Genomic DNA, 52,810 nt, shown 5'->3' with positions numbered 1-52,810 from the left:
ATTTCACCGTTTTGGGCGCGCACTGCAATGATAGATACTTCGCGCTCAAAGTGAATAAAGCCTTCGGCAATGAGCGGCGCTGTTTTGGTTGCGTCACCAAGTTCTGCCCACGCTGTGTCGATTTGGTCAGCGAATTTGACCACAAACTGCCCTTTGCCATCATAGCCCCCGCGTGTGGTTTTGAGCACCAAGGGTAGTCCCAATTTGTCGGCAGCGGCTTGGATATCGGCTTTATTATGCACTGCCATAAAAGGCACGGTGGCGATATCTAATTGGTTAAACAAGTTTTTTTCATTTAACCGATCTTGTGCCACTGATAGCGCAAATGACGACGGGTACAAGGTTTTGGTCGATTCCAAAAACTGGGCAGGTTTGAGCGGGGTGTTTTCAAATTCTAAGGTAAAAATATCACAGCTTTGGGCAAAATCTTCAAATTGCTCGCTACTAAACACTTTGCCCAGTAAGCGTGCCGGGCAATTGCCACTATCCTCCAAAAACACGCAGCGAATGCCCAGCGGTAACGCCGCTTGCGCCAACATCATACCTAGCTGTCCGCCACCTAAAATCCCAATGGTTTTGACAGGATAATTGGAATGATTGATGGTATGAAAATTGGCGGTTTGCATAGGCATGGTGGCGGCTCTTTTTGATAAGTGAAACACAGAAGAAAAATTATGGCTAATTATAAAGGATTTGCCCACAAATAAAAAATCCAAGCACAAAAAAACCCATAAGGCTTTAATCTTATGGGCTCAAAAAACCAATGAATAGGCGTTACGCATTAACTGTAATGTACGGGTTCTTCATCATACACATTGGCATGCCACTGCGAGAGCTGTTTTTGCATTAAAGTTTGAATGGCCGCATGAATCATACTTTGACCAATCAACTGGGTATCATCCCCCAACAGTTCTTTCACTTTGTCAGAAAATTCAATACTTACCAAGTTTTCTGATTCGTCATTCGAGGTACGTAGTACCATTTTGCCGTCAGCTTGCTCGATAAACTCTAGCATCATCGCTTCTGCTTTGGCCTCTTTTGCCGCTTGCAGTAGGCTTTGGTAATCTGTTTTTGCATCTTTTTGCATCGTCGCTCCTCAATCTTTTATCCGCACCAGTGACTATTTTGGTTACTACCTTAGTAACTATCTTATGAACTAGGCTAAGCAACCTGTTAGTCACCCTGTCATATCGCTTTAATCAACGTAAGCATAGTTTAACGCTTGCATCTTTTTAAAAGCTTGTTGACAGCTTATTAACAGGTTTTGGCATCTTGCATGATTATTAAAATGGCGACTTTCACGGTAAAAATCAAGCATAATTTATGATATTAACACAGGGACTACAATGCATAATGCTTAAGGGGTGCTGTGATAAATTATTGAGCGAACCACTGAACTTACAACAACTGCGGAAATACACTTTTTAAGCCGCCAACAAAAATCTCCACTGCAACGGCCGCAAGTAGCATCCCCATGATACGATTGAGCACGTTAAGCCCGGTATCACCTAAAAAACGACTTACCTGCCCCGCTGCCATAAAGCTTAGATAAGTGATAATACTGATAATCAAACCTGCGGTGATAATCGCTAGCATATTAAAATAACTATGTCCGCTCGCGGCATAAATAATCACGGTAGAAATCCCACCAGGACCAATCACCATCGGAATCGTCAATGGCACCACGGCAGATGCCGCCCCTTGAAACGCCACCCCATTTAAATCCCCGGATTTTCCGACATGCGGTTTGGCAACATTGCCAGCGCCATTCATCATGCCAATGGCAATAATCAATACCAAGATACCGCCTGCGATACGAAATGAGCCAAGCGAAATCCCCAGCACCTTTAAGATAGGCTCGCCTGCCAACGAAAATATCGCGATGGTCACAAACACAGTAATGGCTGAAATCAGTGCAACTTTGCGAGTTTGTTGTCGATTGGCGTCTTTGGTGATGTCAATAAATAACGATAACGCGGCAAATGGATTGACCAGTACCACCAGTGCCAAAAATATTTTTAAGACTTGAGATTCCATGAGTATTGACTAACTTGTTGGGTGAAGTTGGGTAAATATGACAAAACAGTTATGGTAGCATAAATTTAAGTCAGCAGGGTTACGGCGTAAATTCGCTCAGCGCCACCAGTACGCATGCTAAGCCTGCATGATGAACGCTAAATTAATGACTGTCTAACGTTTGGGTGATTTTATCAAGATTTAAACTATCGGACATGGCATTAAAAATCTCATAGTATTTGCCTTGCTTGCGGTATAGTTCATCATGCGTGCCTGTCTCCACCACGCGCCCTTGCTCGATGACCACCAAATCATCAGCGTCAATAATCTGCGCGATATTGTGCGACACGATAATCACCGTGCGGTTTTGTTTGATTAAATCCAAACTGCGCTTGATTTGCTGGCTGGCAATGGCATCTAGACTTGCGGTCGGCTCGTCCAAAAACACAATCGGCGGATTTTTGAGAAACATACGTGCCAGTGCAATACGCTGCTGCTGTCCACCTGACAAGGATTTGGCTTCGCTTTGGTAGCCTTTGGGCAACTGGATGATTTGTTCATGAATAGAGGCTTGTATTGCTGCCTGCTCAATCTGAGCTTGGCTAGCAGTTAAATCGCCATAACGAATATTTTCTTCAATAGTCCCGCCAAAAATATGGTTTTTTTGCAACACCAAACCGATTTGTTGGCGTAGCTCATGGGTATCATAGTCTTGCAAATCCTTGCCATCGAGCAAAATTCGCCCGTGCGTGGGCTGATAAAATTTTACCAACAGATTGATAATGGTGCTTTTACCTGCACCGCTCAAGCCGACCAACGCGGTAATTCGGTTACGCCGAATGCGAAAGCTGACATCCTGCAGGGCTTGGTTGCCGTTGGGATACACAAAATCGACGTGCTGAAGTTCGATATCACCCTGTACCGTCGCAGGATTGGCACCGCCTACCACTTCGATTTGGCTATCATCTTCTAAAATATCAAAAAACCCTTCGGCATAAGTCAGGGCATCATTGACCTCATCGTAGATACGATGCAACTGGCGAATGGGCGATGCCACGTTTTGAAATAACAATACATGAAACATAATCATGCCAATGGTCATCTGCCCATCAAGCACAAAATACGCGGTTAAAATAATAATCGCCACCACACCAATCTGCTCGATAAAGCTTTTGAGTGCATCATAGCCAAAGCCAATACCGCGCGTTTTGAGTTGGTTATCGGTCATCTCTTTTTGAATGGCAAAATGTTTTTGCGCTTCAATCGGTTCGCGGACAAAGGATTTGATCACGGTAATAGCGTTAATCAGCGAAATGATTTGCTCGCTTTTGCTCTCTCGATAGTGGCGCATCTGCCGACGAAAGCCTTGCAAGCGCGTGGCTTGTTTTTGACTGATATAAAAATAAATCGGCACAATGACCAGCCCTACCATCCCCACCCACACATTGGCGCTAAACATCACTACTAGCGCTACAATCGCATTGGCAAATAACGGTAACATATCAATAAAGAAGTTTTGCACCAAGCGCGTCAGACTACTGACACCCAAATCAATGCGTGTCTGCAGCTTACCACTGTCGTTATCAGGGTGGGTATAAAACCCCATGCGGTAACTTAAAATACGCGCCACGACTTTTTGCGATAAATCTCGGGATAAATTAATACGGATTTTTTCACCAAAATAGCGCTGTCCAAAGCTGATTGCCGCGTACAACAGTTCTTTGAGCAGTAGCACGATGCTGATAGTCGTGAGCAGTTTTGCACCTTCCTGCCACGGCTCGCTGAGCTTGAGAATCTCGGTCAAATGATCGACCGTGTAACGCAGTACAAAGGCATTGACCTGTGCGGCAAATGAACCAATCACCGTAAGTAGCAGCGTCGCTATGATTAATGAGTGATAAGGTTTTGCAAAAACGGATAATTTTTTGATAATTGACCACAGCACGGCGCCGCGTTCGCGTTTGTTGAGTGATGTCGGTGCAGGTTTGGCTGGCAGTGTCGGCTTATTAGCTAGCGATGGATTAGGGGATGGATTGGGAAGATTTGGCAAGAGTGGCTCACAAATGATTTTTCAATACGTTTGGTTGTTTAATATCTTTGGTAAAGTTTAAATAAAACGAATGCGTTTAAGGTAGTTGGTAATTGTTGCATTCTTGTCCATGCGAAGCTTTGCACCACAAAATCATAAAATAATTTTATGATAATCAGTATTATTTATGAATATTTATTATGATTTGAAGCTTTTAGTGGCAAATACCTTTATACTGAGCGGACTTATTTTTACCTTTCTCTTTTTATCTTAGTTAATAGCCCATTAAAAGGATTTCAGCGTATGCCATTATCATATAAAGCCCCCCTGCGTGATATTCGCTTCTTAACCAATGAAGTATTTAATTACCCCGAACATTACAAAACCTTAAAATCTGGTGAAAATGCCGATCCTGAAACCGTCGATATGATGCTTGAGAGCTTTGCGGATTATTGTAGCAATGTGTTGATGCCACTGTACCAATCAGGCGATGCTGAAGGCTGCCATTTTGACAAGGGTGTTGTCACCACGCCAAAAGGCTTTAAAGAAGCTTATGATATGTTCGTTGAAGCTGGGTATCAAGCCATACCGTTTCCTGAAGAATTTGGTGGCTTAAATATGCCAATGTCAGTCAACCTCATCAAAAGTGAAATGATGGGCACGGCAAACTGGGCATTTGCCATGTATCCAGGACTGTCGGTGGGCTGTATGAATACCATCATGCAATACGGCACCCCTGAGCAAAAAGCCACTTATATGCCAGCCTTGGTAGAAGGTCGTTGGTCGGGCACCATGTGCTTGACTGAGCCACAATGTGGTACCGACTTGGGTCAAGTTAAAACCAAAGCAATCCCACAAGACGATGGTACTTATAAGATTAGTGGTACCAAAATCTTTATTTCAGCCGGTGAACATGACCTAACAGAAAATATCGTGCATATCGTTTTAGCACGCCTACCCGATGCGCCTGCAGGTACCAAGGGTATTTCGTTATTTATCGTGCCAAAATTCTTGGTTACAGAAAACGGCGACATTGGTGAGCGTAATACGGTTAACTGTGGCTCAATTGAGCACAAAATGGGTATCAAAGCATCAGCAACTGCGGTACTCAACTTTGATAATGCAACCGGCTATTTAATCGGTGAGCCGAATAAAGGCTTAAAAGCCATGTTTACCTTTATGAACACTGCCCGCCTAGGCACAGGCATGCAAGGCTTAGCGCATATGGAATTGGCTTTCCAAAACTCATTGCCCTACGCCAAAGAACGCCGCTCAATGCGTACCCTATCAGGTACCAAAGAGCCAAACCAAGTGGCTGATGCGATTATCCATCATGCCGATGTTGCGCGCATGCTGCTCACCCAAAAAGCCTTCTCAGAAGGTGCGCGCTCAATGATTTATCACGCATCACGCTATGCTGACAAGATGTTTGAAGGAGCGATGCTCGGTGACGATGCTGCGTTCCACAAATGGGATGATAAATTGGGCTTTTATACCCCAATACTTAAAGGCTTCTTAACTGAACTAAGCATTGAATGTGCCAAACATGGTATGCAAATCTACGGCGGTCATGGCTATATCAAAGAATGGGGCATGGAACAAATCGCTCGTGATGCGCGTATCTCAACCTTGTATGAAGGCACCACAGGCGTACAAGCGCTTGACCTACTAGGTCGTAAAGTGTTAATCCAATCAAAAGGCAAAGTGCTGCTTGATTACACCGCCAATATCATGAAATGGTGTAGTGAATACGCCCTAGACAAAGGCATGCGTAAATTTGTTTGGGAATTGACCAAATACTGTGCAGAGTGGAATACCCTCACCACACGTATTATGCTCACAGCGCGTAAAGACCGTGAAATCGTCTCAGCGGCATCCGATGATTACTTAATGTACTCAGGCTACGTCATCATGGGCTATCACTGGGCACGTATGGCAGCGGTGGCGTATGACAAGCTCAAAAATGGCGGTAGCGAAACCAAAGAATTCTATGAAGCCAAAATCAAAACCGCTGAGTTCTATTTTGAAAAACTATTGCCACGCGCCTCAGGTCACTCAGAGAGCATGTTGGCACCAAGCGAGTTAATGGCGATGGATTTAGATAGCTTTAATTTCCTAGACTAATGGGTTAAACTTGTTGCGCCATTTTGCAAAAAGGCTGCTCAACCTTAATGGGGGCAGCTTTTTTATTGCTCAAAATTTTAACATATACAAAAGAATTGATTATGGAATTTACTGCTTTTTCGCGCCAAGTCATTGAACAACTAGAATCGGATATCACAGCCTACCTCCAAGCCTGCAAGTTGCCCTCGCCGCTGCATGAAGCAAGCCTATACGCGATGACCAATGGCGGCAAACGGGTACGTCCTTTACTGGTTGCAGCAACTTTTGCCACGGTAAAAACCGACAGCAGTCTTACCCACTCATCCCATCAATTATCTAATGACGTGCGCCGTGCCATGATGGCGGTGGAGTGTCTACACGGCTATTCGCTAGTGCATGATGACTTGCCTTGTATGGATGATGATGCGCTGCGCCGAGGTCGCCCTACCACCCATATCGCCTATGGTGAAGCCGCTGCCATGCTTGCTGGTGACGTGCTCCAGACCTTGGCATTTGAAGCCTTGACCCATACGTATTTTGGTGAAAACAGTCAATTTGCTACCCCGCTATCTGCCACGTTTGCACCACGGGCACGGCGGATGGTCATGGGGCAAATGCTGGATTTAAATGGCGAGCACCAACAGCTTAGCCAAACTGAGCTTGAAGCCATCCACCGTGACAAAACAGGCGCGCTCATTGAAGCGTCAGTATTGATGGGTGCCATCTGTGCCAACGCAACTGACAGCGAGCGGCAAGCACTCAATAGCTTTGCCGAGCAAATTGGGTTGGCTTTCCAAGTACAAGATGATATTTTGGATGTGACTGCCGATACCAAGCAGCTTGGCAAACCTGCGGGAAGTGATGAAAAATTGGATAAATCCACTTATGTCAAACTACTGGGTGTGGCAGCTGCCAAAACCTACGCGCAAAGCTTATTTGATACCGCTAAAAATGCGGTGATTACTGAATTTGGCGATGATAACTATTTGGTCGATTTGGCGGACTGGTTGTGGGAAAGAAACAAGTGATTATTTCTTTCTAAACCCAGCAAACAAGCCTTCATGGTTAATTTTTGGCATTTTCATGGTCAAGGTGTTTGATAGCAAATCATGTAGCGCCAAGCCTTGCTTATTGACCCATGCGAACCAATAATTAAACAATAGCCCAATAAACATACTAAAATACAGCGCACCCACTGACTGGTGGATGAGATAGCCTATCATCCCGCAGACCACCGGCAATAAACAGGCGGCTAATATCCGCATCATCGATTGCCGCCAACTTAGCAATGAGCCATCACGGTTCATGGTTTTAAGCCGCCAAGTCTGCATGCCAAGTGTCTGCCCTGCTTTACGCCAAAATACCCCATAAAACCCAACCAAGATAATCACGAACGCAGGGATTTGCACAGCATTACGATACCATAGCGGTAACGTCGCCGCTTGCCTCATATCCGTCCCTGCCAAACCTAGCAGTTTGGTGCCCAATACAATAAGCAGCATCTGCACAAAAAATAGCATCGCCAAAATCAACATACCATCATACAGCATAGCAATCAGCCGAGTAGCCGCTTTTGCCATCACAGGTTCTTCTTGCAATGGCGCTAATTGCATGGATTGCGGCTGGCTGTTAGTCTTAGCGGTTTTTAACATTGGGGTTTTGGTCTTAGGCATAGGTATGTCGAGCGAATGATGGTAGCAATTAAGCGAAATTGTAGCCTAAATACAACCAAAAGGCTATGACTCAAACGCCAACTACGGACCCATCAGCGCGTGACTCAGATAAACGTAACTGGGATAAACATAACTCAGATCAACATAAATGGGATGAAAATGCCTTAGGCAATGGTGAGGCAGTGGTGAAAAAAACGGAGCGGCAAAATAACCCGCCGATTAATATGAGGCATAAAAAAATAAGGCATAAAAAAAATCGCCTAAACTCAAAGAGTGGCGATTAATTTTAACAAAGTAATTAGTGGTGCGCTTGGAGGGAGTCGAACCCCCGACCCTCAAGTTCGTAGCCTGATGCTCTATCCAACTGAGCTACAAGCGCTTAACTAATGTCTTCGTTTGAAGTGGGCGCTATTATAAGTTAGAATATTTATTTTGTCAAACTTTATTTTAAATAATTTTAAAACTAATTTTGCTTCAATAAATGGCGGTGACGGAGGGATTCGAACCCTCGATACAGTTTCCCGTATGCAGCCTTAGCAGGGCTGTGGTTTCAGCCACTCACCCACGTCACCGAATTGTTCTTACTTATCTATAACACCGTACAATAATTTTAGTCAATGTCGCCATTAACCTCAAGTATTGTGGGTGGGCATTATAACAAACCAATCCAAATTTGCAAGACTTTTTAAAAAAATTATGTGAGAATAATTGCAGCACCTTGGCAATGGCACCATGCCTACCTATAACCCAGTCGCTGTTTATGGCTCATTCGTTATGTGATAATCTGTTTGAAAGTAATGATTAAAAAAACCACTTAAACAATCCTTTATGAGGATTGATAACCAGCCTGTGAGAATCTTATGTCAACCCCTGCTACCCTTGCCCCTATTTTAGAACCCAGCATGACACTGCGCCCCACTGTATTGTGTTTTTCGGGGTTAGATCCATCAGGCGGCGCAGGCTTGCAAGCGGATATTGAGTCGATTGGGCAAGCAGGGAGTCATGCAGCGATTGCTTGTACTGCAGTGACCGTTCAAAGTTCACAGCAAGTTTTTGGGTTTGAGGCATGCGCAAATGAACTGGTAAAGGCGCAAGCACTGGCGGTGCTCAATGATTTGCCTGTCAAAGCCATCAAGTCGGGGATGCTTGGCACCACTGACAATATTGCAATGCTCGCGCAGCTTTTCACCGATGGCAGTATTGCAACAGGTACGCCGTATGTGCTTGACCCGGTACTGGTGGCCAACAGTGGCGGTGCGTTAGGCGACAAAGACACCTTGGTGACTGCCTTTGCTCAGTTGACGCCTTTTGCGACCCTGATGACCCCCAACAGCATTGAACTGCGTGATTTGACAGGCATCGATAATCTACACGCCGCCGCCAAAGATTTGTGTCAACAAGGTGCGAAAGCAGTGCTAGTCAAGACGTCTCACGATAGCCAAGCCTCTGGTATCGAGCAGCATTTATACGCTAATGACAACCAAACCTGCCGACTGGCATACCAAGCGATTTTGCCAAGACTGGCAGGTGAATATCATGGCTCAGGCTGTAGTCTGGCAAGTTATATCGCAGGTCGCTTGGCACTGGGTGACAAGCTTGTGACAGCGGTACAATGCGCAGATATTTGGACGCAACACGTGCTCAAAGTTGCTGACATTGTCCACCCTCATGGTCAACGAATTCCCAAGCGCTTTCATTACACTTCAATGCTAGGTTAGGCAAGCTAGTATGGGGTTATTATTGGAGTGGTCGATTGTCAAGACGTTGCTATTACAGCTAGGTGTTATCGCCCATTTTCTCATCACGCTTTGGCTAGTTGTGCGAGTTATTCAACAGCAGCGCCACCAAAGCGTGGCCATTGCTTGGATTGCGGTGTTATTTGCCCTGCCTGTTATCGGCATCATCGGTTATATGTTATTTGGTGAAATCAATATTGGACACCAGTACCGTAAGCGCAGTTTGATGGCGCAAAAATTACTGCGTGACTTTGCCAACGCTCAGCATATCGATTTTAATGAAATTTCCAAAAATTTAGACACCGAAGCACGGCAACTGAGCAATATCGCCCTACTAAAAACTGGGCTTGGCGTGTATGACCATCATACGCTAACGCTGATGACAGACGCTGATGCTATTTTTGCCAGTTTATTAGCCGATATCCGTGCGGCAAACACGATGATTTTGCTAGAGTTTTATATTGTGTCGCCACAAGGTCGGGTGATTGAGTTATTGGAAGCCTTGATGGAGGCTACCCAGCGCGGCGTATCCGTGCATTTGCTCGCTGATAGCGTTGGCAGTCATGCGTTTTTTCGCAGTTCGTGGGTAAACAAACTCAAAGATGCTGGTGTCTTTGTGCATGAGTCGTTGCCCGTAGGCTTGTTCAAAACTATTGTCAAACGTATTGATATCCGCAATCATCGTAAGCTGGCTATTTTTGACAATTGCTATGGCTATACGGGAAGTTTTAATTTAATCGACCCCGATTTTTTCAAACAAAACGAGCATGTGGGCAAATGGATTGATGTCATGATACGGGTGGAAGGTCATGATACTGTCAATTCGGTGAAAGCCATGTCACTAGTCACGACCACGGATATCAGCGCAGAAACCAACGCCAATTTTTCCGGCCTTGAGAAAATCGTTAATCGCTTTACCAAGTCGTTCTATACCGAGTCGCTGTATATTGACACCTCAAAGCTGCATCATCACAAATTACAACGCGTGGCTAACTCTCGCAGGGTAGGTCAAAACGCTAACACTGGTGCCCCTAAGCCGCCCCTGCTGAACATTTTGCCACTGCAAAGCAACCTACAAGCCTACCCATCGGTGAGTCAAGTCAGTTTGCAGCTGATTCCATCGGCGCCAGAATTAACCGGGCACGTCATCTACGAAACTTTGGTGTGTGCGATTTTTGCTGCCAAAAAACAAGTGGTTATTACCACGCCTTATTTTGTGCCAGATGATGCGCTGCTGCTTGCCATCACTACCGCTGCCAAGCGTGGGGTTAAGGTTATTTTAAATGTACCCAAAAAAGTAGATTCTCTGTTGGTGCGGTTTGCTTCACAGGCTTATTTTGAGCCGCTGTTGTCCGCAGGGGTGCAGATTTATTTGTTCAATGCAGGCTTGCTACATGCCAAGATTTTGTGCGTGGATGATGATTATTGCTTATTTGGTACCGTCAATATGGATATGCGCAGTTTTTATCTGAATATGGAGGTGAGTATGGCGATTTATAATCGTACCATGACCCAGCAAATGCTCACTTGCCAGCATGAATACTTGCAACAAAGTGAGCCATTACAGCGCGATGGGTGGCAGCAGCGTAGCTTTGGGGCAAAATTCTTGGACAACGCTATTCGCCTGTTTAGCCCACTACTTTAGAGCTTAATCATTTAATCGTCGTTTGGGAAACACTAGAGGGTTAATAGATAAACACCTACGGTTTGCACCAAGGTTTCTAGCAAAATAATCAAGAAAAAACCCAGCATAGGTGCCAAATCAAGCATGCCTGTGGCAGGTAATACTTTGCGAAACGGCTGAATAATTGGCTCACTAAGCAGGGTAAGCAGTCCAAAAATTGCTGGCATTTTTTGGGTAAAAAGCATCACCCAGCCCCCGATAAACGAGCCAATAATGATGTACTGACACATTCTTAAAAAATCAATCAGCAAGGTCACCGCCGCCACAAAAAACATCATGACAGGTGAAAAATGCCGCGATAGATAATCAACCATGGCTAAGTTCACCTCTGGCATATAAAACAGCCCAATATTTTGACTATCAATACGCATCATGCCAAGCACGCCCCAAATAAAAATCATCCGCAGCAAAAATAGCAGCATCAGACTTGCGGTATTGATTCTGCCATCGCCAAGGGTTGGGAAAATACGTCCAAACACATCGACAATGCGTGTCATACGATAAATGGGTTTGGCAAACGCATCTTTTGCAGTAATGCCAGCAAACTGCAGCATAAATCGAAAGAAAACCAGTATCATCGCCGCCGCGATGACGATATCAAACAACCCTGCCAAAAGATTAGTCATGCCCTGTTTTTATCCTTATTTGCTGCTTACACACTTGTTAACGATAAGCCGTTAAGATAGTCAATTAAAATTTGCTGTTGTAGCCAATGTTATAGCCAAATCGAGTTATTTGCCAAACGCTTGGCTTAGCTCACGCGAGCGCTGCTCACACGCTAGCATGGCATCGGCAATAATTTGATGCATTTTTTTGTCATCCATCACTTCAATTGCCGCTTGGGTAGTCCCATTGGGCGAGGTCACTTTGCGACGCAGGTCAGCTGGCGTATCATGACTGGTCAATGCCATTTGCGCTGAGCCCAGTGCCGTTTGCATTGCCAAAGCCGTTGCTTGGGTTTGGGTCAGCCCCAATTTTTCACCCGTGGCAATCATATTTTCTAACATATAAAAGAAATACGCAGGCGCTGACCCTGAGATAGCAGTCACGGCGTGCAGTAGCTCTTCGTCATCTACCCATAAAACCAGTCCTGCCGCGGACATCACTTGCTGCGCAAGTTGCCGCTCCGCCTCGCTCACCGCTGCTGTCGCGTACAAGCCTGTGGCACCCATTTGAATCATCGCAGGGGTATTTGGCATCGCTCGGACTAGTTTGACTTGCGGCCCCAACCATTCGGCTAAACTATCGGTAGCAATCCCTGCGGCAATTGAAATAACCACTTGCTCGCCCCAGCTGTCTTTGACTGGCAGTAACACATCTTTAATGACCTGTGGTTTGACGGCTAGCACGACCACATCGGCTTTTTCAATGGCGTGCTTGGTATCGTCGATGTTGCTCGCATTGTAAGTATTTAACCCTTTGGCTTGAAAATCCGCTAACTTCTCGGAATCGGTTTCAACCACATGCAATAGGCTACTTGGCTGACCTTTTGCTAATAGCCCTGCGATAAGTGCCGATGCCATATTACCGCCACCAATAAATGCGATATTAAGAGAAGTTGTGGTTGCCATAGATGTCCTTTGTAGTCATTTTTTGTGGGGTGACGAAAGCAGTTAGACGAAAGCAGTTAAAGGGTTCGCCCTCGCTACTATTCGCAAATAAGTCTACCATACCTACTGCAAATTTTGATGACAAATTTACAGCGTAAATTGGTGTATATGGCGCAAATTCAAGGGATTATTGGCAGTTTGATAGTCTCAGTTTATGACAGTCTTAAATCAATGAGATTCACTATCAAGACTGTCTGTCCAAACCAATTGCCACGGACAAGGCGCTTGGATAGCCAAATTCAGCTCATCGGCATCTGCCAGCCAAACACTGATATTTGGCAATAACAAAGCGAACCGTTTTGGTATTTGAGATGCCGTGAGCGCCTTTTCTTCGTCGTCCTCCAGGATGACCACTTTGGCAAATTGTCGCTCCCAGCTAGGAATATCAAATCGTTGGCACAGTTTTTTAAACGATTGATGAAACGATTGTGACAATAATTGAAAAGACTCATTTGGCAACACGGCTCTGCTAGCAAGCGCCAATTCTAGAGATAGCTCCACAGATAATCCCACATCGTCAGCCAAATTGGCTAATACCTTGTTATCTGACTTGCCATGAATCGCCTTCACATAATCGGCATCAAGGCGGTATAACGTATCGCGGTATTTTCTAATTTCAATCCCCTGCCACTGCAAAATGGCTTGCTGGTCTGTTTGCGCTGATTGTAGTAACTGCTCAATTTGTACAATCCATTGCCGCGTGGGGGCAAATTTTTGTGAGCCTTTGACCCAATGATGCAATAGGTTAAAGCGTCTTGCTTGGCTCAATGATTTTAGATTGGGGATATGCAAACATTGCTGATGACTTGTCCAGCCATTTGAGCACTGGCATAGCGCCAAATCTTGTTGATACTGCTCCTCGACTATACGCTGCGCTTCGGTTAGATTTTGCTGAGTGCGGGTGATATTTTGCACTACTTTATGAAAGCGCTCATCAAGGAGCGGCAAAATCTGATTACGTAAAAAAGCGCGCTGATTAGCTACGCCAAAATTGGTAGGATCATTGACATAAGGGATATGTTGCGCCGCTACAAAGTCGCTAATCTCATCACGCGTTACCCCAAGCAACGGACGCCATAACCAAATGGGTTTGCCAAATTCGTGTTGCACCCCAAACGCCGTCATCCCTGTCAGCCCTGCCAACCCTGTTCCTTGGCATAGGTTCATCAACAAGGTTTCCACCTGATCGTTAGCGTGATGCGCCAAGGCAACAATGGCATTTTCGCCTGCAATCTGTATGATGGCACGATAGCGAGCGGTTCTGGCTTGTTGTTCATTGATTTGTTGTTCATTGGCTTGTTGTGTGCTGGCTTGTTGTTCATGGCTGATTATGCTATCGGCGGCATAAACTTGCTGCGATTGCCACTCGATACAAACGCTGTCATAGTCGATGTGGTACTTGTGGCAATAGCCTTCTACGAGTTGTTGCCAGTCATCACTGATTTTTTGCAATTTATGGTTGATATGAATGACATGAATCGGTAATTGTAGCTGCTGACAGGCGAACAGTAATGCCATCGAGTCTCGCCCGCCACTGCACGCAATATAAATTTTAGTGGCAACCTTGGGGTGCGTTTTGATATGGGTTTGATAACTTTGTTTAATCGCTTCAATGACAGGTGACATATGGACAGATGACATAGGGATAGAAGACACAGTGCTCAAGCTCATACGGCAAGAGAAAAACAGTGGGATAAGACAAATGGGATAAAATAATGGGCGCCTCAATAAACGCCCATGGGTCATTAAAATGGGTTAAATCACTGACAATCAAGCAGAGGCTTTTGGTAAGGACAGCGTAGAATTAAAGCTCATCAATTTTTCATAGCGTTGTTGCAGACGCGTTTGCTCATCCAGCTTTATAAGCAACGCTAGCTGTTGCTCAAGCGTGGCTTTAAGGTTGGTCATAGCGACATCACTGTTGATATGCGCGCCCTCGCCTTCCCCAATGACTTCATCAATCAAGCCAAGAGATTTTAAATTTGCTGCACTGAGTTTCAGCGCCTCACTGGCTTGGGGCGCTTTTTCAGCCGTTTTCCACAAAATCGATGCACAACCTTCAGGCGAAATCACCGAATAAATGCTGTTTTCTAGCATATTGATACGATCAGCGACGCCAATCGCCAGTGCACCGCCTGACCCCCCTTCACCAATTACCGTGGCAATCACAGGGACGTTCAATGATGAAAATACCGCAATACTTTGGGCAATCGCTTGCGCTTGACCACGCTCTTCTGCACCCACGCCAGGATATGCGCCTTGGGTATCGATAAAGGTCAGCACCGGCAATTTAAACCGTTCTGCCATTTGCACCAGTCTAACTACTTTGCGGTAGCCTTCTGGGTTCGCCATACCAAAATTGTATTCAATACGCTCACGGGTGCTGCGACCGCGATGTTGACCAATCAGCATGACAGGCTGGTCGTTAAACATCGCCATGCCCCCCAAAATCGCTTTGTCATCGGCATACGCGCGATCCCCTTGCAGCACATCAAATTCCGTGAACAGCTGGTTGGCATAATCCAAAAATAATGGTCGTTTTGCATGACGTGCAAGCTGTACTTTTTCCCAGACACTCATTGTCGTTATTCCCTTGTTTTATTGCGACTGTTGTCATCTTAATATCGTATGACAGACCTAAGCTCTTAATTTAAAATTTAAAAATTTGCTTAGCTATTTACTTAGCTGTTTATCTAACTATTTACTTACCCAATAGCTGGCTCATAAGTGGCAACGGATAAGCTCATGCCCCACTTTTGCCAAATATCAATTTCATCTTGCAAATCTGATAGCACAAGACTTGCGTTATCATCGGCTAAATTTACCGAAACTTCCCAAGTATGGTTATCTTTAGCCGCTAGCTGAATCGGTAGCGTATCATGTTTGCTACGGCTGTGATGCACCAGTACCGCTAGGCGTAAAATCAGGGTTAAATACACCAGATTGTCACCGCCGACCATTTTGACTTCATCATAACTATCAGGTTTTAATTTACGGCGATGATGCATCACTAGCTGCGACAAGCGTGTTTTATCGACTTGTGAGAACCCATCAATATCCGAATTTTCCAGCAAATAGGCACTGTGCCTGTGATAGCTACTATGGCTGATGGCAAGACCAATTTCATATAAATAGGCACCACGGCGAAGTAAATCCGCGTCTTCTTCATCAAGCCCCAAGCGGTTTTTCACTTGGTCAAACAGCTGCTGCGCGGTACCTACCACACGTTTTGCTTGTTTTCTATCCACCGAATAACGCGTCATCAAGGCTTGTACACTGCGATCGCGCACATCTTCACTGGCAAAACGCCCAAGCATGTCATACATGACGCCTTCACGCAGCGCACCATCTGAATAAGAGATGGTATCAATGCCCAAAACATTCATCGCTGCCAACAGCACCGCGACGCCAGCCGGCAACACTGCCTTACGGGTGTCTTTAATGTCGGCAAAATCAATATTGTCGATATGCTTTGCTTTAATCAGTAATTTTTGGATTTCTTTGACACCGCTGTAGGTCACACGAGCATTTTCATCGGCAAGTCCAAGTTGCACCAAAATTTGATTGACCGCTTTAATCGTGCCACTTGAGCCCGTGACACTGTCCCAACCCGTTTTTTGGTACAAACGACTAATACCCAGCACTTCTTTTCTCGCCGCAGCAATCGCTTTTTCAAACGCTTTCTCGGTGATGGCGCCGTCAGTAAAATAGGATTTGGTAAAGGCAACACAGCCCATCTGTAGGCTTTCGGTCAAAATCGGGTCAAAGCCTTTACCAATAATAAACTCCGTCGACCCACCCCCAATATCAATCACCAAGCGTTTATCGGTACTGGCATTGGTATGAGAAACTCCCAAATAAATTAGACGGGCTTCTTCTCGCCCAGCAATGACTTCTAAGGGTTTGGGTAAAATTAAATTGGCTTGTCGAATAAATTCATCCGCATTCTTGGCTTGGCGCAGGGCATTGGTAGCCACAATCCGTAACCGCTGTGGGGAAACAGCGTCTAGTCGTCCAACAAAACGGGTCAAACAATCCAGCCCGCGTTTTTGTGCCTCAAGCGACAAATAGTTGTTTTCATCAAGTCCAGCGGCAAGCTGCACTTTTTCTGACATTGATGCTAATTTGCGTACTTCCCCATGGTCTAACCGCGCGATGGCAAGATGAAAGCTATTTGAGCCAATATCAATGGCGGCCATAAGTTCGTTGTTAGCAAGTAAGTCAGGCATATTTCACTTAGTGTTGGTTAAAGTCAATAATTCGATTAGACACCATTTTACGCATTTTCACCCCTGAGTAAAAGCCATTTTATTGCAACTGCCATTTTCGCCTCCCCCCATGCCTGTCCATTGATGAAAAAAATTGACTTTAATATTTTCCAAAAACTTCTATCGTTACAATCATTTAGATACGATTAGTTAGATACCATTAATGTTTCTTATCATAACTATCAAAACAATTAACCATACCCATACCCTGTTTTGGGGTTGTGTTATGCTAAGATGACCCTATCATAATAAGCACAATAAAGTAATTTGCCGTTGGGTGTCTGTTTAATAGATTTCACTATCCTATCATTGTTTCTATCACTTCAATGTTTCTATCACTGTTTGATTGTATCCAATATTAAGATTTTTTTATTAGGCAAAAACAAGCACTGGGCAAAAACAAGCGTTTGGGTCATTACTTAACCGTAATCCAAAACCTAACAGTTAACAACATCAACACGTAGGAGTTACTATGTCTTCAGTTATTCATGCCGATGAAGGTACGTTTGAAAAAGCAGTACTACAATCAGATACCCCAGTATTGGTCGATTTTTGGGCAACTTGGTGTGGTCCATGTAAAGCCATCGCCCCTGTATTAGACGAGCTTTCCTCAGAATTTGAGGGTAAAGCGCGAATCGTTAAAATCGACGTTGACCAAAATCCAAACCTAGCCGCACAATATGGTATCCGTAGTATCCCTACCTTATTTATGTTCAAAAACGGTGAAAAAGTGGATGCCACTATGGGCATGCAACCAAAAGCCCAATTGACTGCCCTTATCAACAAACACTTATAATCGCTAGGGTAAGAATCACTAGCGTAGGTTAAATTGAATTTTTATATTGGTAACGGTGTCTTTTTTGATAGTTACCAATAAGATTCGCCGCGATTTTGATACTTGTAAGTAAAAAAATCGCGGTTTTTTATGTCGATACATTGACAAATGAATATGTCAAGTCGTATAGTGTGTTTCACAAAATAACTATCTTATCGATATGCTTAACGTCACGTTAGCAGGCATCTACTATTATTTAGTCTAGTATTTGGTATTGTCTGTTTGCAACGCTCAGTTAATCATTTCAAACGTTTCTAGTTTTTTCTCTTTATATTCTCTTCACTCCCTACTGTCTTAAAACGATGCAGCGCCTTTGCTCAACTCACGTTTTGAGGTGGTTCAAAATTAGTTATTGATGATTTACCTATGAATTTGACTGAACTCAAAAAAAAATCGATTGCTGAATTGTTGTTGATTAGCGAGCAAATGGGTCTAGAAAACATGGCCCGTAGTCGCAAACAAGATATCATTTTTGCCATTTTAAAAACCCACGCCCGAAACGGTGAAGCTATCTATGGGGATGGCGTGCTTGAGATTTTGCCCGATGGCTTTGGTTTTTTACGTTCGTCGGAAGGCTCTTACCTAGCAGGTCCCGATGATATCTATGTGAGTCCGAGCCAAATTCGCCGTTTCAATCTCAAGACGGGTGACTCAATCGCAGGGACGATTCGCCCACCCAAGGATTCCGAGCGCTATTTTGCCCTATTAAAAGTCAACGAAATCAACTTCGACACCCCAGACCGCTCTCGCCACAAACTGATTTTTGAAAACTTAACCCCTCTTTTTCCCACCCAGCAGCTTCGCTTAGAACTTGGTAATGGTACCACAGAAGACTTAACGGGTCGTATCATTGACTTGATTGCCCCGATTGGTAAAGGTCAACGCTCAATTATTGTCGCTCCACCAAAAGCAGGTAAAACCGTACTGCTACAATCTATTGCGCAATCCATCACCAAAAACAATCCAGAATGTTATCTCATCGTGCTGCTCATTGACGAGCGTCCTGAAGAAGTGACCGAGATGCAGCGTACGGTGCGTGGTGAAGTGGTCGCATCGACCTTTGATGAGCCGCCAACCCGTCACGTACAAGTCGCCGAAATGGTGATTGAAAAAGCCAAACGCTTGGTTGAGCACAAACAAGACGTGGTGATTTTACTTGACTCCATCACACGCCTTGCCCGCGCTTACAATACTGTGTTGCCTTCATCGGGTAAAGTATTGACTGGCGGGGTGGATGCCAATGCCCTAGAACGCCCAAAACGCTTTTTTGGTGCCGCGCGTAATGTCGAAGAAGGCGGTAGCTTGACCATTATTTCAACCGCTTTGATTGACACAGGCAGTACCATGGATAAGGTAATTTATGAGGAGTTTAAGGGGACAGGTAACCAAGAAATTACCCTTGAGCGAGACATTGCCGAAAAACGGGTATTCCCTGCCATCAATATCAAAAAATCGGGCACTCGCCGCGAAGAGCGGTTGATGGATGAGGCGATGCTACGCAAAGTATGGATTCTGCGCAAACTGCTACACCCCATGGATGAACTACAAGCCACTGAGTTTTTGCTAGAAAAACTTAAAGACTCAAAAACCAATGATGAATTCTTTGAGCAAATGACGCGTAAAGATAAATCTTAATTGTGTTAACTCCTAATCGTTTTAATTAGCTGACTTATAAAAATAAAAAAGCTCAACCTAGTGTTGAGCTTTTTGTTGGTGTCTTTTTTATTGGCGTCCTTTGGGCTTAAATCGCACCGCTACTTAAATTGCACCACTAAAAGTATCGCATTGGTTGATATCACCCGATTTTAGACCGCGTGAAAACCACGTCATACGTTGTTGACTGGTACCATGGGTAAAGCTATCAGGCACCGCTGCTCGACCACTGGCTTGGGCTAAACGGTCATCACCGATTTGCTGCGCCGCATTAATCGCTTCTTCAATATCGCCTTGCTCTAAGAATTGAACACGTTGTTGGTTACGGTTTGCCCAAACACCGGCAAAACAGTCCGCTTGTAGCTCTTGACGCACTGATAAATTGTTGGCTTGTGCTTCAGTGGCACGGCGACTGGCTTCATCTACTTTTTGGCTAATACCTAACTGATTTTGTACATGGTGACCCACCTCGTGAGCAATCACATAAGCCTGTGCAAAGTCACCTGCTTTACCTTGGTTTTGTGCATCACCTGAGCCATTTTGGTCACCTGTAATACCCAATTTTTGGCGCATTTCTTGGAAAAAACTGGTATCAAGATAGACGCGTTGGTCTGCAGGGCAATAGAAAGGGCCTGTGGCTGAAGAAGCGTTACCACAACCTGAACGTACCATACCATTAAATAATACTAATTTAGGCTGTTGGTATTGCATATTGTTTTCACTAAAAATTTGACCCCAAACTTCTTCCGTGTCTTTTAATACCACTGAGGCGAATTTTTGGTCGCGGTCGGCCGTTTGCTGGTCAAGGGTTTGTTGCCCGCTACTATTTCCACCTGTGATTGCAGAACCTGTTTGCATAGCAGTCATAGGATTCATACCAAACACTAGCCACAAAATCAACCCAATGATAATACTACCAATACCGCCGCCTACAGCTTTACCGCCGCTGACCAGTACATTTGAACTACCGCCACGATCTTCCCACTTCATACCACTACCTCCTCAAATCTCGTCTTGCTTTTATAATATGCTTATTTTGGCATTGTAGCATTTTGCCTAAAAATTACTGTGTGAAATCGTAGTTTTATACAGATTTTTGAAAATAAACCCTAATAATATGCAACTAATGTAACTTATCTACCCATCAAAGCCTTAGAAATCTCATTAAGATTAAGCAATTATCACCATAAAAAATTATTTTTTAACTATATCCAATAGACCGCTAAAACAAAAAAATTGTAAATTTACAAAAATAAAGATATCTTTGCCATATTTTTATGCGTATAATACGTCATTTTCTGCGAAAAGCTAAAAAAGATATCTTTTTCGTGCGATATCAATAAATCTAAAAAGTTGTATTTGTGATTGCGGTGTTATTTTGTTACAACCTTTTATCAGATTTATTATATTTTTTTATGCGAAAGTTATTCTATCTTGACTAAGTTTCCGCTACAATATTGCCAGTTTCATGTCCCGTGTGTCTTTAATTCTAAATAAACTCTTTATTTAGAGTATCGTCGAGTGAATACGGGGTTATTTTCTTTAGGAGAACACGTAATGAACGTTAAATTAATCGCTGTATCGAGTTTAGTTGCTGCATCTTTAGCTATGACTGCATGTAGCAAAAAAGAAGAAGCTGCACCAGCTGCTGCCTCTACAACTGCTTCAACTACAGTTGCTTCATCAACTACTACTACCACTGTTGAAGCTTCTGCACCAGCAGTAACTGCATCTGCTGCAACTGTTAACGCTTCTACTGTTGTAGTAGAAACTGCATCTGCTGCTGCACCAGCTTCTGCTGTTGCTGATGCTGCTAACCAAGTTGCTGATGCTGCCGCTTCTGCTGCTGCAACTGTTGCTGACGCTTCTGCATCTGCTGCAAAATAATCAGTTTTTTAAACTGAACAAAAAGGAAACCCGAGCGGTTTCCTTTTTTTATGTTTAAAGATTTTATGGTTAAAGATTTTGTATGGCACAAAATTTTTCACATTATTTTTTAACATCATCTAGACACTAAAAAAGTGGGTCAATTGCCCACTTTTTCAGCTACCTGGCTTTGTTAGCTAGCTGATTTTTTAACTAATTAATTTTTTAGTTAATTCACTTTATTGTTTAACAGGGGTAGCCGGTATAAACTGCGCTTGGTTGATATCCGTGCCGTTGGCTTGATGCTGGGTTTTTAATGATTTTGCTACTTCTGGCGGCATGTAATTCTCATCATGCTTTGCTAGTACCTCGCTTGCTACAAAGGTATTGCCTTCAAGCGAACCTGTGGCTACCACGCCCGAACCTTCGGCGAATAAATCTGGCAAAATGCCTTTATAAGATACCGGTACGGTGGATTTAAAATCGGTGATTTTAAATTTGACATTGAGCGGGTCTGTGCTATCTCGCTCGACACTACCACGCACGACCATACCTCCTGCTCGGATACGGGTATCTTCAGGTGCTTTGCCTTGACTAATGGCTGTGGGGTCAAAATAATAGTCAGTTTGTTGTCCCACCGCATAAATCACAAGAACGACGGCAATGATTGCGCCAAATAAGGTTGCCATCACCCACATTAATTTTTTTTGTCGAACTTTATTCATCGCTTTTTTTCATCTCACTTTTGATGAACCACACCCTATGGGGCTACTTGTCTATTATAACACCGATTAGGCCGATAGATACTATTATCCGCTGCGCTTAGCGGTACGCTGATGACGCTGTTGTTGGCGCGCCTGCTGGGTAGTGATATCTCGGTAGGTCGCTTTACGCTGACTACGACTAAAAAAGACAAGCGCGACAATGCCTAGTAAGGTTAGTAGCCAAGTTGACCATACATAGCTACCATGCCCACCCATGGCGATAAACTCGGCAACATTATGAAAATACGGGCTCATTGGTGACCTCAGATTTGGATTTAGGTTTAGAGAATGGATTGATGCCATAGAATTAAAGCTATCGCTAGTTAAATGGCGACAACTTTAGCTAGGATAAGCTTAGCAATAATACTTTAACGATATAGCCGTTTGCATTCATCAATCACCCACTGCTTGCTACTTTCGCGTTGCAAAATCAAGGTGTTGGTACGATAGATGGTCAGCGCAGCCACCAAAAAATAACTGCCTAACATCATCAGCAACAACGGCATATACATATCAGGCGGCATTTTTGGACGCTCAGTTACGGTAAATGTCGAGCCTTGGTGTAGGGTGTTCCACCAGTTGACAGAATATTTGATAATCGGCAAATTAACCGCACCGACAATCGATAAAATCGCCGCCGCTTTACCACGACTGGCGGTATGTTCAAATGCGGCAAATAGTGCCATCACGCCTGCGTACAAAAACGCCAAAATCAGCATAGAAGTCAGACGCGCATCCCATACCCAGTATGTGCCCCAGGTAGGCTTTGCCCAAATCGAGCCTGTAAGTAGACTTAACACACAAAGCATAAAGCCAATCGGCGCAATCGCTTGGGCAACCAAATTGGCGGTTTTAATTTTCCAGACCAAAAAAATCACCCCCAAAATTGCCATACCCAAATAAATTGACATGGCCAGACTGGCAGTGGGGACATGGATAAAGATAATACGATAGCTATTGCCTTGCAAATAGTCGGGTGGCGCAAACGCTAATCCCCAAACGGCACCCACCGCTAATAGCAGCGCAGCAATAACAGCTAAATATTTCACCCAAGGGGCAAAAATACGATAAAACTCTTTGGTGCCAACAGTTTTAAGAAACCCTTGCCAAAGGCGAGAAAAAAAGCCAGTTTTGCCAACGTTTGGGGTAATTTCTGCCATGGAATGCGCCTTGCTTTTTTTTCTAAAATGAATGTAAGCCATCAACAATAAGATATTTGTTCGCTTATTTTACTGGTATTTGGGGATTTTTTCATCTAAAAATCATCAGCTTAACCAAGCCAGTTTTAATGAAAATGCAATCACAAAAGGCGTGACGATGACTGCCAAAATACTGCCCGCCAGTAATAGGGCTAAAATCGGATAACCGTTAAGCCCCATGGCAAATTGCCCCACTGCCCCCGTGGCAAAAATCAGCACAGGGAGCTGCATCGGTAACGAAATCAATGGCACTAACACCGCGCCGTTTTTTAGCGATACTGTCAAGCTACTGGCAATCGCTGATAAGCATAGCAAAATCGGACTGCCGACCAAAATAGAAGCACTCAGGGCAATGGCTGCTTGGCTGGTCAAGCCAAAAAGCGGCATCGCCAAAAATGCGAGCAGACACACTATCCCCGCACTGGTCAGCCAATGCACGATGAGCCGTACTAGTACCCAGGTGGGAATCGAGGCACGAGCGACAACCAATTGCGCCAGTGTGCCGTTATCGAGCGCTGGGCGAAATAAGTTTTCCATACCCATAATCAGCGACAATAACGCTGCAATCCATACCGCAGGCACGCCCAGTTGCTGCAATAATTTTGGCTCCGTGCCCATCGCCAGTGGAAATAAGGTGATGATAATTAAAAACAACACCAGTGGATATAACCACTGCACTTTGTTTTGCTGCTTGATTTGCCATTCACGTTGCCACAGGGCAGAAAAATCAATCATTGCAGTTGCCCCTAAACCATATACAAGGTTAAATCTAATTGCTTGTTGGCGACGGCGACAGTTTGGTGACTGGTCATGAGCACTGCCCCGCCGCGCTGAACGAATGTCTGCATCAAGTGTTCAATTTTGGCAATCATATTGACATCAAGCGCGGTCAGCGGCTCATCAAGTAGCCAGCAAGGAAATTGCGCTACATACTCAAGCGCAAACAGCAAGCGTGCCAGACCCACGCGGCGCGTCTGCCCTGCCGAGAGTTGATAGCAGTTGATTTTCTCATAACCTGCTAACCCAACCCAATCGAGTGCTTGCTCAAGTTCCTCTGCGCTTGGCTTGATGCCATACAAGGCTAACAAAAATCGCAAATTTTGCTCAACGGTGAGTTGCAAATGAATACCCAATTGGTGCGCCACATAAAATGGCTGCACAGGTAGTCCTGCCTTGCCCTGCCAGCTGATATCACCGGTCAAAACAGGAATCAACCCTGCAAGCTGCATCAAAAATGTGGTTTTTCCGGTGCCATTTTCACCCACCAAATGACAAATATCGCCACGGTTTAGCACCAAATTCACCGCCTCACACAGCGGAAATTCGCCACGTTGTATGGTGATGTTTTGACAGTTTAGCAGCGAACTGGTCGCCGAGATAGGCATAGCAGTGGGTGTTGGATTTGGCATAACATTGGTTAAAATTTGCAAGTCATTAAATAGATAACAGGTTAAATTGATAAATCGTGGCCTTATACCCATTGTATAGATAATTGGCCAAAGTTGTGTAGAAAGCTTATTATATACTAACTTGCGACAGGTCTTTGCTATTATCAATATAAAGTATCCATATAAAGCTTGGTAGTAGCGTCAAAGTTTTGCCAACCTGTTTGTTAATTTTTTTGTTTTTTAACTGTTCTGCTTTTCGTTTTTCTTTCTATTTTTAGCTATTTTTTCTTGGGTAAGTGAAATCAATGTCCAAAAATCCGAAGCGTTTATGGCAACGCCTAAAACTGTTCTTTACTGCTGAAAAATCAGCGCTACTCCCTGTAGCCGATAAAACAACTGACTCTTCTGGTCAGTGTGCTGAGACAAACGAGCATACCGATGCTACTGGCTATCAGCCTTTTGCCAAAAACCCGGTCAATGCAGCTTTTGATGAGCATAGCCATTCACGAGATGAACCGATGTTAGCCAGTGAGGCACCTGAGTCAGATGACGAATTAGAGCTACAACCGATTACCCCCGATGACATAGAGCATATCTTAGCCAGTATGGGTTATCAATTTATGTATCACCCGGCTAGCGAACAAGATGAGCAAAGCATTCATCATTATACGATGCAAGTGTCGGATAAAGAGCGGCATTGGGGTTGTATGATTCGTTTTTTTAGTGAGCAGCAATTGATTGCGGTGTACAGTATTTATCCTACTGCGATTGCTGAAGCCAATCGCCCCGAGATGCTCGCCATGCTGGCTTATCTGAATTATGATTTGATGATTGGCAATTTAGAAATGGATGTGATGGACGGCGAGCTGCGCTTTAAGACGTCGCTTGATTTGGAGGTGACGGGGCTGAGCGAGCTAATTATGAGTTATTTGCTACAGAGTAATTTCTCGTTGTTTTCACGGCTGTATGACACCATTCGCGAGATGATTGAGCAGCCGCATACTACGCACGATTTGCAAGGTGCTGTAGACAAACTGATTGACTCTCAGCAAGCGCGCAATTTTTTCTTAGCATCTGATGCCATTCAATAACACGCGGTCGATATAAAAAAGGCGATGACATGCATTCATCGCCTTTTTTATGACATAGTAAAAGCTGCTACAACATGGCAGCGACTTCCGCGCCTTCACGAATGGCACGTTTGGCGTCCAATTCACCTGCCAATTTTGCCCCACCAATCAAGTGATATTGGGCTGTCAAGTCATCACCCACGGCAGGCATTAAGTCATTGACCGATTCTTGCCCCGCGCAAATAACGATACTATCAACGCGCAATAATTGGCTGTGACCGTCTGGGTTAGTAATCCAAATGCCTTCATTGGTAATTTTCTCATAGCCAATGCCGCTCACCTGTTTGACGCCATGCTTGTTGATATGAGCACGGTGCACCCAGCCTGAGGTTTTATTGAGACCTGCCCCCAAGCGACCTTTTTTACGCTGCATCAAATACACTTCACGGGTCGGGGTAATGGGCTCTGGTTTTACCAGTCCACCTTCGCTGTCATAGTGTGCGTTGGTGTCTACGCCCCACTCACGTTTCCATGAGTCTACGCTTTGCGGATGGGGTTGATAAATCACGTTACCTTGGGCATCTTTTTCAAACGGTTTAACATGGGTGGAGGTCAAATATTCGCTGACATCAAAGCCAATTCCGCCTGCACCGATCACCGCGACTCGCTTACCTGCAACTTTTTGACCCGATAGCAACTCGGCATAGCTCATCACTTGCGGCAACTCTACCCCTTTAAAGTCAAGCGCCCGTGGCACAACGCCTGTGGCAATAATCACATCATCAAACTGACCTGACTCTAGTTCCTCTTTGCTGACTTTGTGATTGAGCTTAAGTTCAATGCCTAAGCTGTCCACCAAATTGGTAAAGTAACGGATGGTCTCAAAGAACTCTTCTTTACCTGGAATCACTTTGGCATAGTTAAACTGTCCGCCGATTTTATCCTGTGCTTCAAACAAGGTGACCTGATGACCGCGTTTGGCGGCGACCGTCGCCGCTGATAAGCCTGCCATGCCCGCGCCCACTACGGCAATTTTTTTGGCTTTTTTGGCAGGTATATAGACCAGTTCGGTTTCATAACAGGCTTGGGGGTTGACTAGACAGGTTGAGCGTTTATTGTCAAATGTATGATCTAAACACGCTTGGTTACAGCCGATACAAGTATTAATCAGATGGGTCTGCCCAAGGCTGGCTTTTGTTACCCAATCTGGGTCTGCCAAGAACGGACGCGCCATTTGTACCAAGTCAGCTTGGTTATCTGCTAGCAGCTGCTCGGCAGTCTCTGGCATATTGACACGGTTGGCTGCAATCACAGGAATAGTCACGTGGCGTTTGACTTCAGCAATCACATCAGCAAACGCTGCGCGTGGCACTGACGTGACGATAGTGGGAACACGCGCTTCATGCCAGCCAATCCCCGTATTTATTATGGTCACACCGGCTTTTTCGATGGCTTTGGCGATAGTAATGACTTCATCCATGGTGTTGCCATCGGGCACCAAGTCAATCATCGACAAACGGAAGGTGATAATAAACGCTTCTCCCACCGCCTCGCGTACCGCTTTGATGACTTCAAGCGCAAAACGCATACGGTTCTCTAAACTACCGCCCCATTGGTCGGTGCGCTGATTGACGTGATTGCTTAAAAACTGATTGAGTAAATAGCCTTCTGAACCCATGATTTCAACACCATCATAGCCCGCCATTTGTGCAAGTTTGGCGGTTTTGGCATAGTCTTTGATAGTCGCCAAAATATTTTTTTCACTCATTTGACGGGGTTTGAAGGGTGAAATAGGCGACTTGATGGGACTGGCTGATACCGCCAATGGATGATAACCATAGCGACCGCTGTGCAGAATTTGCAAGATGATTTTGCAGTCATATTGGTGCACAGCTTTGGTGACTTTACGATGGTTTATCACATCGCCTTTGTGATTGAGCGTCCCGCCTGCCGGCACTAACCAACCTTCATGATTGGGCGAGATACCGCCCGTGATCATCATGGCAACTCCCCCTTTAGCGCGCTCGGCAAAATAAGCGGCTAGCTTTGGATAGTTAAAGAACCGATCTTCAAGCCCTGTGTGCATCGAGCCCATCACAATACGATTTTTTAACGTGGTAAATCCTAAATCTAGGGGCTCAAAAATATGCGGATAATGGGTGTTATGGGTAGATATCTGGCTGTTATTTGACATAAATAATCCTTGGCAGTAATTTCCTTTCACTATTTGGTCACATTAAGGAACTAATCTTATCACTTTGTCAATGAGCTCGTTTTCATAATCAATTCGTTAATGTGGGAATTCGTCAATTTGGTCACGCAATGTAGCTATATCAATATACGTTAAGCATACATCAAACCAAAAATAGGTCAACCTATTATAAATAGTCATCTTTGAAAGCATAAGGCAAATTTTGTCCCGATGAGTCTACAAAAAAATCATGCTTATTTTTGTGATAATGCTAATATCAAGCTAGGATAAAAGTACAACCGAAGGGAAATTACTGTGAAAAAAATGATTGTGAGCACGTCCACGTCTTGTCTTGACGACCTTGGCATTCCAGAAAATGTCAAAATGTTGCCAATGAATATCCATATGGGCGGTGCCAATTATCTAGATGGACAAAACCTAAGCTTAGACAGTCTATCGCGTATTCTACTCGATACCCCCAATATCGACATCAGTACCTCTGCCCCCACTGAAAATCAGCTCATTGAATTCTTTTATCAGCTCATCAAAGAAGACGTGCAAGAAGTTTTATTCATCTGTTTGTCCTCTTCTTTAAGCCAGACCTACAAAAACTTGCTCAATATCAGCTCCATGTTTAGTCATCGCATGAAAATTTATATCTATGATTCACGCACGATTTCACATGGCGAAGCGATTCTTGTACAAGAAGCCTCACGCTTACTCAAACAAGGCACAGAAATCCCTCAAATCATCACCGAAATCAACCGCCTGCGCGATAAAATCCATATCTATTTGGCCGTTGATAACCTTAAAGGCATGATTCGTACCAAGCGTATTTCAGCCCCAGTCGGCTTTTTTGCCAATTTATTCGGTATTAAACCGATTGTAAAAGTCGAATACTCAGGTCAAATAGTCGCCTTTGAAAAGGTGCGTAGTTTTGAAAAATGTATTGAGCGACTCGCCGATGCTATCATCACCGCCGCCAATGGTAAAAAGGGTAAAATGTATGTGCTTAGCGGCAATCTAAACCCTCATACCAAGTCCCTACTCAACTATTTATCGTTACGCGGTTATGCTAAAACCGAAGTTCTTCCTGCCGCCAGTGTCTCTATAGCAAATATCGGGGTGTTCACACTTGGCTGCGTATTTGTCGAAGACTAAACCCTGACTGTGTTGTGCTAGCTTGCAAAACACAGTGAAGGCTTATCTGTTTTGTCATTTTTTTATATTTGTGAAAAAGCAGATTGATGTATAGGATTTGGTCAAAATCCTTGTTATGATAAAGGCGTTTATTTATTAACTACAGGGATGTCGTTATGCCAAACTTCCATACAGGGCTGGAAAAAAATCCTGCCAACTATACCCCGCTTACTCCCATTGATTTTATTGAGCGTACTGCTAGCATCTATCCCGATCAAACGGCGATTGTGTATAAAGATTACCAGCACAATGACCTACGGCAAAGTTGGGGCGAAACCTATAATCGCTGCCGCAAAATGTCGGATGCCCTAAAAAAACTGGGCATCGATAAAGACGATACCGTTGCAGTGCTACTGCCCAATACCCCACCCATGGTTGAGGTCGCATTTGGCGTACCGATGTCTGGTGGTGTGCTATGTACCTTAAATACCCGTTTGGATATTAATGCTTTGGTATTTTGCCTGCAGCACAGTGAAGCGAAAGTATTGATTGTCGATACTGAGTTTGAACAGCATATTGCACTGGTTCAAGAGTCATTTCCTAACTTAATTATCATTCATGCCACAGACCCTGCGGTCACGCCAACTGAACATTTTGGCAACATGACGTATGAAGAATTGATCGCCTCAGGAACCGACTTAGACAACTGGGAAAAACCAACTGATGAATGGGATGCCATTGCGCTCAACTACACATCAGGTACCACAGGTATCCCAAAAGGCGTGGTGTATCACCATCGTGGTGCCACCTTAAATGCCGTCTCTAATATTTTAGATTGGGATATGCCAAAGCACCCTGTGTATTTATGGACGCTCCCCTTGTTTCACTGTAATGGCTGGAGCTTTCCTTGGAGCATTGGCGAGCGTGCGGGTACCAATGTGTGCTTACGCAAAATTGATGCCGATTTGATTTTACGTTTAATTGCCGATGAAAAAGTCACCCATTATAGCGCAGCGCCTATCGTGCACAACATGATTGCCAATGGTAATGAAGCGCTGAAAAAAGCCATCAAACATGAAGTACGTTGTAATGTCGCAGGCGCGCCACCGCCTGAGTCTTTGCTCGCCAAAATGGAAGAAATGGGCTTTAAAATCACGCATGTATACGGTTTGACAGAAGTATATGGTCCCGTCACCCTGTGTGTCGAGCGCCCAGAATGGGATGATTTGACTGTCAGTGAACGCGCGCAAAAAAAATCCCGCCAAGGCATGAATTCACATCTGCTAGCGGGGTTCGATGTGTTCAAACAAGGCACCACTATCCCAGTTGCAGCCGATGGTAGCGAAATTGGTGAACTTGCTATCCGCGGCAATATGGTGATGAAAGGCTATCTAAAAAACCGCAAAGCCACCGCAGAAGCCTTTAACGGTGGCTGGTTTAAGACCGGTGACTTGGGCGTCAAATACCCGGATGGTTACATTAAAATTATGGATCGGCTCAAAGACATCATCATCTCGGGCGGTGAGAATATCTCAAGTATTGAAATAGAAAACGTACTGTATCGTATGCCAGAAGTGGAAAGCTGTGGGGTAGTTGCTGCTCCCCATGACAAATGGGGTGAAGTACCGGTAGCCTTTATTGAAATCCGCGAAGGCTCAACGCTAGATCGGGAAGACATCATTGCCCATTGCCGTAAATATTTGGCAGGTTTCCAAGTACCCAAACATATTATTTTTGCGCAAATCCCAAAAACCTCGACGGGTAAAGTGCAAAAATTTGAGCTACGTCAAGCGGCACGCTCACTGGCGCATGAAGAAGCAAAAATCACTCACCATCATCCGCAAAGCTATTTGGCGGCAACAGCGGACTCAAATCCGAGCACTGCCATACCTAGCTCTGCCATACCTAGCAACACCCAAACCCTACCCAATGATTCACCAGAAGATGAGGTACACTAAAGCTCAATATTAGCGCCTCGTATTGCATATCCTCACTTTGTTAGTGGGGATTTTTGTTGCAACATATAGCTTGAAAATACCCAAAAAACACCCATTTATTTAGAGATTTTCTCATGTCATTTTTAATTAATTATTAACAATAATAAGCGACAATATATGTCGTATATCAGTGATTTAGCCCTATAATTTTTCATATATTTTGTTATTATAGCCTTATCAATTCACTTCTTTTTTAACTTATCCCTACTTTTAAATTATTCCCGTTTTTATTAACCTTTTTTATGACAAGGAGTCCTTATGGACGACAATAAAGCCAAAGCTTTAACTGCCGCTTTATCACAAATTGAAAAACAATTCGGTAAAAATACCATCATGCGTCTGGGTGATGAGTCAGCAAAAATCAACGTGGATGTAGTCTCCACAGGCTCATTGGGTTTGGATATTGCACTGGGCATTGGCGGTTTGCCAAAGGGTCGTATCGTCGAAATTTATGGTCCTGAAAGTTCGGGTAAAACCACTTTAACCTTGCAAGCAATCGCCCAATGTCAAAAGCAAGGCGGTACCTGTGCTTTTATCGATGCTGAACATGCGCTAGACCCTATTTATGCCAAAAAATTGGGCGTTGATGTCGACGCTTTACTTGTCACGCAGCCTGACAACGGTGAACAAGCGCTTGAAATCACTGATATGCTAGTGCGCTCAGGTGCGGTGGATATGATTGTTGTTGACTCGGTCGCCGCGCTTACCCCACGCGCAGAGATTGAAGGCGAAATGGGCGATAGCCACATGGGTCTGCAAGCGCGCTTGATGAGCCAAGCGCTACGTAAAATCACCGGTAACGCCAAACGCTCTAACTGTATGGTGGTATTCATTAACCAAATTCGTATGAAAATCGGTGTCATGTTTGGCTCGCCAGAAACCACAACCGGTGGTAACGCCCTTAAATTCTATGCGTCGGTGCGTTTGGATATTCGTCGTATTGGTGCGGTCAAAGACGGTGAAAACATCGTCGGTTCTGAGACCCGCGTTAAAGTCATCAAAAATAAACTGGCGCCGCCGTTCCGCCAAGCAGAATTTGACATCATGTATGGGACAGGTACCAATCACCTAGGTGAAGTGGTTGACTTGGGTGTCGATATTGATGCGGTCAAAAAATCGGGCGCTTGGTACAGCTACAATGACAGTAAAATTGGTCAAGGTAAAGCCAACGCCATTAGATTCTTGGAAGAAAATCCACAAATCGCCCAAGAGATTGAAGCCAAAGTGCGCGCTGCTAAGCTTGGTAATGTCGAACCTGTGCCAGAAGAAGCGCATGAGGTTGAACCCCCTGAGTTTGTCGAAGGTATGCAATAACTACCTAGCTAACCAAAACCCTAGTTTTTACTGGGGTTTTTGTTTTTATACTATTCAACTTGTTCGCCAGCCTGTTAGCTTTTTTTAGTCACGGTTAAAACCGCTATGCCAGATCCTAAATCCTTGTTAGAAACTATCGAAAATCAGTTAATGACTGATGAACAACGCCAAGCTTACCATGACAAGCTTAAAGCTGAGAGCTACATGCGTTGGCTGGCGTTTTATTATCTTGGGCGGCGTGAGCAATCTAAAAAAGAGCTGCGGGATAAACTACTGGCAAAAGGATGTGATGCGGCGGCTATCGAAGCGCTTTTGAGCGAATTTGAAGCAGAAGGCTATCAAAGCGATGAGCGTATGACATCTGCATTAATCAAAGAAGGTATCGGCAAGCAGCATGGTACCCAGCGAATTTTTCAAACGTTAAAAAAACATGGGTTAACCACCGTCCGTTCGGTCAGTGCGATTAATGCATGGATTGAGACGCACAATGATTTTTTTGAGGATTTATTACTCAATGATATCGAATCAGACAAGCCAAATGAGCAGCTAGATGAGGCCTATGAAGTGGATTGGCTTGCCCAAGCAGTGGCAGCACGGGTACGAAAATACGGTGATGCCATCCCGACGGAGCCTAAAGAAAAAGCCCGTCAACTGCGATTTTTGCAATATCGGGGCTTTGCTGCCGATGTGTGTTTTGATGCGTTAAAGTATGACCTAACTACCCTAGCCAATCGCTAGAGCCATGGCTATTTTTTTACCGCCAATTGGTCAAAAATTGCGCCATCTTTAAAAAACTTGCTCATGATCTCATCCCAACTACCAAAAACTTGATTTGGCTCAAACGTGGCAATTGCAGGAAATTGGCTTTGGTATTTTGCCAAAATCGCCGCATCCACAGGACGCAAATAATTCTTGGCCATAATCTCTTGGGCAGGTGTATCCCACAAACCTTTTAAATAGGCTTTTGCCAATTCAGTGGTACCTTTTTGCTCGGTAACGGCATTCACCACAGCAACAGGGTTATTAATCTTGACCGAATAACTGGGATAAACAATCTGTAAGTTTTTATCGGCAAATTCTTTTTTGGTGATTTGTGCTTCATTCTCTGTGGTAATCAGCACATCGCCGATTTCTCGTTGTAAAAAGCTTGTTGTCGCTGCCCTTGCGCCACTGTCATACACTGCCACATTGCTCAAAATTTGCTTCACCAGGGTTTTGGTTTTGGCTTCGTCATTATTGAAGTGGTGCAAGCCATATCCATATGCACCCAAGAAACCATATCGCGCTGTACCACTGGTTTTTGGATTGGCAATCACGACACTGACACCGGGTTTTGCCAAGTCATCCCAGTCTTTGATTTGCTTGGGGTTATTGTTGCGAACTAATAGTACCATGGTGCTGGTATAAGGTACCGCGTTATTGGGAAACGCTTGTTGCCAGTTTTTATCCACCAAGCCTTTTTTCACCAGCAAGTCAACATCTGAGGTTTGGTTCATGGTCACCACATCCGCTTTAAGCCCATTGGCCACGCTTAAGGCTTGTTTACTTGAGCCGCCATGCGATTGCTGGATAGTGACGGCTTGTTTTTGCTGCCCCGTAAAAATCGGGTTGTATTCTTTATACAACTCGCGGGATATGTCGTAAGATACGTTTAGCAAAGATACGCCCGTGCTGTTAGCGGCTGACGCACTGGCTGCACTATCGTTTTTGGGCGGAGCTTTTTGGCAGGCAGTTAAGCTTGCCACTGCCATCACTGAAATACCGGCTAATGCCAAGACTTTGCCTTTAAATTGCGTACGGGTGGTGAATGGGTGATTTTGGGTCGCGTTTGTCATGTTTTCCTCATAAGTTTTCAAAGTACCACGCTAAACATCCAATGGCTTAATGATTGAAAATATAGTAAGGATTTTTATTTATACTGTCTTGGAATATTTAATACTTTCATTATTCCTTAGATGAATAAAAAGCCCGTAATGCATACGGGCTTTGAAAGTACAATTCTGCGATTAAAATTTTAAAAACGGGTTTTGAATTTTGGCGTAACTGGATTGGCCTGACCGTTAACTGTCGTGGTATTTGCGCCTGCTTGGTTGTTTTGTCCGAATAATGGACCACCGCCACCGCCCATGCCTTTGGTCAACCCTTGTACCGCTTTCATCATTTTGCTGATGCCCGATGGGTCGGATAGCATTTTCATCATTTTTGCCATTTGCTTGTGCTGCTTTAACAGCTGATTGACGTGCTGCACGTCTTTACCCGCGCCTGCCGCAATACGGCGTTTACGGCTTGGGTTGATTTTATCGGGGTTCTTACGTTCAAATGGGGTCATGGAATGAATGAGTGCTTCCATTTCTTTGACCTTTTCTTCGGGTTTGGCATCTGATACCGCTTTTTGCACATCTGCACCGCTCATGCCTGGCATTTTATCCAAGAAGCCCGCCATGCCGCCCAAATTCTTCATTTGTTGGAATTGGGTTAGCAAATCCTCAAGGTCAAACTCGCCGCCTTTTTGGATTTTTTTCGCCATTTTTTCGGCTTTTTCGCGGTCAATTTTTTGCTCGATTTCTTCGACCAGTGACAACACGTCACCCATACCCAAGATACGCTGTGCCACACGCTCAGGGTGGAAGGGCTCAAGCGCGTCAAGTTTTTCACCACGACCCAAGAATTTGATCGGTTTGCCAGTGATGGCACGTACCGACAACGCCGCACCACCGCGCGCATCGCCGTCAGTCTTGGTCAAAATCACGCCAGTCAAAGGTAGCGCATCATTAAAGGCTTTTGCCGTATTTGCCGCATCTTGACCGGTCATTGAGTCAACGACAAACAAGGTTTCTGACGGAGTGACCGCTGCGGTTAAGGCTTTGATCTCGTCCATCATCGCTTCATCGATGTGCAGACGACCTGCGGTATCGATAATCAAAATATCTTGAAACTGTACTTTGGCTTGCTCGATGGCACGTTTGGCGATATCAATCGGGTTTTGGTCAGCACTTGATGGCACAAAATTGGCTTTGACTTGCTCAGCGACTTGCTCAAGCTGCTTGATTGCCGCGGGGCGATAGACATCGGCAGAGACTAGCATGACCTTTTTCTTATGGCGCTCTTGCAGATATTTGGCAAGTTTACCGGCTGTGGTGGTTTTGCCCGCCCCTTGCAAACCCGCTAGTAGATAGACAACCGGTGGTTTGCCTGTCATTTCCAGTGATTGGTTAGCACTGCCCATCATCTCGGTCAGTTCGTCATAGACGATTTTGACAAAGGCTTGACCTGGGGCGAGTTCTTTAAGGACTTCTTGACCTAGGGCTTTGTCTTTTACCCGTGACACAAAATCGCGCGTCACTGGCAAGGCGACATCAGCTTCTAATAGTGCCATACGCACTTCACGCAAGGTGTCTTTGATGTTGTCTTCAGTTAGCTGCCCTGTACCAGAGATACTACGTAAACTCGTCGACAGGCGTTCGGTTAAGGTTTCAAACATATAATTTCTCTAATCTATTGCTATCAATTTTATAATCTTACTATTTTATGCTAAATTAGCTAAAACTGCTAATATAATACCGATAAAATCGCGATTTGTTGCATGGGTCATGCTAGTATAACCATCGCATTTTGCACGTATTTGATGATTTTTAATGAGGCTAGGGTGTTTGTAATCTTTGTACTTGCGTTAGTCTGTTATGGCTTAACTACCGTCTATTTGATGTGGGCAGTTACACAACAAAAGCCCATCCATAAAGGCATGGTGCTTGGGCAATTGCTGCTTGGGTTATTGGGTCATGCGGTGGTGTTATATCCTGATATCATTACCCAAGGGGGGCTAAACTTTAATATTTTTAATGTCGTGTCGTTGACGACATTGTTTATGCTGTTATTTTATTGGGGATTTTGTCTTTATCGCCAAATTTTGCCGCTTGGGATTTTGGCAACGCCGTTGGCATTTTTGGGCATGATGATTGGTTTTTTTGGCGATGCACCCTATCACCCGCTATCAACCATCAGTCCTATCTTACAAGCCCATATCATCATGTCTTTGGCTGCTTATTCGGTACTATTTATGGCAGCGATTGCCGCGATTATGCTGCGGCTACAAATCAGCGAACTCAAACGTCAAACCTTTCACCGTGTCTGGGTCGATAAACTACCTTCACTCCAAAGCATGGAAGCGTTGCTGTTTGATATGATTACTGTGGGTTTCATGCTATTGTCGATTTCGCTGTTGCTGGGCTTTATCGATACGACCAATTTATTGGCGCAGCATTTGGTACACAAGACTGTGTTTAGTCTGTTGTCTTGGTTGGTATTTGGGGCGTTATTGGTGGGACATTGGCGCTTTGGCTGGCGAGGTCAACGCGCGGCCAATATGACGCTATATGGTGTGATTTTGCTTGGCTTGGCGTTTATCGGCACAAAGTTTGTGTTGGAGCTGATTTTAAATAAATAAAAACCCCAATTTTATCGCTAAAACTGGGGTAAACTGCTGCTAAACTAAGTAGCCGCTAAACCAAGTAATAAGTAAGCTGCTAAACTAACTAGTAACTAGTTAGCCAATTTTGATTGTACGTAGCTGATAGCACTTTGCACCGTGGTTAATTGTGCGCTGTCTTCATCAGGAATGGTAATACCAAATTCGTTTTCAAAAGACATCACCAATTCAACAAGGTCAAGTGAATCTGCGCCGAGGTCATCCATGAATGAAGATTCATTTTTGATGTCTTCTGCATTCACGCCTAATTGCTCAGCTACTGCGGCTTTTACTTTTTGTTCGATTTCGTTACTCATGCTTCTCTCCTTGCATTGGGGTATATGATATATCGAGTAAACTACATATTAGAGCATATTATCATGCTCATTGCCTATTTCAAAATAAAATAATGCAACCTGTTACTATTTCAAAAACTGTATCTTAAGTTCAAAAACTGCATTTTAAGGCTCATTAGGTTGGTGTTTGGCAGGCTAAACCATTTACATGTACATGCCACCATTGACGTCAAGCACGGTGCCGGTAATATAACCTGCTTCTTCACTTGCCAAGAAATTTACCGCAGCGGCGATGTCTTCAGGTTTGCCCAGTCTGGCTAGCGGAACGGCATTAAGCATGGATTGAATCAATGCTTCATTAAGCTCGCTGGTCATGTCAGTGTCTATAAAGCCCGGTGCCACGCAGTTGACGGTGATTTGGCGTGACCCAATCTCCCGAGCCAGTGAGCGAGTAAACCCTTCAATGCCTGCTTTGCTTGCCGTATAGTTGGTTTGTCCGGCATTGCCCATCGCTGCGACTACGGAGGTGATATTAATGATGCGACCTTGCCGCGCTTTCATCATGCCTTTTATGGCGCGTTTACTGGTGCGAAATACCGAGGTCAAATTCACGTCGAGCACGCGCTCCCAGGCATTGTCGTCCATCCGCATAAGCAGACCATCTTCGGTAATACCGGCATTGTTGACTAGTACCTGTACATTGCCAAATTCTTTTTCAATGCTATCAAATAACTGGTTGATTTGCTCGGTATCTTGCACATTAAGCACACGACCTGCACCACCCAATTCTTGTAGGTAATCATTGACTGCCGCTGCGCCTTTTTCACTGGTAGCAGTGCCGATGACAAGATAGCCTTCATTTGCCAGACGTTTGGCAATTGCTTGACCAATCCCACGGCTAGCGCCTGTCACTAATGCAATACGTTGAGTCATATACTTCCTTGGTTTTTTTATTGGGCTGATAATTGTTGTTTTATATTGTCTAGTTTGGCCACTGTATCGGTCGCTAGTGTGTTAATTTTCTGCGCTTGACGTTTGGCTAGTCCTGTCAGCACACTACCGCTGCCACATTCGATTTGTAAGGTGATTTGCGCGTCTGCTAAATTATTCTCAATAGTCGACCATAACACGGGCATATTGAGCTGCTCAATCAACGCTTGTTTGATTGCGGTCACATCGGTTTCTACCCGCGCATGGCGATTTTGTATCACGGGAATACTGGGCGGGTTAAATGTCACGGTTTCTAATTCTGCGGCAAGCTTATCGGTGGCAGGCGTCATCAGCTGACAATGTGAGGGTACACTGACTTTTAGCGGCATGCTTTTTTTACCGAGTGAAGCAATTTTCTCTGACGCTAAATTCACGCCTGCCACATTGCCTGCAATCACCACTTGCCCTGGCGCGTTAAAATTGGCTGGGCTGACCACTGCCTGCGCATGCGCCGCTACCACAGCATCACATATTTGTTGTACATCTTCATCAGGCAGACCTAAAATCGCCGCCATTTTGCCTGTTTGTGATTGCATGGCGGCGCTCATATACTGACCGCGTTGATGCACCAGCTTTACAGCATCTGCCAAACTCAATATCCCAGCGGCACACAGCGCACTGTATTCACCCAGTGAATGCCCTGCAACATATGCCGGCTTTAAATCAAGCTCATCGCGCAGCACCCGCCAAATCGCCATACTAGCGGTCAATAGTGCAGGTTGGGTATACGCAGTATCATCTAAAGACGCGGCACCTGACGCCCCTTGGCATATCGCCCACAAGTCAAACCCAAGCGCCTTTGAGGCTTCATCAAACGTTGCTTTGACGATAGGATACTGGGCTGCCCAATCTTGTAGCATACCCACACTCTGCGAGCCTTGTCCTGGAAAAATCACAGCATATTTCATAGATGCAGCATTGTGTTGGGATGAAGTGGCTGGTTGATTTGCGCTGGTTTGGCTTTGCATTGGGTTGTCCATAATGTCCTAACTTATTATATTGTACTGCTTTATTTGTACTGCTTATGTTGTATTGCGTCTACTAGACCGCTAAAAAATACGGTTAAAAAAATTTGCTTAGGCGATTTTTTGGTCAATTACTTTACCAAAAGTTATCAGCAAAATCAAAATGGCGTCAGCAGCTTGGATTGATGTTATAAGCTTATCAAACTTGGCTGGCAATAATATAACTTACTATTAAGAAGACAAAAGTAAGCCAGTAAATTTATGTGTACAATTGTACTCTGATTATTATGGCATATTGAAAAAAAAATTCTAGCTTTTTCTTTCGGGTATTTTCACATAAAAAACAAATAAAAAAAGGCTGATGAATTATCATCAGCCTTTTTGGTGCTTAGCCAATGCATACTAAGCTATGTCAAAGCCCTACATTTTGCGCTAATTATTCAGCAACGGCTGCTACTTTGAATAATTGACGACCACGGTAAAAACCGTCTTTGGTCGCATGGTGACGGATGTGTTTTTCACCAGTGGTTGCATCTACAGCAACAGCATTGATTGTGATGCGGTCGTGTGAACGACGCATATCACGGCGTGAACGGCTTTTACGGTTTTGTTGAACAGCCATGAGGTTAGCTCCTGTGCTTCTCGCTATTAAAACATCGTTCCCTTAACCTCATTACATCATCATGCAAACAACTTGGTATCGATATTTGGCATGGATATAAGGCAAACTATTGGAACAGACAATCAGATAAATTTATAAACGCCATATTATACGTAAAAAAACCCATTTAGCAAAGCCTTAACCGACATTTAGTGACAAGTTTTTGTTAATACCTGTATGACGGCATATATAATGGTGTGGTTGTTATTAACTTTTTAGACTTGCCAGTACCGCAAACGGATTTTCTTTTTCTGCCACTGCCTCTGGCAACTCGCCCACCTCAGTGACTGCCATTTCGCAGTCATCATGCTTGGGCGCTAATGGCAAATCCACCAATAACTCATCTTCAATCATTGGTAATAGCCACAGTTTATTGTCATCCGTTAGCTCATCAATCAGGATGATTTCTGTGCCTTCATCAAGCAATGCGACGTGATTTTCATCTTCAAGCAGTGCAAGCTCACTATCGACATCCAGACTCACTGCGACCGGATCTAGGCAGCGCTGGCAGGTTTGCCAAAGTACGCCCGTGGTGTGTAGTTGCCAAAATACCACGTCCCCTTTTTTCTGAATGTCTAACATCACATCCAGTGGCTGATGGTTGTCATGATGTTCATCACCCAAGGCATAGATACGTGGTAAATCCTTGAGACTCACCTTACCTTCCCAGTGATAATGGTTATCGTTGTTATGCTCCCAACGTGCCAAATCAATAAACTTGACCAAGCTGGCACTAGAACCAATCTCACTGGTGGTGTTATTGGCGGTTTTGGATGGGGCAGTTGTTGGTACATCTTGCGATGATTGTGATGGCACGTTTGATGAAGAATGTAGCGTCATTTCACCGCTCCTGTTATTTATGTTGCGTTACAGTATAAAGCATACTGACGTCCATTGCATGGTAGCATGTTGTTGGCGTGATTTCCTAGTCGATGCGGGCTGTTAAATTGTATAATAGCAATTTTTATCAACCCTAATTTTGCTATGTCCACACACCTATCGCCACTATCTGCACAAATATCACCACGAACCCTTGCTATTTTTCCCTTTATGACGCTGCCTTTTGTTAGCCAATTCGCGGTGGTGCCTGTGTTAGCCAATGATATTGACACAGCTATGATTGACCAACAAAGTGCGCAGTTAGCATTAAGGGTTAATTTTTTGCCCGTACTCGCCAGTATATCAAAGACAAAAAATCGCCCTTTGATTGACTATCAATGGGTATCGGTGGAAGCATTACAAGTGCAATGGCTGATAGGTTGGTTCAAACGGTGGTTTTGCCATCGTGATACGATTTTGGTCAAAGGCGGGCATGAGCCTGAATATTTTGCCGCGACCGATACCGAGCCTGCCAAAATTGTGTTCGCGCATGGATTTTTTGCCAGTGCCTTGCATGAAATTAGCCATTGGTGTATGGCAGGTCAAAAACGCCGATTGCTCAATGACTTTGGCTACTGGTATGCGCCCGACGGACGTAATCAGCAGCAGCAGCAACAGTTTGAACAAGTAGAAATCCTGCCGCAAGCGATTGAATGTTTATTGACGCTGGCTTGCAACAAACCCTTTAGCGTGTCTAAAGATAATTTGTTTGCCGATTTTGATACCAGTCAGAGCACTTTTGAAGCCGATGTACAAGCCCAAGCGGTGAGGTTCTGGCAAACGGGGCAAAAACTGTCAACCGATGCCAAAGTGTTGCTAAGCCAGTTAATCAAACTGCGCCCGCTACCATTGACCTCGTTTGATATCTATCACAATTTTATCAAAGTGAATTAAACCAATAAAAAAGGCAGTCATTGAACACTGCCTTTTTTTATGGGGATAAAAAATTAATCTTCTTTATATTTTTCATGACAGGATTTGCAGCTGGCGCCCAAATCGCCAAATTGGGTTTTGATGCCATCAACACTGGTTGCAGTCGCAGCGGCGGCATTAAGGGCACTGGCAGCGGTTTTAAATTTATCAATTTGTTGTTGGAACCCTGCAGCATCGCGCCAAATTTCATCTTTTGCTTCACCGCCTTTGGCTGTCTCTGGATAATGCACCCAAGGATTTTGGTTAAGTTTCTCGGCGGCGGCTTTGACTTGCGCGGCATCAAATTTGCTTGGATCTTTAACCATCGCACCAATGGTTTGGTTGGTTTTTTTCCAATCTTTCATGATTCTTTCACGCGCTTTTTTGTGGTCTTCTGGCGTCATGTTAGGGTCAACTGCCGTGGTCGAGGTTGTCGTGGTACTTACCGTAGCGGTTGCAGTTGCACCATTGGCGCTAGCGGTAACTGTGGTAGCAGGCGCTGAAGCAGTAGTTGTGGTTGTGGTTGTGGTTTCTGTTTTTTTATTACAGCCTACCAGCGCCATCGCAACGATTAATGGGGTGGCAAATTTTAATGCAGTCGACATCGTCCTTTCCTTCCGTGTTTTTGGTTTATATCAATTAAATAATTAATGTTATTATCAGAGTGTGGATTAATCATCTCTAAGGATTTTAACAAGTATTGGCAAAAAAATTATTATGATTTGGTAACTAAGCCTAACCACTGTTTGAGATAGGGTGTGGTTTTTTGATTAAGTGCTTTGTAATTTGATTGCTTTGCCTTGGGTTTTGATTGGCTTGCCTTGTAGGACGGCTTGGGCGATTTTGATATGTTTAGGGTCATGAAAACCTGTGATGTGATACAAGGTTAGACCGTCAGCATTGTAGATGGTCATGCCATCGGTGGTCGGCTCAATGCTATCGCTGGGCAATAACTGATAGCTTGTGACTTTAGCACCTTGGTGATGGCTAAAACCTTGTTGGGTCAGTCGCAGCTCACCCCCTGTTAAAGTAGGCACCTCTTTTTTTCGGTTGAATGATTGCCACGCAACACTTGCGATGATGGCTAGTAAAATCATCAGCGAGCCGATGGCAACTGAGAGCATTTTAATTGCCATCAATAGCCCTACCCCGGCAATGGCGGTACCCACCCACAGTATTTGGGTCAGCTTGTTTGGTGTCACCGCTTGACTTTGCAAACCAATGGTAACGCCTGTCTCGGTGACTTTTAACATAATCATCTCTATAACGATTTCAAGGGCGTATGCGCTACGCCCTTACTAGCCTAGTCTGTTTTGTTAGGCTATTTTACCAACCTAGCACCGCTTGTTGTTCAGCAATCAGCTGTTTAATACCTTCTTCGGCAATCGCTAGCATTTCATCCACTTGCGCCCGGGTAAACGGTTTTTCTTCGGCAGTGCCTTGAATCTCGATAAACTCGCCTTTTTGCGTCATCACGACGTTAAGATCTGTGTCACAGCTTGAGTCTTCGCTATAGTTCAAATCTAAGAGCACTTCACCATTTTTGATACCTACAGAGACGGCGGCCACCAAGCCAACCAAAGGATCGGCTTTGAGTTTTTTGGCGGCTTGCAATTTTTCTAACGCATCGACCAGTGCCACAGCCGCACCGGTGATACTGGCAGTACGGGTACCGCCATCGGCTTGCAGCACGTCACAGTCGATATGAATGGTATTTTCCCCAAGCTTTTCAAGATCTACCATCGCCCGTAAGCTACGGCCAATCAACCGCTGAATCTCTTGGGTACGCCCTGATTGTTTACCTTTGGCGGCTTCGCGTTGGGTACGCTCGTGGGTCGCACGTGGCAACATACCGTATTCAGCGGTAATCCAGCCCTTACCTGTGCCTTTGAGCCAGCGCGGTACTTGGGTTTCGATACTGGCCGTACATAGCACTTTGGTATCACCATAGCTGACCAGCACAGCGCCTTCAGCATGTTTGGTAAAGTTACGCACAAAACTAATTGGGCGAAGTTGGTTGTTTTCACGATTATCGATACGCATAAGATTCCCTAAAAGACCGCCTTGACGGTTTGGTAGATAGTTTTTAAGCAATGGGCAAAAATTACAGTGGTTTTATGCTACCTTGCCAACCCAGTTTTAGCAAGACAATTCCGTCGACAACATGGCAGGTTGCTATTCAAGCCCTTCACGCTTACGCAGCTCTTTACGTAAAATCTTACCAACATTGGACTTAGGCAGACTATCGACAAACTCGACATAGCGTGGGCGTTTATAGCCACTTAAGTGCTGTTTACCAAACGCCAGTAGTTGCTCAGCGGTGACGCGGTTGTGTTTTCTGACCACGAATATTTTGGGCTCTTCACCGCGCGTCGCGCTTGGTACCCCAATCGCCACACACTCGAGCACATCGGCATGCTCGAGCATCACCGACTCAATCTCATTTGGGTAGACATTAAACCCTGACACCACAATCATGTCTTTTTTACGGTCAACGATTTTGATAAAACCGCGCTCATCAATGATGCCAATATCGCCTGTGCGCAAATAGCCTGTTGCGGTAAACGCATTAGCAGTCTCGACAGGTAGATTGCGATACCCCACCATCACTTGCGGGCCTTTGACGGCGATTTCTCCGCGTTCGCCAATGCGCACAGGTTGGTCGTTGTTGTCCAATAAGATGATGTCAGTGGCAGGGGTTGGTAGCCCGACTTTATTGGTAAATTCTGCGATAGTTAATGGATTAAAGGTAATCACAGGCGCGGTTTCTGAGAGCCCATATCCTTCAATAATCGGTAAGCCTGTGATGGTATGCCATTTTTTGGCAACGCTAGGTAAGATTGCCATGCCGCCGCCAATGGTGGCTTTGAGTTGGGAAAAATCGAGCCTTCGAAATTCAGGATGCTGTATCAAGGCGCTAAATAGCGTATTAACCCCCAAAATAAAATGCGGCGGTGTACGCCTTAGCGTATTGACCAGTTCATTGATATCACGTGGATTGGGCACGAGCCTTGATGCAAACCCACGGTACAAAATAAAAACACAGCAAATGGTGAATGAAAATACATGATACAGTGGCAACGATGCCAAAATAATATCTTCCTGCCCTTCTTCATCGTACGCGCTGCGAATCAATGCATCGATTTGCAGCAAATTGGCAATCACATTGCCATGACTGAGCATCGCGCCTTTTGCCGTCCCTGTGGTACCACCGGTATATTGAATTAATACGATATTCGATAACGTCAGATTTGGGCGTTGATAAGCCTTGCTAGTGCCCGCTAATAACTGACTAAAATAAATCCAATTACCTTTTGGCGGCAAATCGGTGGTCGCTGAGACCAGATTGATTAACGCGCCTTTGAGCTTACCTTTTAAATCGCCCAAACGACAGATGATTAAATGATGTAAATCGCGGTTAAGGTTATCGGCAATGTCCTTGTAGGTATAAATAAATTTATCTAATATAAACAACGCCTTGATATCGGCATCATCCATTTGGTGCTCAAGCTCGCGGCTGGTGTAGGAAGGGTTCATACTCACTAGCACCATGCCAGCACGGATGACGCCAAGGGTAATCACAGGATATTGCAAAATATTGGGCAACATCACGCCAATAGCATCACCGACCTTGAGCCCTAACTGCTGTAAATAAATGGCAACTTTTAGACTCAGTTTATCTAGCTGCTCGTAAGTAATCTGCTGATCATCACAATAATACGCCACTTGCCGCGCATGTTTAGCAAACCCCGCTTCTAACATGTTAATCAGCGACGTTTGGTCATTTGGCATATCGATGGTACTACGAATGTTATAGCGCTCGTAGCTAATCAGCCACGGTTGCTGATTTTCTTCCCATTCATACATCTCATGCATCGGGCGCTCATTGATTGGTGAAATAGCGTCATCCATAAACTCAGTATTGCTCATAACAGCCTATTGGTATCCCCAATTTTATAAGGTTAGTTGGGCGCGATGCAATAAAAAACCCAACTAATCTGATATAGAAAAGCTGGGTTTTGGCAACAAGCGTTAGCTTACTTTTTTTCTTCAAGTTTACGCAGTTCTTTACGCAGAATTTTGCCAACGTTTGATTTTGGCAATTCATCCACAAACTCAACTTTACGCGGACGTTTATAACCCGTTAACTCGCTTCGCGCATATTGCAACAACTCTTCCTCGGTGAGACTTGGGTCTTTACGTACCACAAACGCTTTTGGTACTTCACCGCTTTTTTCGCTCGGTACCCCAATCACACCGACTTCTAATACTTTAGGATGCGCCGCTAGCACTTCTTCAACTTCGTTTGGATAGACGTTAAATCCTGATACCAAAATCATGTCTTTTTTACGGTCAACGATTTTGAAATAGCCTTGCTCATCAATGACAGCGATGTCACCGGTTTTGAAATAACCGTCTGCTGTCATCACTTCTGCAGTGGCTTCAGGACGCTGCCAGTAGCCTTTCATCACTTGTGGACCTTTAACTGCAATCTCACCACGCTCACCTGCTGCGACTTCATTGCCGTTGTCATCGAGCAGTTTGATGTCGGTGTTGGGCATCGGGATACCGATTTTGGCGCTAAATTGTTCTTGTGCCAAGGGGTTTAGGGTGGCAACGGGTGAGGTTTCGGACAAGCCGTAGCCTTCTAGGATATTGGTACCTGTAATACGTTTCCACTCTTCAGCGGTTGAAGGTAATACCGACATACCACCGCCTAGCGACAAACGCAATTTGCTGTGGTCTAATGCGCGAAAACCGGCGTGGTGCGCCAAGCCATTAAATAATGTGTTCACCGCTGGGAAGAAGACTGGCTTATATTTTGCTAATTCTTTAACAAAACTGTCCATGTCACGGGGGTTTGGAATCAATACACCCGTAAAGCCCATGTTCATACCTAGTAGCGCACAGGCGGTAAATGAGAAAATATGATAGAGCGGTAAGGCAATGACGACGTACTCACCCACCATTTGATTGGGGAACACTTGTCTGGCGAACTCTTGGCACTGTAGCATATTGGATACCAAGTTGTTGTGGGTAAGCATCGCACCTTTGGCAACCCCTGTCGTGCCGCCAGTGTACTGTAGTACCGCAATATCACTGCCCTTGATACCCTCTGGGCGCTGATAGCGACTGGCAGACGCTTGCTTAATAACACTCTTAAAGGTCACATGCCCGTCAATTTGCCAAGCTGGAATGGCTTTTTTGACATACTTGACCACGGTATTGACTAGCATACCTTTGAACGTACCCATCAAATCACCGATTGAACAGACAATAACGTGATCAACCATTTTTTTGCCGATATCTTGATAGGTTTTGGCAAAGTTTTCAACGATAAATAACGCTTTGGCTTGCGAGTCTTCTAACTGATGCGCTAATTCATGAGCGGTGTACAGTGGATTGACATTGACCAAGATAAAACCTGCGCGGATGATACCAATCATACACACTGGGTATTGCAAGATATTTGGCATCATCACTGCAACGGTATCGCCTTTTTTTAGACCCAAACCCTGCAAATACGCTGCGATTTGGCGGCTATAAGTGTCTAGCTGACGATAGGTCATGCTACTACCCATGCACACAAAGGCATCACTACCATTGAATTGTTCGAAATTCTTTTCAAAAACGTTCATTAGGTTAACTTCGTCACCGGGCATTTGCATGTTATAGTTCATGCCGTAATGCTGGTAAGTCTTTAACCAAGGTTTCTCATGATGATCGGTAAGCTTTGGCGCATGTGGCTGCGCTTCCATAGTATCGATGGGAGTATCGATAGGCGCATTGTATTGGGCATTGTTGTCAGGGGTTTGAGCTGAGGTGGTTGATTCATTCATGAGAAATGTTTTCCTTAGGTATGCGGTCTATCAGCGAATAGCATATTGATAATTAAAAGAATTTTTATAAAAAGGTCCATCCCACTACTAAAAATTATATTAAAAATCGCGGCCAAATGTACTATTAACATACTAAATATTTACTCAATTCTCAAGCCTATTCTCTGTACTTATGGGATGATAAAAATGATTTCGCGTCGAAATAGTTATCCGTTATTTGACCGTTAAAGCGGCTACAGTGTCCAATTATCTTTAAAAGGCGTTTTTGCGACACAGTTTGACGTGTAAAACTGGGCAAATTTGCCATGTCATGGATTAATACTTGTTTTTCTACTCTCAAGCTTTATGATATTTCCTCATACTTCCTATCTATCTTTTGCACTTTCTTTTATTCTTTTATTTTCTGTCATTAATTAAGTAACCATTATGTCCGATACCCTTGTAACAAAAATTACCAAACCAAACGATTTGAACAACCCCACTCGCTCAGTCGCGGAATTTACCGAAAACGCGTATCTGAACTATGCGATGTACGTCATCATGGATCGGGCATTGCCACACGTTGCCGACGGGTTAAAACCTGTGCAGCGCCGTATCGTGTATGCGATGAGCGAGCTTGGGCTCAAAAATACCGCCAAACCCAAAAAATCAGCGCGCACTATCGGTGACGTCATTGGTAAATACCATCCGCATGGCGACTCCGCCTGTTATGAAGCCATGGTGTTGATGAGCCAACCGTTCAGCTACCGTTATCCACTCATTAGCGGTCAAGGCAATTTCGGCTCGCCCGATGACCCAAAATCATTCGCTGCGATGCGCTATACCGAAGCCAAGCTATCGGCTTATGCCAACACCTTGCTAAACGAGCTTGGTCAAGGCACTGTCGATTGGCAAGACAATTTTGACGGCACCTTGCAAGAACCCGTCACCTTACCTGCCCGCCTACCGAACATCTTGCTCAACGGCACAACGGGCATTGCGGTCGGTATGGCAACCGATATTCCGCCACATAACTTGTCTGAAGTGGTCAAAGGCTGCATCGCGCTGCTTAAAAAACCCACGATGACGGAAAAAGAGCTAGCAAAGTACATCCCTGCACCCGATTTGCCGACCAAAGCAGAAGTCATCACCTCGCCTGAGGATTTGCTACAGCTTTATAAAACGGGTCGTGGTAGCTACAAAATGCGCGCTACTTATCATGTCGATGACAAAGAAAAAAACTTAGTCATCATCGATGCGCTACCCTATCAAATATCCGGCAATAAAATCATTGAGCAAATTGCCAATCTAATTAATGCCAAAAAACTGCCTTGGGTGACCGACATCCATGACGAATCCGACCACCAAAACGCTTGCCGTATCGTGCTAGAGCTGCGCTCCAACCGTGTTGATATCGAGCCGATGATGAGCCATTTGTTTGCCAGTACCGACCTTGAGAGTAATTACCGCGTTAATCTCAACATGATTGGCACCAATGGCAAACCCCAAGTCAAATCACTCCTTACCATTCTCACTGAATGGCTCTCTGTGCGCCGAGATACCGTCACGCGCCGTTTGCAATACCGCTTGGATAAAATCGAGCAGCGCCTGCATATCTTGGCAGGTTTGCTGATTGCCTATCTTCATATTGATGAGGTCATCCGTATTATCCGTGAGGAAGACGACCCAAAAGCAGAATTGATGACGCGCTATGATTTGACTGAAATCCAAGCCAATGCGATTTTGGATATTCGTCTGCGTCAATTGGCACGCCTTGAAGAAATTGAGCTCAAACGTGAACAAAGTGACCTAGAAGCAGAAAAAGCCCAAATCGAAGCATACTTGAACAACCCAGACAAATTGACTGGCTTAATGATTGAAGAGCTCACTGCCGATATGAAAGAGCATGGCGACAAACGCCAATCGCCGATTGTAGAACGCACGGAAGCCACCGCGCTTAAAGAAACCGACCTAGCCCCAAGCGAGCCTGTGACGGTCATCGTGTCAAAATCAGGCTGGATTCGCTCCGCCAAAGGTCACGATGTCGATGCCGCCAATATGAATTACCGTTCGGGCGATGCCTACCTTGCCCATGCGCAAGGCAGATCCAATGAAAAAGTCTATCTCATGGATAACACCGGTCGCAGCTATCGTCTCGATGCCCATACCTTACCCTCTGCGCGGGGGCAAGGCGAGCCGCTCACCAGCCTGCTAAAACCCACGGGCGGAGCAAGTTTTGTCAATGTGCTGATGGGACAAGATGACAGTAAGCTCATCATGGCAAGCTCACAAGGCTATGGCTTTATCAATACCTTTGCTGATCTTGATACCAACCAAAAAGCGGGCAAAAATGTGATTAATTTTGATGACACCTTTAGTTTACTAACTCACCAAATTGGTGAGCAAGATACGCTAGTTGGCGTGGTCAGCTCGGCAGGGCATTTGCTGGTATACCCATTGACTGAGTTACCGATGATGAAAAAAGGTAAAGGCAATAAGCTAATTGATTTAAAAGACGGTGACAGCGTGGTCGCCATCACCACCTTTAGCGAAGGGGATAGTTTGTCATTGGACAGTGGTAAACGCACGTTGACGCTCAAACCGATGGATATTGCCAATTTTATGGGTACACGCGGTCGACGCGGCGCACTCCTGCCAAAAGGGTTTCAAAAGGTGAGTGGTGTGGTTAAAGTTTAATTTCCTAAATTTATTTATAGGTTAGTAGTCATGACTAATGAGTATATTGATAGAGTGACCTTTTTTTCTGTAAACGATTTATCCAGTAGTCATAATTTATTAAATGCAGAAAAAATTCTTAAACAACAAAAACAAATAAATTCTTCTAATATCAACGATATTTTGGAGATATTTCATATTAAAAAGTTTTTTGATGAACAATTCTATCATCCTAGTTGGTCTGCGAATGACATTAAGGAATTTACCTTAACTTTAAAAGATTACGAAAAAGAAATACCTAAATTTATAGCTAATATCAACGATAGTAATTTAAATACAATTTATAGCCAAATTGATTGGTATCAATATAAACCTAGTTTTTTCGAGTTAATAAATAATTTTAACGCTTTTAAACGTTTAGGGTTCGATGGTCTTTCGCAAATACTCCAAGCCGAACCCTATTGCATTAAGTATATTTTGACTCAACGAGGTATAGTTGAGCATTATGAGTCTGACATCAAGAATTTTCTGTTAAATCATCCCGTTATTCTTACTGAAAATATTCTTGCTATTTATGAAGTTAAACATGACACTCCACAGCCACAGCGTTATTTACCAAAAAATTTAACTTCTGAGGATATTGAATCAACTGTTTTAAACTACCTTAGTGCTGATGATGCTCATCCTAATTTCGTCCAACTAATTGCAAGGGCAAAAAATAAGGATAAATTCAAAATTTCAGATAAAACACGATTAAAGGCTCAGAAATTATGCGAAACATTCACAAAGAAAATTTTTTCTGAAAACTCTAGTTTACGTTATGGTGTTGAAATTTCCTTTAAAGAAGTAATGCAGGATATTAAGCAGGCATACATTGATGATGACCATATCGCACATTTCTACTATAATTTTGAATTCATTAAAAGTAATTCACAACCATACTTATTATTCTTAAACTTTATTCATCTTTTTGATTTTTTAGATAAACAGGGGCGTATAACTTTACTTAGCCAAGAAAAAGATATGGGGGTTTTCGAAAGAATATTAGGTGTTCACTCTAAACATGATTATAGAAATAATGTAAGTTTTAATCTTAAGGATATGGCTTCTATCGCCCAAATAAATGGTTATGAGAGAATTTTAAGGAAATTAGACACTTCAATAGAAGAAATTTTACATTATATTTTTACTGATTTTTTTCACTCGAATTTTGGTTTTGCAAATAATGCTCGTTTGTTAAATATTTCTACAACTTATTCATATTTTGAAAAAATAAGGTTACTTGCTCCTGAGTTTGAATCTATTTTAAAACAATTCAAATTGTTTGTAGAGGATGGTTCTATAGACTTTGAGCTCATTCAAATTAGTTCTTTGCCTACTTCTATTAGAGATATTCCAAGTCTAAATTCTAGAAAGTATATATATTTGAACACTTTAAATCAAAATGCAATTCATTATTCAGGTCTAATTTGTTCAGACCAATCTTGGCTTGCCAGTGTTGAGAATGCGAATAAAAACAAATATTCTAATTTTCTGCAATTGATAGTGAATGAAAAAGTTAAATTTGAGGATTTCTATGATTACCAAAAACCGCATATCAATTATTTAATTGATATGGGTTTAATTAAGCTTGATGAAAATGATATCGTTTGTATTAACAATATTGAAAGAGTATCTATCTTACAAGATTTATATCAAAATGGATTTGCTTCATTTCATTACTATGATGATGCTTTAAAAAGAGAAGCTCTTCAAATGGAACAAGAAGGACTTATTTACTTCGAAAGCACCCTGTTTTCTAAGATGGAACAATCATATCTAAATTACTATCTGAACAGAAGTGAATTCAGTAATGGATTAGACCTTAGAAATAGATATCTTCATGGTACACAGGGAAATCCAAGTGATAATAAAGAGCATGAATATTATTACTTTATTTTCCTACGAATTTTGATATTAACACTATTAAAAATAGATGATGATCTATATATTGCCAATATTCTAAAAAATTAAGATGATATATATTTAAACCATCAATAGCAAAAACTATAAACTTCTTAGATTTATCAGCTAGATTAATTTTTCATTTCATAATAATCCCGTGATAAATCAACACAAAAACCGTATTTAACCGTTGGCAGAAAATCGCTATGCTCTGCCAACCCTCTCATCAAAATTAATCTTCCTATGTACGACTCTGTATTTCAAGACATCAAAACCCATATCGTTAGCTTCACAGGCTTAGAGCGAGATGCCCTGCATATTTACGTTGGAATTGGGGTATTTCTTATCACAAGTCTACTTTTTAAAAATAACCGCTATCGTTGGCTTATCGCCTTATTTACGGTGATTGCTGCTGCCAGCATGGGTGAAGTGCTAGACAGACATGACCAGCTTATAATCAGTAAGCACTGGTACTGGCAAGGCAGTGTGCATGATATAGTAAACACCTGCTTTTTCCCGACCCTTTTTACCTTGATACTCACCTTTACCCATTTTTTTGAGCGAAATATCGCCCACGCTCATGGTTCAAAACGTTAATTGAGTATCAACTTTTAGCAAACTTTTGGTTCAATCTTGGCAAACTCAGCGATTCGGGGTAAAGTAACCT

The 52,810-nt window shown here is 43.9% G+C and carries 45 protein-coding genes, 2 tRNA genes and 1 pseudogene; 17 read left to right on the top strand and 31 right to left on the bottom strand.

All coding sequences use genetic code 11. The annotated features are described in order from the left end of the window. From RT143_RS05920 to RT143_RS05905, 4 genes are all read right to left on the bottom strand, one after another. A partial coding sequence (locus RT143_RS05920) for an ATP-grasp domain-containing protein (protein ID WP_313091811.1) occupies nt 1–626 on the bottom strand: 626 nt, incomplete at its 3' end. A gap of 155 nt (nt 627–781) precedes the next feature. Beyond that, complete coding sequence (locus RT143_RS05915) at nt 782–1,087, bottom strand: hypothetical protein (protein WP_050324585.1); 306 nt, start codon at nt 1,085–1,087, stop codon at nt 782–784. A gap of 311 nt (nt 1,088–1,398) precedes the next feature. Next, nucleotides 1,399–2,037 (bottom strand): MarC family protein, encoded by a 639-nt coding sequence (locus RT143_RS05910; RefSeq protein WP_007117140.1) that lies wholly within the window; start codon nt 2,035–2,037, stop codon nt 1,399–1,401. Nucleotides 2,038–2,179: 142 nt separating this feature from the next. Further along, complete coding sequence (locus RT143_RS05905; RefSeq protein ID WP_313091810.1) at nt 2,180–3,961, bottom strand: ABC transporter ATP-binding protein; 1,782 nt, start codon at nt 3,959–3,961, stop codon at nt 2,180–2,182. 387 nt (nt 3,962–4,348) lie between these two features. Between RT143_RS05905 and RT143_RS05900 the strand changes: the two genes are divergently transcribed. Together RT143_RS05900 and RT143_RS05895 are read left to right on the top strand one after the other, a co-directional pair. Next, nucleotides 4,349–6,169 (top strand): acyl-CoA dehydrogenase C-terminal domain-containing protein, encoded by a 1,821-nt coding sequence (locus RT143_RS05900; protein ID WP_313091804.1) that lies wholly within the window; start codon nt 4,349–4,351, stop codon nt 6,167–6,169. 101 nt (nt 6,170–6,270) lie between these two features. Further along, complete coding sequence (locus RT143_RS05895) at nt 6,271–7,176, top strand: polyprenyl synthetase family protein (protein WP_313091802.1); 906 nt, start codon at nt 6,271–6,273, stop codon at nt 7,174–7,176. On the opposite strand, the gene RT143_RS05890 is transcribed toward RT143_RS05895, so the two are convergent. The 3 genes from RT143_RS05890 to RT143_RS05880 form a co-directional block, all read right to left on the bottom strand. Beyond that, on the bottom strand, nt 7,177–7,821 hold the full coding sequence (locus RT143_RS05890) for an RDD family protein (protein ID WP_313091800.1): 645 nt from the start codon (nt 7,819–7,821) through the stop codon (nt 7,177–7,179). A 302-nt stretch (nt 7,822–8,123) separates the two neighbouring features. Then, a tRNA-Arg gene (locus tag RT143_RS05885) sits at nt 8,124–8,200 on the bottom strand. Nucleotides 8,201–8,303: 103 nt separating this feature from the next. Continuing rightward, nucleotides 8,304–8,393 (bottom strand) — tRNA-Ser (locus RT143_RS05880). 336 nt (nt 8,394–8,729) lie between these two features. Between RT143_RS05880 and RT143_RS05875 the strand changes: the two genes are divergently transcribed. Both RT143_RS05875 and RT143_RS05870 read left to right on the top strand, forming a co-directional pair. Continuing rightward, a complete protein-coding gene (locus RT143_RS05875) occupies nt 8,730–9,539 on the top strand; it encodes a hydroxymethylpyrimidine/phosphomethylpyrimidine kinase (protein ID WP_313091809.1) in 810 nt (269 codons plus the stop codon). 10 nt (nt 9,540–9,549) lie between these two features. Continuing rightward, nucleotides 9,550–11,202, top strand: a complete 1,653-nt coding sequence (locus RT143_RS05870) for a phospholipase D-like domain-containing protein (protein ID WP_313091798.1) — start codon at nt 9,550–9,552, stop codon at nt 11,200–11,202. A 32-nt stretch (nt 11,203–11,234) separates the two neighbouring features. On the opposite strand, the gene RT143_RS05865 is transcribed toward RT143_RS05870, so the two are convergent. The 5 genes from RT143_RS05865 to RT143_RS05845 all read right to left on the bottom strand — a co-directional run bounded on the left by RT143_RS05865 (nt 11,235) and on the right by RT143_RS05845 (nt 17,080). Then, the gene (locus RT143_RS05865; protein ID WP_313091797.1) at nt 11,235–11,867 is read right to left on the bottom strand and encodes a YggT family protein; all 633 of its coding nucleotides are present in this window, start codon (nt 11,865–11,867) and stop codon (nt 11,235–11,237) included. 105 nt (nt 11,868–11,972) lie between these two features. Continuing rightward, nucleotides 11,973–12,812, bottom strand: coding sequence for a pyrroline-5-carboxylate reductase (gene proC, locus RT143_RS05860; RefSeq protein ID WP_313091795.1), 840 nt, complete (start codon nt 12,810–12,812; stop codon nt 11,973–11,975). 207 nt (nt 12,813–13,019) lie between these two features. Further along, a complete protein-coding gene (tilS, locus tag RT143_RS05855; RefSeq protein ID WP_313091793.1) occupies nt 13,020–14,507 on the bottom strand; it encodes a tRNA lysidine(34) synthetase TilS in 1,488 nt (495 codons plus the stop codon). 114 nt (nt 14,508–14,621) lie between these two features. Then, on the bottom strand, nt 14,622–15,431 hold the full coding sequence (locus RT143_RS05850) for an acetyl-CoA carboxylase carboxyltransferase subunit alpha (RefSeq protein WP_096489378.1): 810 nt from the start codon (nt 15,429–15,431) through the stop codon (nt 14,622–14,624). 125 nt (nt 15,432–15,556) lie between these two features. Continuing rightward, nucleotides 15,557–17,080 (bottom strand): Ppx/GppA phosphatase family protein, encoded by a 1,524-nt coding sequence (locus RT143_RS05845; protein WP_239743272.1) that lies wholly within the window; start codon nt 17,078–17,080, stop codon nt 15,557–15,559. A 511-nt stretch (nt 17,081–17,591) separates the two neighbouring features. Here RT143_RS05845 and trxA point away from each other — a divergent pair. Beyond that, on the top strand, nt 17,592–17,915 hold the full coding sequence (gene trxA, locus RT143_RS05840) for a thioredoxin (protein ID WP_007117153.1): 324 nt from the start codon (nt 17,592–17,594) through the stop codon (nt 17,913–17,915). A 405-nt stretch (nt 17,916–18,320) separates the two neighbouring features. After that, a complete protein-coding gene (gene rho / locus RT143_RS05835; protein WP_060994528.1) occupies nt 18,321–19,589 on the top strand; it encodes a transcription termination factor Rho in 1,269 nt (422 codons plus the stop codon). 123 nt (nt 19,590–19,712) lie between these two features. Here the strand turns inward: rho and ypfJ are convergent, their stop codons facing one another. After that, nucleotides 19,713–20,597, bottom strand: coding sequence for a KPN_02809 family neutral zinc metallopeptidase (gene ypfJ / locus RT143_RS05830; protein WP_144918730.1), 885 nt, complete (start codon nt 20,595–20,597; stop codon nt 19,713–19,715). Between the two features lie 567 nt (nt 20,598–21,164). On the opposite strand from ypfJ, the gene RT143_RS05825 reads away from it, so the two are divergent. Then, a complete protein-coding gene (locus tag RT143_RS05825) occupies nt 21,165–21,494 on the top strand; it encodes a hypothetical protein (RefSeq protein ID WP_076776453.1) in 330 nt (109 codons plus the stop codon). 218 nt (nt 21,495–21,712) lie between these two features. Here the strand turns inward: RT143_RS05825 and ccmE are convergent, their stop codons facing one another. The 5 genes from ccmE to ccmA all read right to left on the bottom strand — a co-directional run bounded on the left by ccmE (nt 21,713) and on the right by ccmA (nt 24,845). Then, the gene (gene ccmE, locus RT143_RS05820; protein ID WP_313091790.1) at nt 21,713–22,198 is read right to left on the bottom strand and encodes a cytochrome c maturation protein CcmE; all 486 of its coding nucleotides are present in this window, start codon (nt 22,196–22,198) and stop codon (nt 21,713–21,715) included. A gap of 84 nt (nt 22,199–22,282) precedes the next feature. Continuing rightward, nucleotides 22,283–22,492, bottom strand: coding sequence for a heme exporter protein CcmD (gene ccmD / locus RT143_RS05815; protein ID WP_313091788.1), 210 nt, complete (start codon nt 22,490–22,492; stop codon nt 22,283–22,285). Nucleotides 22,493–22,605: 113 nt separating this feature from the next. After that, a complete protein-coding gene (gene ccmC / locus RT143_RS05810) occupies nt 22,606–23,397 on the bottom strand; it encodes a heme ABC transporter permease CcmC (protein WP_201665614.1) in 792 nt (263 codons plus the stop codon). Nucleotides 23,398–23,502: 105 nt separating this feature from the next. Then, nucleotides 23,503–24,171 (bottom strand): heme exporter protein CcmB, encoded by a 669-nt coding sequence (locus RT143_RS05805; protein WP_313091785.1) that lies wholly within the window; start codon nt 24,169–24,171, stop codon nt 23,503–23,505. A gap of 11 nt (nt 24,172–24,182) precedes the next feature. Beyond that, entirely contained in the window at nt 24,183–24,845 is a 663-nt protein-coding gene (ccmA, locus tag RT143_RS05800; protein WP_313091783.1) for a heme ABC exporter ATP-binding protein CcmA, read from the bottom strand. Between the two features lie 284 nt (nt 24,846–25,129). Here ccmA and RT143_RS05795 point away from each other — a divergent pair, with 284 nt between their 5' ends. Next, nucleotides 25,130–25,915, top strand: coding sequence for a YbjN domain-containing protein (locus RT143_RS05795; protein WP_313091781.1), 786 nt, complete (start codon nt 25,130–25,132; stop codon nt 25,913–25,915). Between the two features lie 67 nt (nt 25,916–25,982). Here RT143_RS05795 and RT143_RS05790 read toward each other — a convergent pair whose 3' ends face one another. After that, complete coding sequence (locus RT143_RS05790; protein WP_313091779.1) at nt 25,983–28,088, bottom strand: 2,4-dienoyl-CoA reductase FMN-binding domain-containing protein; 2,106 nt, start codon at nt 28,086–28,088, stop codon at nt 25,983–25,985. 321 nt (nt 28,089–28,409) lie between these two features. On the opposite strand from RT143_RS05790, the gene RT143_RS05785 reads away from it, so the two are divergent. The 4 genes and pseudogenes from RT143_RS05785 to RT143_RS05770 all read left to right on the top strand — a co-directional run bounded on the left by RT143_RS05785 (nt 28,410) and on the right by RT143_RS05770 (nt 33,274). Next, on the top strand, nt 28,410–29,246 hold the full coding sequence (locus RT143_RS05785; RefSeq protein WP_227716857.1) for a DegV family protein: 837 nt from the start codon (nt 28,410–28,412) through the stop codon (nt 29,244–29,246). A gap of 155 nt (nt 29,247–29,401) precedes the next feature. After that, nucleotides 29,402–31,042, top strand: a pseudogene (locus RT143_RS05780) (AMP-binding protein); the annotation flags it as partial. Nucleotides 31,043–31,480: 438 nt separating this feature from the next. Further along, nucleotides 31,481–32,536 carry a recombinase RecA gene (gene recA, locus RT143_RS05775; RefSeq protein ID WP_313091777.1) on the top strand — a complete coding sequence of 352 codons (1,056 nt, stop codon included), beginning with the start codon at nt 31,481–31,483 and terminating at the stop codon, nt 32,534–32,536. 105 nt (nt 32,537–32,641) lie between these two features. Further along, nucleotides 32,642–33,274: a regulatory protein RecX gene (locus RT143_RS05770; protein ID WP_313091775.1), complete on the top strand. Its 633-nt coding sequence runs from the start codon at nt 32,642–32,644 to the stop codon at nt 33,272–33,274. An 8-nt stretch (nt 33,275–33,282) separates the two neighbouring features. Here RT143_RS05770 and RT143_RS05765 read toward each other — a convergent pair whose 3' ends face one another. After that, nucleotides 33,283–34,371 carry a sulfate ABC transporter substrate-binding protein gene (locus tag RT143_RS05765; RefSeq protein ID WP_313091774.1) on the bottom strand — a complete coding sequence of 363 codons (1,089 nt, stop codon included), beginning with the start codon at nt 34,369–34,371 and terminating at the stop codon, nt 33,283–33,285. Between the two features lie 179 nt (nt 34,372–34,550). Then, nucleotides 34,551–36,017, bottom strand: a complete 1,467-nt coding sequence (gene ffh, locus RT143_RS05760; protein WP_313091773.1) for a signal recognition particle protein — start codon at nt 36,015–36,017, stop codon at nt 34,551–34,553. 165 nt (nt 36,018–36,182) lie between these two features. Between ffh and RT143_RS05755 the strand changes: the two genes are divergently transcribed. Then, nucleotides 36,183–36,980 carry a cytochrome C assembly family protein gene (locus RT143_RS05755; protein WP_313091772.1) on the top strand — a complete coding sequence of 266 codons (798 nt, stop codon included), beginning with the start codon at nt 36,183–36,185 and terminating at the stop codon, nt 36,978–36,980. A gap of 95 nt (nt 36,981–37,075) precedes the next feature. Here the strand turns inward: RT143_RS05755 and acpP are convergent, their stop codons facing one another. The 5 genes from acpP to RT143_RS05730 form a co-directional block, all read right to left on the bottom strand. After that, the gene (acpP, locus tag RT143_RS05750) at nt 37,076–37,318 is read right to left on the bottom strand and encodes an acyl carrier protein (protein ID WP_007115622.1); all 243 of its coding nucleotides are present in this window, start codon (nt 37,316–37,318) and stop codon (nt 37,076–37,078) included. A 183-nt stretch (nt 37,319–37,501) separates the two neighbouring features. Further along, nucleotides 37,502–38,230, bottom strand: a complete 729-nt coding sequence (gene fabG, locus RT143_RS05745) for a 3-oxoacyl-ACP reductase FabG (protein ID WP_313091771.1) — start codon at nt 38,228–38,230, stop codon at nt 37,502–37,504. Nucleotides 38,231–38,247: 17 nt separating this feature from the next. Continuing rightward, a complete protein-coding gene (gene fabD / locus RT143_RS05740; protein ID WP_313091770.1) occupies nt 38,248–39,255 on the bottom strand; it encodes an ACP S-malonyltransferase in 1,008 nt (335 codons plus the stop codon). Between the two features lie 433 nt (nt 39,256–39,688). Continuing rightward, complete coding sequence (gene rpmF / locus RT143_RS05735) at nt 39,689–39,874, bottom strand: 50S ribosomal protein L32 (RefSeq protein ID WP_007115626.1); 186 nt, start codon at nt 39,872–39,874, stop codon at nt 39,689–39,691. Nucleotides 39,875–40,120: 246 nt separating this feature from the next. Further along, nucleotides 40,121–40,753 carry a YceD family protein gene (locus RT143_RS05730; RefSeq protein WP_050324562.1) on the bottom strand — a complete coding sequence of 211 codons (633 nt, stop codon included), beginning with the start codon at nt 40,751–40,753 and terminating at the stop codon, nt 40,121–40,123. A gap of 144 nt (nt 40,754–40,897) precedes the next feature. Here RT143_RS05730 and RT143_RS05725 point away from each other — a divergent pair, with 144 nt between their 5' ends. Continuing rightward, complete coding sequence (locus RT143_RS05725) at nt 40,898–41,686, top strand: elongation factor P hydroxylase (RefSeq protein WP_313091769.1); 789 nt, start codon at nt 40,898–40,900, stop codon at nt 41,684–41,686. 53 nt (nt 41,687–41,739) lie between these two features. Here the strand turns inward: RT143_RS05725 and RT143_RS05720 are convergent, their stop codons facing one another. The 5 genes from RT143_RS05720 to RT143_RS05700 form a co-directional block, all read right to left on the bottom strand. After that, nucleotides 41,740–42,309, bottom strand: coding sequence for a c-type cytochrome (locus RT143_RS05720; protein WP_313091768.1), 570 nt, complete (start codon nt 42,307–42,309; stop codon nt 41,740–41,742). 165 nt (nt 42,310–42,474) lie between these two features. Further along, nucleotides 42,475–42,957 (bottom strand): hypothetical protein, encoded by a 483-nt coding sequence (locus RT143_RS05715; RefSeq protein WP_313091767.1) that lies wholly within the window; start codon nt 42,955–42,957, stop codon nt 42,475–42,477. Nucleotides 42,958–43,030: 73 nt separating this feature from the next. After that, complete coding sequence (gene rph / locus RT143_RS05710) at nt 43,031–43,747, bottom strand: ribonuclease PH (protein WP_060994509.1); 717 nt, start codon at nt 43,745–43,747, stop codon at nt 43,031–43,033. A gap of 132 nt (nt 43,748–43,879) precedes the next feature. Beyond that, nucleotides 43,880–45,634 (bottom strand): AMP-binding protein, encoded by a 1,755-nt coding sequence (locus RT143_RS05705; RefSeq protein ID WP_313091765.1) that lies wholly within the window; start codon nt 45,632–45,634, stop codon nt 43,880–43,882. Between the two features lie 107 nt (nt 45,635–45,741). Further along, the gene (locus tag RT143_RS05700) at nt 45,742–47,463 is read right to left on the bottom strand and encodes an AMP-binding protein (protein ID WP_313091807.1); all 1,722 of its coding nucleotides are present in this window, start codon (nt 47,461–47,463) and stop codon (nt 45,742–45,744) included. Nucleotides 47,464–47,970: 507 nt separating this feature from the next. Here RT143_RS05700 and parC point away from each other — a divergent pair. The 3 genes from parC to RT143_RS05685 all read left to right on the top strand — a co-directional run bounded on the left by parC (nt 47,971) and on the right by RT143_RS05685 (nt 52,740). Further along, nucleotides 47,971–50,220: a DNA topoisomerase IV subunit A gene (gene parC, locus RT143_RS05695; protein WP_313091763.1), complete on the top strand. Its 2,250-nt coding sequence runs from the start codon at nt 47,971–47,973 to the stop codon at nt 50,218–50,220. Nucleotides 50,221–50,250: 30 nt separating this feature from the next. Continuing rightward, the gene (locus tag RT143_RS05690) at nt 50,251–52,212 is read left to right on the top strand and encodes a hypothetical protein (protein ID WP_313091761.1); all 1,962 of its coding nucleotides are present in this window, start codon (nt 50,251–50,253) and stop codon (nt 52,210–52,212) included. Between the two features lie 174 nt (nt 52,213–52,386). Beyond that, nucleotides 52,387–52,740: a hypothetical protein gene (locus RT143_RS05685; RefSeq protein ID WP_313091759.1), complete on the top strand. Its 354-nt coding sequence runs from the start codon at nt 52,387–52,389 to the stop codon at nt 52,738–52,740. Nucleotides 52,741–52,810 lie beyond the last annotated feature (70 nt).

This window comes from Moraxella sp. CTOTU48268, assembly GCF_032069585.1.
Taxonomy (GTDB): domain Bacteria; phylum Pseudomonadota; class Gammaproteobacteria; order Pseudomonadales; family Moraxellaceae; genus Faucicola; species Faucicola cinerea.
This window is presented reverse-complemented; position numbering and strand designations above follow the sequence as displayed.

Bases quoted from the DNA above. Each gene is read 5' to 3' on its own strand.
- RT143_RS05890 (WP_313091800.1), bottom strand. From the start codon at position 7,821: ATGCCTAAGACCAAAACCCCAATGTTAAAAACCGCTAAGACTAACAGC.
- RT143_RS05690 (WP_313091761.1), top strand. From the start codon at position 50,251: ATGACTAATGAGTATATTGATAGAGTGACCTTTTTTTCTGTAAACGAT.
- ffh (WP_313091773.1), bottom strand. From the start codon at position 36,017: ATGTTTGAAACCTTAACCGAACGCCTGTCGACGAGTTTACGTAGTATC.
- RT143_RS05825 (WP_076776453.1), top strand. From the start codon at position 21,165: ATGAACGTTAAATTAATCGCTGTATCGAGTTTAGTTGCTGCATCTTTA.
- RT143_RS05900 (WP_313091804.1), top strand. From the start codon at position 4,349: ATGCCATTATCATATAAAGCCCCCCTGCGTGATATTCGCTTCTTAACC.
- ccmA (WP_313091783.1), bottom strand. From the start codon at position 24,845: ATGCCAAATCCAACACCCACTGCTATGCCTATCTCGGCGACCAGTTCG.
- RT143_RS05715 (WP_313091767.1), bottom strand. From the start codon at position 42,957: ATGTTAAAAGTCACCGAGACAGGCGTTACCATTGGTTTGCAAAGTCAA.
- rpmF (WP_007115626.1), bottom strand. From the start codon at position 39,874: ATGGCTGTTCAACAAAACCGTAAAAGCCGTTCACGCCGTGATATGCGT.
- ccmC (WP_201665614.1), bottom strand. From the start codon at position 23,397: ATGGCAGAAATTACCCCAAACGTTGGCAAAACTGGCTTTTTTTCTCGC.
- recA (WP_313091777.1), top strand. From the start codon at position 31,481: ATGGACGACAATAAAGCCAAAGCTTTAACTGCCGCTTTATCACAAATT.
- rph (WP_060994509.1), bottom strand. From the start codon at position 43,747: ATGCGTATCGATAATCGTGAAAACAACCAACTTCGCCCAATTAGTTTT.
- RT143_RS05785 (WP_227716857.1), top strand. From the start codon at position 28,410: ATGATTGTGAGCACGTCCACGTCTTGTCTTGACGACCTTGGCATTCCA.
- acpP (WP_007115622.1), bottom strand. From the start codon at position 37,318: ATGAGTAACGAAATCGAACAAAAAGTAAAAGCCGCAGTAGCTGAGCAA.
- fabG (WP_313091771.1), bottom strand. From the start codon at position 38,230: ATGACTCAACGTATTGCATTAGTGACAGGCGCTAGCCGTGGGATTGGT.
- ypfJ (WP_144918730.1), bottom strand. From the start codon at position 20,597: ATGAAGTGGGAAGATCGTGGCGGTAGTTCAAATGTACTGGTCAGCGGC.
- RT143_RS05730 (WP_050324562.1), bottom strand. From the start codon at position 40,753: ATGACGCTACATTCTTCATCAAACGTGCCATCACAATCATCGCAAGAT.
- rho (WP_060994528.1), top strand. From the start codon at position 18,321: ATGAATTTGACTGAACTCAAAAAAAAATCGATTGCTGAATTGTTGTTG.
- RT143_RS05705 (WP_313091765.1), bottom strand. From the start codon at position 45,634: ATGAGCAATACTGAGTTTATGGATGACGCTATTTCACCAATCAATGAG.
- RT143_RS05850 (WP_096489378.1), bottom strand. From the start codon at position 15,431: ATGAGTGTCTGGGAAAAAGTACAGCTTGCACGTCATGCAAAACGACCA.
- parC (WP_313091763.1), top strand. From the start codon at position 47,971: ATGTCCGATACCCTTGTAACAAAAATTACCAAACCAAACGATTTGAAC.
- RT143_RS05765 (WP_313091774.1), bottom strand. From the start codon at position 34,371: ATGACAAACGCGACCCAAAATCACCCATTCACCACCCGTACGCAATTT.
- RT143_RS05700 (WP_313091807.1), bottom strand. From the start codon at position 47,463: ATGGAAGCGCAGCCACATGCGCCAAAGCTTACCGATCATCATGAGAAA.
- RT143_RS05770 (WP_313091775.1), top strand. From the start codon at position 32,642: ATGCCAGATCCTAAATCCTTGTTAGAAACTATCGAAAATCAGTTAATG.
- ccmD (WP_313091788.1), bottom strand. From the start codon at position 22,492: ATGAGCCCGTATTTTCATAATGTTGCCGAGTTTATCGCCATGGGTGGG.
- RT143_RS05795 (WP_313091781.1), top strand. From the start codon at position 25,130: ATGTCCAAAAATCCGAAGCGTTTATGGCAACGCCTAAAACTGTTCTTT.
- fabD (WP_313091770.1), bottom strand. From the start codon at position 39,255: ATGCAAAGCCAAACCAGCGCAAATCAACCAGCCACTTCATCCCAACAC.
- RT143_RS05790 (WP_313091779.1), bottom strand. From the start codon at position 28,088: ATGTCAAATAACAGCCAGATATCTACCCATAACACCCATTATCCGCAT.
- RT143_RS05720 (WP_313091768.1), bottom strand. From the start codon at position 42,309: ATGTCGACTGCATTAAAATTTGCCACCCCATTAATCGTTGCGATGGCG.
- RT143_RS05895 (WP_313091802.1), top strand. From the start codon at position 6,271: ATGGAATTTACTGCTTTTTCGCGCCAAGTCATTGAACAACTAGAATCG.
- RT143_RS05870 (WP_313091798.1), top strand. From the start codon at position 9,550: ATGGGGTTATTATTGGAGTGGTCGATTGTCAAGACGTTGCTATTACAG.
- RT143_RS05915 (WP_050324585.1), bottom strand. From the start codon at position 1,087: ATGCAAAAAGATGCAAAAACAGATTACCAAAGCCTACTGCAAGCGGCA.
- RT143_RS05725 (WP_313091769.1), top strand. From the start codon at position 40,898: ATGTCCACACACCTATCGCCACTATCTGCACAAATATCACCACGAACC.
- proC (WP_313091795.1), bottom strand. From the start codon at position 12,812: ATGGCAACCACAACTTCTCTTAATATCGCATTTATTGGTGGCGGTAAT.
- RT143_RS05910 (WP_007117140.1), bottom strand. From the start codon at position 2,037: ATGGAATCTCAAGTCTTAAAAATATTTTTGGCACTGGTGGTACTGGTC.
- RT143_RS05685 (WP_313091759.1), top strand. From the start codon at position 52,387: ATGTACGACTCTGTATTTCAAGACATCAAAACCCATATCGTTAGCTTC.
- ccmE (WP_313091790.1), bottom strand. From the start codon at position 22,198: ATGAATAAAGTTCGACAAAAAAAATTAATGTGGGTGATGGCAACCTTA.
- RT143_RS05865 (WP_313091797.1), bottom strand. From the start codon at position 11,867: ATGACTAATCTTTTGGCAGGGTTGTTTGATATCGTCATCGCGGCGGCG.
- RT143_RS05845 (WP_239743272.1), bottom strand. From the start codon at position 17,080: ATGCCTGACTTACTTGCTAACAACGAACTTATGGCCGCCATTGATATT.
- RT143_RS05805 (WP_313091785.1), bottom strand. From the start codon at position 24,171: ATGATTGATTTTTCTGCCCTGTGGCAACGTGAATGGCAAATCAAGCAG.
- trxA (WP_007117153.1), top strand. From the start codon at position 17,592: ATGTCTTCAGTTATTCATGCCGATGAAGGTACGTTTGAAAAAGCAGTA.